Source organism: Epilithonimonas sp., assembly GCF_032055105.1.
Taxonomy (GTDB): domain Bacteria; phylum Bacteroidota; class Bacteroidia; order Flavobacteriales; family Weeksellaceae; genus Epilithonimonas.
The window spans coordinates 57,672-113,279 of the sequence record NZ_DAMBRK010000002.1 but is presented as its reverse complement, the minus strand read 5'-3'; the positions used below and the strand labels follow the sequence as shown (position 1 = coordinate 113,279).

The following is a 55,608-nucleotide window of genomic DNA, read 5'->3' as shown; positions in this document are numbered from 1 at the left end:
CCCCGACCCTCTGGGTGTAAACCAGATGCTCTGAACCAACTGAGCTAAGAGCCCTGAAATTTTTTGAAAGGCTTCAGTATCCTTTTTGTGGGCCCTGAGGGATTCGAACCCCCGACCCTCTGGGTGTAAACCAGATGCTCTGAACCAACTGAGCTAAGAGCCCTTAACGTGTTACCGTTTTGAGTGGTGCAAATATACAACTTATTCCTTTGTTTGCAAATTTTTTTCTAAAAAATCTCCAACTACAAAGTTACTTCCGCCTATAAAAATCATTTCTTGTTTTTTACAGTTCTGTTTTGCAGATAGATAGCCATCTTGGACGGTGTCGAAAATTTTATAATTTAATTCTGACTTTTTTAGCAAATATTCATAATCTTCGGGATGCCTTCCTCTGGAAATGCTTGGTTTTACAAAATAAAACTCGGCTTCCGAAGGCAACATTGGAATCACATCATCGATTTTTTTATCATTAACAAAGCCTAAAACAATATGTTTATGTTCAGAATAACCTTTCAATTGGTTGAAAACTTCTGCCAAACCAGCTTGATTATGACCTGTATCACAAATCGTCAAAGGTTCTTTTGAAAATTCAAACCAACGACCTATGAAGTTAGTGTTTTGATGAACATTCAGAAGTCCGGATTTTACATTTTCATCATTAATATTAATTCCTTGCTTTCTTAATTCTTCAATTAAAGCCAAAACGACTCTGATATTCTTTTTCTGATAATTACCTTTTAAATCTGATTCTAAAGCTGCTTCGATTTTTGTTGCATCTACAAAAGAAGAATTGGATTCTTTAGCTTTATTAATGATGATTTCTTTAACAGAAAGATTTTCATCACCAGAAATGATGGTTGTATTTTCTTTAACAATTCCAGCCTTTTCTCTTGCGATTTCTTCAATCGTATCACCAAGAATATTCTGATGGTCTAGCTGAACATTTGTAATGGCTGAAACCAAAGGCTTGATGATGTTAGTTGAGTCCAATCTTCCGCCTAAGCCAACTTCGATAATAGCAAAATCAACCTGTTGCTGATAAAAATATTCGAAAGACATTATTGTTGTGAATTCGAAGAAAGAAGGTCGAATATCTTCCGGTAATTGCTTCAGTTTTTGAATGAATTGGTAAACAAATTCCTTATCGCAATTTTTTCCATTGACTTTGATTCTTTCAGAAAAATCAATCAAATGCGGAGAGTTATAAAGTCCGATTTTAAACCCGGATTCCTGAAGAACCGAAGCTAGCATATTGCTTGTGGAACCTTTTCCATTAGTCCCTCCGATATGAATTGTTTTGATTTTATCTTGTGGATTTCCGAAAAAATCACAAAGTTTTTTGATGTTATCGAGTCCAGGTTTGTATGCCTTTTGACCGTCGATTTGGTAATTTGGAGCTTGAACAAAAAGCCAGTCAACGGCTTCCTGATATTCTTGTGAAGTCATATTTCAAAATGAAATACAAATTTAAAAATAAGATGAATCCAAAATGTATAAATGAAGAAAATTTAAAATCAATTAATTGAAATGAAAATTCTAAAAATTAGAAATTAATTGTATAAGTTCCCTGCGAAATATTCTGAGACTTTTTAGCTTTCACATATTGCTTTGTCCAAATCACCGCTGCGGTAATATTACAAGCGTCTTTTATTCCGCTGCTTCGTCCGGCATTGGTTACATTTCCAGCTTTGTCGACTGTAATGAACATCACGAGTTGCCCTTTGGTTTTACAATTGTGAGAAGGTAATTTTCCAGCTTTTCCCATCGTTCCGGGAATGAAAGCGGTAAGAATTCTATCTTTCCCAATTTTGGTGATTTTGTCTTCTTTGGAGTCCGTCGTTTTAGAATCCTTTGTTTCTTCTTTTTTAGCGAGTTTTTTATCGTCTTTCACCGATTTTTCTGTTGCTTTTTTCTCTTCTTTAACCGGTTCTTTCTTTTCCTCTTTTGGAGGAACTTTAGCAATAGAAACAGTGTCAGGAGGCAGAACTTCAACATCCGGGACATAGATTTCTGGTTTTACAACAGAATCTTGTTTTTGTTCTTCAATAATGGGTTTTTCAACTTCAGTTTTGACTGATTTTGGTTGTTCAGAAGCTATGTAGTAAAGAGAATTAAAGGAAAATAAAAGCACAAAAAATAACAACGCAACCACATAAAATGCAATCGGAAGTCCGGATAATTTTTTTGTTTTTCTACTGAATTCCATTCCTTATGCAGGTTTGTTGATGATATCCAAAAATTCGTTCGTATGATACTGGATTTTCATCAAGAGATAATCAACCTTTGAAACCAAGATATTATGAAAAACATATGATAGAAATCCTACCAAAAGCCCAATTGCAGAAGGAGCAAGCGCTTTGTAAAAATCAGCAGCTAAAAGATTTTGAGCAACTACAGTTTCGGATTTAGATATTGTTCCGAATGTGGATGCTAGAATAAGAATACCGCCAAGAAGTCCTAACATCGGCGCAGCACCAGAAAGTGTTGCTAGAAAATTGATGTTTTTTTCTGCTTTATTAAGTTCTATCTGAGCGTGAGTTTCCATCGCGTTGGCAATTTCGCTTATGGGGCGACCTAATCTGTTAAGTCCTTTTTCAACACTTCTTGATTCCGGAGAATTGTCTCTTCTACAGAAATCAATGGCAGACTGGATTCTTCCGTCGTTTAGAAGATCATTCACGTTTTTTAATAAATAAGGATCAACCTGATTTTCTTTGTTAAGTGAGTATAACTTCTGTCCAAAAAAAACTAAGGCTGCAATTCCTAAAAATATGAGGATAATGATAAGGGAAACACTTAGCAGACCTCCTCCAAAAAGAAATTCCCAAATTGATATTGACGATTGTTTTGCCATAGTTTATAATTGTTTGTTACAGTTTCAAATTTATGAATTACCACAGAATTAATCGAAGTAGATTAAAGAAAACTTTACGAAATATGATTATTAATAGGAATGCTAAAAAACAATTTTATAAGTTCCTTTAGATGCTGTGCTGGATGCTTCTGCTTTCACATATTGTTTCACCCAATTGATTGCTGTGCTTGATACACAAGGGTCAGAAACGCCACTTAATCGCCTTGCAGAAGTTACTTTTCCAGATTTATCAACGGTGTAAGAAATGGTGATGCTTCCGCTGGCTTGGCAATCGTGGTTTGGTTGTGCTCCACCTCTTCCCATCGTTCCAGGGATGAACCCAATTAATTTTCTATCAACACCAATAAGACTTGTTCCATCGCCATCTCCGCCAAGTGGATCTCCGTAATTTCCAGGTCCTGTTCCGTTTCCTTGTGAGCCGGATTTTGTTCCTCTTCCTTTCAGTAGATTTCCAATTGCTGCGTTTCCTTTTCCGTCTCCGGTTGCATTTTCTTTTTTGATATCACCTTTTCCATTGCTTTTCCCATTTGTGTTTTTTGTGGAATTTGCAACAGCCGGAGAGTTTGTTTTCTCATTCGATTTTTTGCTTGCAACGGGCGGATTTTTTGTTCTGGTAGGAGTGGGAACTACATTTTCCGGAATGTCTTTTTCTGACTTTTCTTTGGAGACTTTTGCAACTTCGGTTACGATTTCTTTTTCTTCCTTTTTCTCAACTATTGGAGCAGGACTTCCTTCTTCTTCCTTTGGTTCTTCTATATCCTTTCCATTTCTGTTATCACCGTAATTGATACGCATTTCTGTCAGTTCAACAGGAATGATATTTTCGCTATTAACAGCCGTTATTTTTTTTGAATTAATAAAAGTAGCTGGAAGACAGAATAAAATGGAAAAAATGAAAATTCCTATAACCAAAGCCTTGGTTAATGTAAAATCATAATGCTTTCTGTGCTCATAGGCACCGTAAGCTTTATGTTTGTCTTCGAAAATAATATCATCTAAATCCTGATACATAGGGAATAACTTATTTGCGTTATAACTTATTATCTATAACGAATCGTAAATATAAATATTATTTTCTGAAAAGATTAGTCGTCAACTTCTATCTCGTCCGGACGGAAGTTGCATTTTAATTTGAATTCAATAGGATTTTCAGAACCTGTGTAAAAATCTGTGATTTTCCCTGTCCATAAAAGCTGAAGATCATCATTCTCGTTTTTGCCAAATTCCAATTTGTTCTCCAATAAGAATGCTTCTTCATCATCAAAAAGGTCAACTTCTGTATAGGAATCATCATCCGTATCTTCTACAGAGAAAGTCTGTCCTTCCAATTCCGAAGTGGTGATTGGAAAATCAAAAATATTAAGGGAGATCTGAGGGAAATTGTATTGCAGAGAGTCGTCCTCAACGTGGTCCAAAGAGTCATTTGTAATAACTTCAACTTCCAAAAAATTCTGCTTGTTGCTGTAGACAGATTTGCAATAGGTGCTGTCAATAAAATACTTCAGAGTCTCCTCTGGGTGGTATATCTTCAATATTCCTTTCATTATAAGGATAATAGATTATGAAATAATTTTTTTAATTGTGTCTAACAAAGATAAAAAATTGGATGAATGTGAAAAATTTTTGTCGATTATTTTTGATAATAATCATAAAGATTGATATGATTCTTGATGTTGTGTTAACCTTAAGTTCTGAACCCCTTAAAAATCAGGGCTGTTTTGGTAATCTTGAAAATATTATCTTTACACTATAAAATTGATTAAGATGACTTCTTTGTACAAAATATTATTGGTTTTTGGATTGATTATTACTGTTACTGCCTGCAAAAAAGGAGATTCTCCGATGATGAAGACTTCCGTAGGTTCTACATCTTCGGATCTGGATTCTATTGCGTCAAATTATTACGAAGAATATCTTAAGTTTTATCCTCTAGAAGCTACTTCACAAGGAGACGAAAGGTACAATGATCTTTTACCAAATAATCTAAGTTCTGATTTTATTAAAAAAGAAATTGCATTCTATAATTCTGTTCAGAATCAATTGAAATCTGTAGATTACAATAGTCTTGATGATTCTCACAAAGTGATTTTTGATGTTCTGGAATATACATTGATTGACAAACAAGAGCGTTATGCTTATCATCCAGAATATATCCCTTTCACGCAGTTTGATGGTTTACCATTGACTTTCCCAATGTTGGGAAGCGGAAGTGGAATTCAGCCTTTTAAAACCGAAAAAGATTATGATAATTGGTTGAAAAGAATTGATGAATTTCCAATCTGGATGGATTCTGCAATTGAAAACTTCCGATTAGGAATTAAAAATAATGTGGTTCTTCCTAAATCATTAGTCATAAAAATGATTCCTCAAATGAAGGCCGAAGAAATTACAACTTTCGAAATCGAAAAAAATATTTTCTACGGGCCAATCAAGAATCTTCCAAAAGATTTCAAACCGGTAACAGCTAACAAATATGCTAAGCTTTATCAGGACGCCATCAAAAACAAATTGATTCCGGCTTATCTCAAAATGGCTGATTTTCTTGAGAAAGAATATCTTCCAAAATCCAGAGCGACTGATGGTTACGGCGCTTTGCCAAATGGAAATAATATCTATGCTTATTACGTGAAAAGCTGGACGACAACGGATAAAACCCCGGACGAAATTCATAAAACAGGACTTGTAGAAGTTGAAAGAATACGTTCAGAAATGGAGAAGGTGAAAGTTCAAATTGGCTTCAAAGGTTCTTTGGAAGAGTTTCTAAATTATGTAAAAACCGACCCAAAAGCAATGCCTTTCAAAACTTCGCAGGAAGTTCTGGGAGCATTTCAATCAATTTTGGATAAAATCACTCCGAAGTTGAAAACGATGTTCAATGTAACACCAAAAACCCCTTTCGAAATTCGTCAAACCGAAAAATATCGTGAAGCTAGCGCAAGTGCAGAATATATACAAGGAAGTCCGGATGGAAAACGTCCTGGGATTTTTTACACACCAATTCCAGACCCGAAAAAATTCAATGTGACTTCTGGTATGGAATCTCTTTTCCTTCACGAAGCGATTCCTGGTCATCATTATCAGATTTCTCTTCAGCAGGAGAATTTGAATTTGCCAAAGTTTATGAGATTTGGTTGGATTGGTGCTTATGGCGAAGGTTGGGCTTTATATTGTGAATCGCTCGGTCAAGAGTTTGGACTTTACACAGACCCATATCAAAAAATGGGTTCTTTGAGTGATGAGATGTTACGCGCAGTTCGTTTGGTTATCGATACAGGAATTCACACAGGACAAATGTCTCGCGAAGAAGCAATTAAATATTTCTTGAGCAATGTGGCTTATGACGAAGCTGGAGCAACTGCGGAAGTGGAACGTTATATGGCTTTGCCAGGACAAGCATTGAGTTACAAAACCGGAGCGATGAAAATCCGAGAATTAAGAAACAAATATCAAAATGAGCTAGGTAAGAAATTCAATCTGGCTTCTTTCCACGATGAGGTTTTGAGCCAAGGTTGTCTTCCATTGGAGGTTTTGGAAAGAAAAATGAATCTTTGGGCGAAAGGCATGAAATAATGAAAAAGCATATCAAAAGAAGACTAAGACACACCAAATATATTTTTTATCAGGAAACTCTTGTTGATTTCAAAGACCATTTTTGGTCGTTTCTTGGTGCTTTTTTCGGGATTGGATTGATTGCTTTTTTGCAGTCTCAACATTTCTCTGAGATTGAAAATGTTTTTCTAATTGGTTCATTTGGCGCATCAAGTGTTTTGATTTATGGCGCTGTAAACAGTCCTTTAGCTCAACCACGCAATCTGATTGGTGGACACGTTTTGTCAGCTTTGGTTGGTGTTACGGTTTTTAAATTTTTACCGGAAATTCTTTGGCTGAATGCTTCTGTTGCAGTCGCTTCTTCAATTGTTGTAATGCAAATCACAAAAACAATGCATCCGCCAGGTGGGGCGACAGCTTTGATTGCGATTCTTCCTTCAGATAAAATTCAGGAATTGGGATATTGGTATGCTTTGTCGCCGGTTTTGAGTGGTGCATTGATTTTATTAATTGTAGCCTTGATTTTCAATAATATTCCAAAAGGTCGAAAATATCCGCACCAAATTCGTCAATCCAAATATGTTCATATGAGGAGAATGATGAAAAATAAAGATTAAATTATGATAATAGAAAGTCTAAAATCACTTTATGATAGAGACTTGAACAAATTGAAATTTGAAATCGAATCTTATAAAAGTGAAGAGTCAATTTGGAAAATCGATAAAAATGTTTGATTCTGCATTGGATAGATTATCGCAAAGAGATTTAGAAAAAGATTATCCAACAGAAGCTTTAGGTTACAAAATGACAACCGGATATTTTCTAATCCATTTACTTTCTCATCTCAATTATCATTTGGGACAAATCAATTATCACAGAAGATTATTGGATATTTAATTATTTCTCGAACAACATTTTAGTCAGAAAATCCTTCTCTTGATTTCCTCTCGCCGGCGAATATTCTCGTCCGTAAAAGATGATTTGAAGATGTAATTTGTTCCAGACACTTTCATCCCAAATACTTTTTGCATCACGTTCGGTTTCGACAACATTTTTGCCTGATGTCAATTTCCACTGTGTCATCAATCTGTGAATGTGAGTGTCAACCGGAAAAGCCGGAAAACCAAATCCCTGACTCATCACAACAGAAGCGGTTTTATGACCAACGCCGGCCAAACCTTCCAATTCTTCATAAGTTTGAGGAACAACTGAATTGTATTTTTCGACCAGAACTTCAGCCATTTTTTTTAGATTTTTCGCTTTAGAATTGGTTAATCCTATTTCTTTAATCAATTCTCGGATTTCTTCAAAGCTCAACTTTGCCATTTTTTCCGGCGTGTCAGCTACAGCAAAAAGTTTTGGTGTAATCTGGTTCACTTTTTTGTCAGTCGTTTGTGCGGAAAGTGCCACTGCAACCATCAGAGTATAAGCGTCTTTGTGCTCCAACGGAATAGGAACTTCGGGATATAATTTTTCTAATTCTTCCTGAACAATCTGCGCTCTTTGCTTTTTCGTCATTTTGATGCTAACTTTGTCGTACAAAAATAGAAATTATGTTGAAGGTTGGCGATTCTTTACCGGAATTTATCGGGACAAATCAAAACGGAGAACAAATCGATTCTCAAAAACTGAAAGGCAAAAAACTCGTTGTTTTCTTTTATCCGAAAGCGAGCACGCCGGGTTGTACGGCGGAAGCTTGTAACTTGAGAGATAATTATTCGGTTTTGAAAAAGAAAGGTTATCAATTACTTGGTGTGAGCGCAGATTCTGTGAAGCGTCAAAAGAATTTCAGTGATAAAAATGAATTGCCATTCGATGTCATTGCGGACGAAAACCACGATGTGATTGATAAATTCGGAGTTTGGCAGTTGAAGAAATTTATGGGAAGAGAGTTTATGGGAATTGTGAGAACAACTTTTGTTTTTAACGAAAACGGAATTTGCATTCAAGTGATTGAAAAAGTCAAAACCAAAGACCACGCTTCGCAGATTTTGGAATAATTAATTTTCATAATACATCAATTCTGCATCATCATTCGGAATCCTTAACATTTTTTGGAATTTCAAGCCGAGTTTTTCTATTAATTTTTGAGAAGAAAAATTGTCTTTTGTTGTAATCGCAGAGATTTTATTAACACCAAAATCTTGAGCTGCAGCTTCTTTCAATCTATTAGCAGCTTCGTAAGCATAACCTCTGCCTTCGTATTTTCCGAGAAAGGAAAATCCAATATCAAGAACAGCCAAGCCTTCTCTTTCAAAAATCCCGACAGCACCGATTTTTGTGTTGTCTTCTTTTAGTATCACAACATAATTTCCGAATCCCAATTTCTGAAACTGCGGAAGGAATCTGTTCAAGATATAGTTTTCTGCATCTTCTTTGGTGCGAAGATTTCGGTCGCCGATGTATTGGATGAAGGATGGCATATTGTATAATTCTAGAAAAAAATCTGCATCTTGTATGTCTGCAGGTTTTAAAATCAGTCTTTCGGTTTCGAAGGTTTTCATTAAGTAACAGTTTGTTTTAAATCATTAACCACATAGACACACAAGTTTTTGATTTAAGATGAAATAGATTTGAATGAATTCTATTTTACCTTTTTAAAGCTTAATGTCTATATTTTTTCTATGTGTCTGTGCCGTTTTTATTAATTCCTATAGAGAATTAAAGATAAAATTTTAAGGAACAATCACAGTAAAAATATAAGCGAAAAGATTGACCAAAAGAACAACGCCGTAAAGAATATTGGTTTTCCCTCGATTCAAGGAAAGCATCACAGTATAAAGTGATAGCGCCAGCAAAACCATTGATTTGATATCAAGCCCTAGTAACAAAGGCATTTCGTAAATAATTGAAACTACAGCTACACAAGGAATCGTGAGTCCAATACTTGCAATCGCTGAGCCAAGCGCTAAATTCAAACTGGTTTGGAATTGGTTTCTTCTAGCGGCTTTCAAAGCGGCCATTCCTTCAGGTAACAATACAACTGCGGCAATTATGACACCAACTAAAGCTTGTGGTGCACCAAAGCTATGAACCATATTTTCTATCTGTGGAGACAGTGCTTTTGCAAGAAAAACTACGACACCCAAACAAATGATTAGAAATATCAAACTCATTGTACTTTCGAAGTTCGTTGGTGGTTCGGCGTGTTGTTCATCATCATTTTCGGGAAGGAAATAATTCCTGTGTCTCACCGTTTGAACCATCAAAAATGTGCTGTAGATGATTAAAGAAGCAATTGAGAAGAATATTAATTGAGCCTTGCTAAAGGTTGCGGAAAGTTCGGTTGTGGTATAATTAGGCAAAATTAATGTCATTACAACAATCGCAACGAGACTTATCAAAGCCATATTTCCAGATGTTCGGGCAAAAAACTGTTCTTTGAATTTGATTCCGCCGAGAAGAAGACAAGCGCCGAGAATTCCATTTAAAATCAACATTACTGCTGCGAAAACTGTGTCTCTGGCTAGTTTGTCGGTTTCTTTTCCGCCTGCAACCATTAATGAAACAATCAATCCAACTTCCAAAACCGTAATGGCAATCGCTAAAATAATAGTTCCGAAAGGTTCGCCTACTTTATGTGCTACAACTTCGGCGTGATGAACTGCACCTAAAACAGATGAAATTAATAAAACACCTCCCAATATTGCAAGTAAGGGACTGTGGTCAGTAACTCCAAGTGAATAGTAAACAACTGATAAAATCGGGAAAATATAGGACCAGTGAAATAGTGACTTTAAATTCATAGAAAATGATTTCTCTAATTTACAAAAAAAATATGGAAAACGGTTTACAGAGATTTGGATAGCAAAAAAGCCACCAAAACTTGGTGGCTTTCAATATATTAATGATAAATTATTTTACCAAAGTCAATTCGCTGATGATTCTTGTTGCTCCAGCATATTTGTCGATAATCCAAAGAACATAACGAACGTCAACGTTAATTGTTCTCTGTAAGTTAGGTTCGAAAACGATATCGCCACTCAAAGCTTCACTGTTTCCATCAAAAGCAAGACCGATAAGATTTCCGTGTCCATCGATGATTGGAGAGCCTGAGTTTCCACCAGTGATGTCATTATTAGACAAGAAATTGATTGGCATAAATCCATCTTTGTCGGCATATTGACCGTAATCTTTTTTCTTCGCAAGGTCTAGAACTTTTTTAGGAAGATCAAATTCTTCGTCGCCTTTTTTGTATTTGGCAACCATACCATTGATATCGGTATAATAGTTTTCTTTGATTCCTTTGTAGTTTCTGTCCTCTCTTACTGGAAGTGTTTCGATTGTTCCGTAAGTCAATCTCATTGTAGAGTTAGCATCTGGATAGAATTTTTTGTCTGGCTGAGCTTTTCTAAGTCCATCTAAGAATAATCTGGTGTTTTTAGCGAAGTTTTCGTCAACTTTAGAATATTTCTCGATACCTAATTTTTGGTCTTCAACAATTCCGTTGGCGAATTGTCTCAATTTATCAGCATCGATTTTCAATCTGTCAGGATTTTCTACGAAAGTCAAAGCAGCTTTTTTATTAGCGAAAACTGAAGCATAAGCCAAGTTAGATAGGTTTGCTACATCAGCTTCCAAAATAGTTGGGGAAGCAAATTCTTTAGCAACTTTTGCTTTGTAAAGAGAGGTAAGAGCAACAAGTATTTCTCCTTCTACATTATCGTGAAAACCATCATAAGCTTTTTCGATTGCCTCAAGAACTTTGGGTTTCATAGAAGCTTTTCCAGCTTCGTCTTGATCAGCATAAGTTTTGAAAAGACTTCCTAATTGATAAGCTGTAGAGATGTAGTGTGCATTTCTTTGCAAAATAGAAGCGTAATTTCTTTCTACATTTCTTCCGGAAACTTGATTGTAATAAGCTTTAATTTCTGGTAAAACAGAGTAGTAAGTTTGCTCGTTTGGAGATTGAGCAGCCCATTGATCATACTTTTCTTCAAGTTTTTGTTTCTCACCAACTGTTCCGTTTTTCTTAACAGCATCAATAGTTCCTTGTCTGTTTTTCCAGTAGTTAGCAACACTTGCATACTGAGAAGCATAATCCAACTGAGTAGCTTTGTCTTTATCCATATACTTCTTCATCACATCCATCGCCACTTTAGAAGCTTCTACCCAAGCTGGATAATCTTTGTCAACCATTTGCTCAATTCCGTAAGAAGTCAAGTAACGGTTGGTTCTTCCAGGATAACCAAGAATCATTGTGAAATCTCCAGGCTTGTAACCTTTAAGAGAAACTGGTAAATGATGTTTTGGTTTCAATGGAACGTTGGTTTCAGAATATTCTGCTGGGTTTCCATTAGCATCTGCATAAGCACGAAAAACTGTGAAATCTGCAGTGTGTCTTGGCCATTCCCAGTTGTCTGTGTCACCGCCAAATTTCCCTAATGATGAAGGCGGAGCTCCAACTAAACGGATGTCTTTGTAATCTTGATAAACAAAATAATAGAACTCATTTCCATTAAAGAAATCTCGTACTACAACAGTGTATTTTCCGTTTTCAGAATTTTCTGCTTGGATAGCTTTGTATTCCGCATCGATAACAGCTTTTCTGTCTGCTGCAGACATATTGTTATTCAATTTTGCGTTGATTCTTGCAGAAACGTCATCCATTCTTACAAGAAATCTTACATAAAGACCTTTAGCATTGAATTCTTCATTCGGTTTCATTGCCCAGAATCCGTTCTTAAGATAATCTTTTTCTGGAGTAGAAGCCGCAGCAACTGCATCGTAGCCACAGTGGTGATTAGTAAAAATCAAACCTTGGTCAGAAACCATTTCACCAGTACAGAAACCACCGAAACTTACGATAGCGTCTTTCAAACTGGAATTATTTACAGAATAGATTTCTTCCGGCGTCAAGTGCAGACCTTCTTTTTGCATATCGACCCCGTTCAGTCTTTTTACAAGCATCAGAAGCCACATTCCTTCGTCTGCTCTCATTTGGGCATAACCCAAAATAAGGGTTAATGCTAAAAATATTTTTTTCATTGAGAATATTATTTTGCCGGCTAAATTAATGATTATTTAATTCTTAATGGTATGAAATTAGTTTTTAAATCTCAAGAAACATTTTTAATTTAAAATCAAAAAAATTAGACTTATGAAAAGAAGTGCAAAAGCAGTCTGGAAAGGCACAGTAAAAGACGGAAACGGCGTTTTAACAACTCAAAGTACAACGCTTAATGAAACACAATATTCATTCAAAAGCAGATTCGAGGAAGGTGTTGGAACTAATCCGGAGGAATTATTGGCAGCAGCTCACGCAGGTTGTTTTACAATGAAAACCTCGGCATTGCTTACAGAAGCTGGTTATATTCCTGAAACTTTGGAAACGGATTGTAAAATCAGTTTGGTTGACGGAAAAATTACTTTGTCTGAATTGACTTTAACTGCAAAAATTCCAGGAATCTCGGAAGAAGAATTCCAAAAAATTGCCAAAGATGCTAAAGAAAACTGTCCAGTAAGTCAGGCTTTCAGTTTTGAGAAGACTTTGACGGCGACTTTAGTTAGCTAGACAATTTAATACTTAATCAAAAAATTATTGAGGCTTTCCGAATTGGAAAGTCTTAATTTTTTTCTAAGTCTTGACCTCGCCACTACAATACTATGTGGACTTTGATGTGTGATATCGGAAATTTCTTTGGAAGATAAATTAAGCTTTAAAAAAGCACAAAGACGAAGTTCATTCTTTGTCAAATCAGGAAACTCACTGAGTAATTTTTTGTAAAAACCTTCCTCGGTTTCCATAAAAATCTTTTCAAATTCTGCCTTCCCAAAACTTTTGGAACTTTTTCTAAGGTCTGCTAAGATATTCGAAATCTTGTTGTCGGAAGTTTCTGTTCCGGAATTCAGTTCGCTCAATTCTTTTTGAGTTGTTTGGAGAACTTCGGACGTTTGCAACATTTGGATGGCGCTATTCGTCAATTCTTTGTTTTTCTCTTCTAATTTTTTTGTCAATAATTCGTTTTCAGCAACTCTTTTGGCGGTTTTGTTTTTCTGTAATTTGAAGAGCAAAAAGATGATAACCGAGAATGATAAAAGCAAGATAATTCCGAAAATAAAAAAGCGTTCTCTTTTGGTTTGAGAAGCTAAAAGCTCGTTTTGAGTCATTTTTTCATTGAATTCAATTTCCAATCGATTAACTTTCTTTTCATTTTCCTGATTAATAGAAGTTTCAGATAGGGATTTTGCAGTGTGCAGATATTGTAGAGCATTTTTGTAATCCTTCTCTTTTTCGAATAGTTTAACCAAACTTTCTGATGAATACAATTTTAAATCAGAAAAGCTGCTTTTTTCCGAGATGTTGTATGAGCTTTTCAAATAGTATAAAGCTGAATCTCGGTTGATAATATTGGTGAGGTAAATTTTTCCCAGAATATTGTAAAGACTTGCAATGTCATAAGGCGATTTGATTTTTTTTGCTAGAGAAATTCCTTGTCTCAGATTATCTACAGCGGTTTCGGTTTCTTTTAATTTTAGATTAACGTTGGCGATATTCTCATAAGCCATAATGATATTGACTGTATCTTTTGAAGCCGTATTCCGATTCTTGAATTCCTTCAACATTTCCAAAGCTCGAGCATAATTTCCTTGTTCTTTTTCCAAAACAGCAAGGTTATTATAAATGATAGAGCCTTCAACAGATTTTTCATTAGGTTGACTGCTTTCAAATTTTTTAAGAGATTGTTCCCAAAACTGTCTAGCCTTCTTGAAATTTCCCATTAGGTAATAACAACCTCCAATATTATTTAAAATAGAATAGGAATCTCGCGAATCTGTTTTGTTATTGATTTCTAGTCCTTTGTAATAATAATTAAGTGCTTGATAATAGGATTCTTGGTCTTTGTAAGTGTTTCCTGCAGTAACATAAAGACTGATTTTTGTGCTGTCAGCCAATTTATTTTCCAACTTTAGAGCTTCTTGCAAATAGCTCATCGCCTTTGTTCTGTTGGATTGCATATAATCTACGGTCTGTTTCAGAAGAGTAGATGCGTATTTGTCTGGGTCTTTGGAAAGACTCGTTTGACCAGAAATAAATATCAAATTAAAAGCTAAAAAAACACAAAAAGCCCAACGCATTTTCAGAAATATTACCCGAAGATAGGAAGAATAAATTTCAAAAAAAATTACTTTTTTAATTAATTGATTTTGAAACATTTAAACAAATTGTATATATAATGTTACCTCTTGTTTTTCAATAGTAGTCATATTGTTATCTCAACAAATATTCAAAATCTTTGATGATGTTCTAATATTGTCTCAATAATTATAAAATATTTTTAAAATGGATGTGAAATTACTATTTAAGTGGCTGTTTCTATTTATGTTTGGCATAACTAACGCACAGCAGATTATATTGGACACTTCTTTGGTTTCCGATGAACCTAATACGATTGAAGAATTCTGGTATTGGTCAGGCGGATTTCCTGTCGTTGGAACTGGGTTTACTCCTAATTCTACAGTTGTAGTTTATGATACTGACCCAAATGGAAAAAGATGGAGGGATTTTGTAGGAACTGTGGATGCGCAAGGAAAATTTTCTGTACAAATAAGTGCTAAAATGTTGACCTCTGTAAAAGGAGCGCATATTGTAAAAGCTACAGATTCTCAAGGAAAAACAGCTACTGCAACTTTGAATGTTATTGCCAATCCTGATGATGTTTTGCAAGCTTCTTTGTCAAGCAATATTTTAACGAATAGTCAGTTTGAAACTCAAGGATTCAAATTGAAGATTAAAAACCTTGAACCTTTTGTACAAGTTAAAGTTCATATCTTCTCGCCTTTTGAATCTGGTTCAGAAATTACACCTGCTGAAGAAAAATTTGCTGATGCGAACGGAGAATTCGAAATGACAATTAATCAGTTTACACAATCTTACCCTTGGGGAGAAGCTATGCCGGATACGCCAGGAAGATGGAGAATCAATGTTCAGGATTTTGGAGCTAATGGTCACAAAGGTTATGCTTATTTCAGAATTTTACCGGATAATCCTTCTCCGACAAATTACTGTACAGTTCAACAACAAACAGAGTTTTTTGAACCAACACCAATTACATCTTTTGAGATTGTAGGCGTTAATTCTAATACATCATCCGTTGCATCGACAGATTATTACGAAGATTTTACGAATAAAATATTTGACCTTACTGCAGGACAAGCTTACACTGTGAAATTAAAAGGTAAAAACGGTTCAGGTTACGCTCCAGATACTTACACTTTGTTTATGGATTGGAATCAAAACGGAATTCTGGATGATGATAATGAAATTGTTCAAGAAGGTTATATGTACGGTTCAACTGGAGAAGATGGAAAATTCACGGAATTCCAATTTACAGTTCCTCAAAATGTATTGAATGGAAATACGCGTCTTAGAATTTTGAAGATAGAATCTGCAACAACTTACTCTATGTTCTGGCCAACTGGAGCTTGTGGCTATTATTACAGCACAGGACAGGTTGAAGATTACACGTTGAATATTTCTGGTGGAGTTACTGACCCAGGATGCAGTTTTACTTGTCCAACTGACATTAATGCTGATACAGTTCCTGGAGCGACAACTGCAAAAGTAGATTATAACTTGGCTTTCAACTGTACACCTTATGGTAATACGTCTTGTGGAATAGATTATCCAGGAAATAATTTCCAAAACTGGATGCCAACTTCAGGCTTTAATACAGTAGCTAATGACTTTGTGATTCCTGAAGGAAAGACTTTGAAAATTGATAAAATCATTCCTCATCTTGTGAGATTTTCTTATGGTGCATCTTTGACTTTCTACAAAGACAACAACGGAAAACCAGGCGAATTGATTGTTAATTATGCAACGCCAATAATTGAATCTCAAACCGTAATTGGTTCTACAAACGACGGTTCTGCTTACGAAACTGTTATCAAATTACCAGAATTGTTAGAGCTTACGGCTGGAAAATATTGGGTTGCAATCAATGCGCAAGGACCACTTGTTTCTTGGGAGACTAAGTCTGCTTTGTCAAACGGAACAACAGCTTTTACTCAAAATGGAAATGATTGGACTGCAAAAGATGGTTATGATGGCGTTTTCAAAGTAAGTTATGTTTGTGAAACTGCAACGCCGGAGGTTGTTTTGGTTCAAGGTTTGGAATCTGGTGCAGATTTCCCTGTTGGAAATACAATCGTTGTTCACAATTTGGTTTACAATGGTGTTGTGATTGATACTTGCGTTTTCAATGTTAATGTGACTGGAATTCTTGCTACTGCAGAAGTGACTAAAAACCAAATTTCTTTCTATCCAAATCCTGTAAAAGACTTCTTGAAAATTTCTTACACTAAAGAAATCAAGAGTTTGGATGTGTATGATATGTCAGGAAAACGAGTTTATTCTAAGGAATTGAATCGTAAAGAATCAGAAATTGATTTGTCGAGATTATCATCAGGAACTTACATCGTGAATGCTAAAGTTCAGGGAGAAATGAAAACTTTCAAAATCATCAAGAAGTAATTATTTATTCAATTTTAAATTATGTTAGGCCGTTCTTTTTGAGCGGTCTTTTTTTTTGTTTTTATTAATGAAAAATGATGTTGAGATTGCCTTTGGTTCAGTCTTTGAATTTTGTTCTTTTGATAAAAAATAGTAACTTGTCAGAATCAGAAATATTATAAATTTTAAATGTTAGAAAAAAAAGAACATCAGTACGAAGAAGCTGTTTTGGTAGGATTAATTACCCAAAATCAAAGCGAAGATAAACTGATAGAATATATGGATGAATTGGAGTTTCTAGCCTTCACTGCAGGAGCAACAGTTGCCAAACGTTTTACCCAAAGATTGACTCAACCGGATTCCAAAACTTTTGTTGGAAAAGGAAAAATGGAGGAAATCCGAGATTACGCAAAAGAACATAATATCGGAACAGTCATTTTCGATGATGAATTATCGCCTTCACAATTGAAGAATTTGGAACGTGAAATGGAAGTCAAAATCCTTGACAGAACCAATCTGATTCTCGATATTTTCGCACAAAGAGCACAGACTTCTTATGCAAGAACTCAGGTTGAATTAGCTCAATATCAATATCTTCTTCCTCGATTAACAAGAATGTGGACTCACCTTGAACGTCAAAAAGGGGGAATCGGGATGCGTGGTCCTGGAGAAACAGAAATCGAAACCGATAGAAGGATTATCCGTGACCGAATCACTTTATTAAAAGAAAAGCTGAAGATTATCGATAAGCAAATGGGAACTCAAAGACAAAACCGTGGTAAAACCGTACGAACGGCTTTGGTTGGTTATACCAATGTTGGAAAATCTACGTTGATGAACGCTTTGTCAAAATCTGAAGTTTTCGCTGAAAATAAATTGTTTGCAACACTTGATACAACTGTAAGAAAAGTTGTGATTGGTAATCTTCCTTTCCTTTTAACGGATACGGTTGGATTCATCAGAAAATTGCCCACTCAATTAGTAGAATCTTTCAAATCCACTTTGGATGAGGTTCGAGAAGCAGATTTGTTGATTCACGTTGTTGATATTTCTCACGAAAGTTTCGAAGACCATATCAATTCAGTTAATGAAATTCTCCAAGAAATCGATGCGCATCGTAAACCAATGATTATGGTTTTCAACAAGATTGATGATTTTAGTTATGAGAAAAAAGACGACGATGATTTGACGCCTTCATCTAACAAAAATATCTCTCTGGATGAATGGAAAAAAACGTGGATGGCGAAGTCTAAATTTCCAACCGTTTTCATCTCAGCTTTGACTAAAGAAAACTTTCCAGAAATGAAGAAACTGATTTATGATGAGGTTCTTAGGATTCATATTTCTCGTTTCCCTTACAACGATTTGTTGTTTGAATATTTCGATGATGAAGAGGAAAAATAAAATGTAAGTTTAATTAAATAAGTTGATTATGTTGTAGAATTTACAACTGTCAACAAACACAGTATCAAAAATAAAAATGGAGTTATATTACTCATTCTCAGTCTTAATCGTTCTCGCGTCTTTATTCGCATATATCAATTATAGAGTTCTCAAATTACCAAGTACAATCGGGATTATGGTAATCGCAATCATTGTTTCGGTCACTTTGGTTGCTTCAGGCGAAAATTTCTTGCCGAAAACGACAACTCATTTAACAGAGCTTGTTCACAGCTTAGACTTCACCGAAGTTCTGATGGGCGCAATGTTGAATTTCTTATTATTTGCTGGAGGAATTCACGTTAATATCAAAGATTTAAAAGAGCAATTTGGTCCGGTTGTGATATTTTCTACAGTTGGCGTCATTATTTCAACTTTTGCGGTGGCTTTTGGAGCTTATTATCTATTGCCATTAGTCGGTATTCAGATGCCATTCATCTATTGCTTAGTTTTTGGCGCACTGATTTCTCCCACCGACCCAGTGGCAGTTCTCAGTGTTTTGAAGCAAGCGAATGTTTCAAAATCTTTGGAAACCAAAGTTGCCGGAGAATCTTTGTTTAATGATGGGATGGCGGTTGTGGTTTTCACGGTTGTTTTACAATTAGCCATCGGAAAAGAAATCGATTTGAATGTCGAAAATATTGGACTTTTATTATTAAGAGAAGCTGGTGGAGGATTGCTTTTAGGAGTTCTTTTAGGATTGTCCGCATCAAGAGCAATGAGAGTTGTGGATGATTATATTATTTCCGTATTAATCACGTTGTCAGTGGTTATGGGCGGTTATTTGATTGCTCACGAGATGCATATTTCAGCACCTTTGGCGATGGTTGCGGCAGGATTATTTATGGGGAATTTCAGTGAGAGTTTCAAAATGAAATCCGAGACGCAAGATTATCTGATTAAATTTTGGGAGCTGATTGACGAAATTATGAACGCCGTTCTTTTCTTATTTATTGGTTTCGAATTGCTGTTAATCAAAGATTTAAATGAATATCTAGTTGCTGGCGGAATTTGTATTTTGATTGTTTTATTAGCGCGTTGGGTTGCGATTTTTGTTCCGACTAAGTTTATGGCTTTCAAATATCGATTCAGTCCGCAGACGGTGAAAGTTCTGGTTTGGGGAGGAATCAGAGGGGGCGTTTCTATTGCTTTGGCTTTGTCAATTCCGGTGAATGAATACAGTCAGATTATCATTAGTATTACTTATTGTGTTGTTGTATTTTCAATTATAGTTCAAGGATTGACGATTGCGAAAGTTGCCAATCCAAAGAAAATTGCTACCGAAGAAAAAATCATCGAACAAACACTTGAAGAGACTCATTAATTTGAAAAATCAAAAAATCTTTTATAAGCAAAAGCGCCTTTGTGAACTTAAAAACAGTTAGTACTTGAAAAAATCTTTGTGAGCTTTGTGTTAAATTTTCCAATTTATCCGTAGAAGTTAAAAATTAAAAAATGAAAGTTATCGATATAAAAAACTGGAAAAGAAAGGAACATTTCGATTTTTTTTCCCGAATGAAAAGTCCTTATTTTGGGATTGTAACCGAAGTTGATTGTACAGAAACTTACAGATTAGCTAAGGAAAACAACGAATCTTTTTTCGCACATTATCTTCATAAATCAATGAAAGCCATTAATTCGGTTGAGGAATTTGGTTATAGGATTGTAAATGATGAAGTTGTAGCGTTTGATATTGTTCACGTAGGTTCTACAATTGCTAGAAATGACGGAACATTTGGTTTTTCTTATTTTGAATATTCTGATGATTTTCAAATCTTTAACAAGAATTTGCAAAAAGAAATTGATGAAGTTCAAAATTCAATTGGTTTGAGAATCAGAAACGAAGAATTACCGCCCAATCATATCCGACATTCTACAATGCCTTGGACGCATTTTACAGGTTTGCTTCATCCCACAGATTTTGACCCGAAAGAATCGATTCCAAAAATTGTCTTTGGGAAATTTTCTGAGAAAAACGGTCGAAAAATGTTGCCTGTTTCTGTAGAAGGATATCACGGTTTGATGGATGGTTTTCATTTGGCGAAGTATCTTGAAGAATTTCAGAATCAGCTTAATTTGAAGTAAATTTATAAATGATGAGAAATCTGTTTTGTCTTTTTAATTTGTTGATTTTTAATCTTGTATTTTGTCAAATTAATATAGATGAGATAAAAAAGAACGTTTCTGAAAATCCACAAAAATATTATTACGATAATCTTGAGATTTATAAAACAACTCCAGAGAAGCTAACCCAAGAGCAACTTAATTATATTTATTATGGGAATAATTATGTTGATTACGGCTACAAAAGAATAGAATTTAATAATCAGCTAAATAAGGTCACAAATTTTTGTAGTAAGAAACTTTCTAAAAAATTAGCAAATAAGGTTTTAGAAGATGCATTGTCTCTTTATCAGCAAAATCCTATCAACAAGGAATTGATTTATGACCTTATCAATATTTATAAAACTTTAGGAGATAATACAAAAAGTGATTTTCACGCATTGCAATATAAATTGCTGAGAGAAACTATTCAAAAAAGCGGAACGGGAAAATTAGAAGAATTTCCCATTGTAGTTACAAATTTTAGTGACGAAAGAATAGCTTTGGAGGATTTTTCAACGGTATTCAAATACGGAACAGATTTTAAGAGTAAAGTTTTACCGGATGGTTCGTGGCTAAATATTTTCAGAAATGGGCTCGACCTCTTTTTTGTAAAAACGGTACATCATAAAGACAGATTCAAAAATGATTGATTTATTGAAAGATATTAAACAATCTTTATCAGATTTATCTATTCCTGAAAATGTAAAAATTCTCCAAAAATTTTTCAAAACAGGAAAAGGAGAATATGGCGAAGGCGATGTTTTTATTGGTGTAACTGTTCCAGACCAACGAAGCGTTGCGAAAGAATTTTACAATAAGATTTCTCTCGAAGAACTTAGCGAATTGTTGTCTTCAAAAATTCACGAACATCGTTTGACGGCTTTGCTGATTTTGGTTTATAAATTCGAAAAAACAAAAGATAAAATCGAACAAAAAGAAATCATTGATTTTTATCTGAAGCATACAAAACATATCAATAATTGGGATTTGGTTGATACATCGTGTTACAAGATTTTAGGTCGATATTGTTTTGGAAATCAAGATTCTAAAATCTTAGAAAAATTGTCTGATTCCAAAAATATGTGGGAAATGCGAATGGCGATTGTCGGAACAATGTATCACATCAAAAAAAGACAATTTGAATTAACAAAAACCTTCGCTCTCAAAAATCTGAAACATCCACACGATTTGATGCATAAAGCTAACGGTTGGCTTCTCCGCGAAATGGGAAAAATGAACGAAAAAGAATTATTGGATTTCCTTAATCTTCATTACAAAGAAATGCCAAGAACTTGCCTCCGATATGCGATAGAAAAACTGGACGAGGAACTTCGACAAGATTATTTAAAAGGAAGGATTTAAAATTATAAAATTATCTTTGTTAATAACCAACTTCAATTCCTGTGAAAAATCTGATTAAATATCTCACTCTGTTCATCACTTTTATTAGTCTGACAAGTTGTTTTGATATCATTGATAAAATGAGTCTGAAAGCTGATGGAAGCGGAGAATATTCCATCATTTTGAATGCAAGCAAAAGTAAAACCCGATTGCAATCTATCTCAAAAATGGAAACGATTAATGGCAAAAAAGTTCCTAAAAAATCAGAGATAGAAAGTAAGCTGAAAGAAGCTTCGGAAATATTTAAAACTGTTCCGGGAATCAGTCAAGTAAAAACGTCTTTTGATGCTGAGAACTATATTATTAAGCTCAGCTGTAATTTCAAAAAGATTGAAAATATCAATGCTGGTTTAGAAAAACTGAAAGCCAAAAATATCATTGGAAAAACCATTCCAACTCAATTATACAAGAATAATGTTGCTGAGAAAACATTTATAAGAAACAAGATTAATTCTTTCAAAAACGATTACAACAAACTCAGCAGTGCGGATAAAGAGGTTTTCAATAATGCGACTTACACGTCTATTTTGCAATTTGAAAATATGATTAAGTCTCAGACTAATAACACTTACGCCATTTCTCCGAATAAAAAAGCTTTAAAAATTAATAGTAATATTTTGGATTTTGTACTTGAAAAAAAGCAGGTTCAGAATACCATTTCATTACAATAAAAACTACATATGAAAACAGTTTTACATCAATTCCAGATTCTATATTTCCTTTTTATAGGTTTCTTTTTTGCCAGTTCTCAAAACACAACGGAAATTCCCAAGAATGCATTTTTCTATATGGAAACCAATTCCAAACAGCTCAATGAAAAAGTAAATTGGAATAAACTGAATCCAATTTTGCAAGACTTGAACAAGAACAATCAGGAAAAGCCAACTTGGAAAGATTTCTCCAACATAGGAATCCAAAATGATGCGAAACAATACCACTATTTTTCGAGTTTCAATGATTCTGTGAAAGCTTACACGGCGCATTTTATTCTCCAAGATTCTAAGAAATTTCTAGAATTCATCAATGTTTCGGCTAAAAAAGAACTGGAAGTGACGAAGAAAGATAAGTATTCTTACGTCAATCTCAATGACGAAACATTTGTCGCTTGGAATGACAAACGTGCGGTTATTACAGGCGTAAGTTATACCAAATCTTACCCAAAATTTGATTATGATAAAATTGCTGATAGTGCTGTTTCTGTCATCGACTCAATTGCTATGAACGTTGATTCGACTGCTGTTGAACTAGACTCGGCTTATGCGGAAGTTGAAAAACCTTTTGATTACAAAGAAGAAATCAAATACCTAAAAGAAGAAATCAAATATCAAAAAGAAGATATCAAGGAACATAACGCGGAAATTGTGCGTCTCCAAAAAGACATCAAATATCTCGAAAAACATCACCAATATCCTCCAAAACCAAAAACGGAAGAAGCTGTTGAAAGCGAAGAAGTTGCTTCTGCAAAACCAACGGAAGAATATGATGAAGAAGCGGAGGATTTGGCTTACAAAAAAGAAATGGATTCTATAAAAGCGGAAGATTTTAAGATTATAAAAGCTTTTGCTGAAAGGGAATTTGATAAATATTTCGATGCCAATTTTGAGATAGAAGTTCCAAAGGAAATGGTTGCGTTTCAAGACCCAAAATCAGACATTTTCATCTATACAAATTACGGAGAAGTCTTCAAAAATGGACCTTATAAAAAGTTATTGAGCCTTTACAGTTACGGAAGTCTTTTGGATAATCTTTACAATTCCAATTCGACTTATAATGTTTATTTTGAGAAGAATAAATTAAGATTTGTCAACAATTATCAACATAGAAATAAAGAAGCTCAGAAGAATATTTCGGCGGTTTATCAAGGCAAAAAGAATAAAAAATTAATGTCTTTGATTCCGGATAAAAGCATTGGATATTATGCGATTAATTTTGATGGATACAAATACTTTGATATGTTGTACAGTTTGTTCGAAAGTAGCAATGACAACGAGAAATATCAGAAAGAAATCGGATTGATTATCGAAACGGTAAAAATCGTTCTGGATGAAAAAGCCATTTCTAAAATCGCTCCAGGAAATGGGATTTTTGTGTTGAATGAACTTAATACTAAAAAAGTAGAGTACACGGATTATGAGTTTGATGAGAACTTCAACAGCAAGGAAATCAGAAAAACCAAAGATGTTGCGGTTCCGGATTTCACTTTTGCTTTTGCGACGGATAACGATGATTATTGGAAACGTATTTTCGATGTGTTGACTTCTAACAAAGAATTGGCGCAGAAATTTGGAAAAAATGGAGACATCTATTACCTGAAAAAAGACCCGAAAAACAGCAGTTATGTGGATCAAATGTTCTTCACGGTAAAAGACGGAATCGTTTATCTGACAACATCTCTCGCTAATCTCGCTCCAAAAAAACAGTCTGGGATTTCTGAAAAATGGGCAAAAGAAGCTTCTAAAAATTCTCAGTCAGGAAGTTTCAATATGCAGAGGTTGATGAATGGATTGGAGAAAGAATTCAAAACTTTGCCTGAACAAAAAGCGTTGAATCTTTTCAGAAAAAATGCAGGCGACTTTGATTTTAAAACCAATGTGAAAGGCGAAAGTATTAAAACAGAATTCAATTATACAACGCCGAATTCCTCGGAAAACAGCTTGATGTATTTCTTTGACCTTTGCAATGATTTGATTAAAATAATGGAGCCGGCGAAACCAACCTCATTTTAAATGAAGAAAAGACTTATCTTTTTTTTACTGATTTTAATTGTCGGAATTATCGTTTTTTTTCTGTGGTTTCATAAGGATAAAGAACTGAAATCTATTCCGAAAAATGCAGATGCTGTTGTTTTGATTGATGTTAAAGAAATTTCAAAACAATATTTTTTGACTTGGATAAAACATCCTTCTCAATGGGTTGGGAAATCAAGTTCTCAGCATAAAAATAATGGATTAATCATTCCGGATTATATCCAGATTTTCCATTTGAAAGATTCCAGTTTTGCTGAATGGTACAGTGTTTTTGAGATTAAGGATAAAAATAGTTTGATTGAATTTTTGATAAAAAAAGGCTTCAAAATTTCAAAAAATAATATTTATACAAAAGAAAGTTTTTCAATAAAAATTGAAGCTTCCAAATGTGTTATTGGATTTTCGAATTCGAATTTTGAGACTAAAGTTCAGCAGATTCTTAATTCTAAAAATAAAGTGTTAAACGCTGACCAATTCATCAATAACTCGATTGCAAGTGTGTCTTATCTTGCAAAATCTAAGATTCACAATTTTGCAGTTTATCTCAATGATGATAATCTGGAAATTAAAACTAAAACTTTACAGGATATTTTTTCATCAACCATTTCAGATTTAGAAAAACAAACTCAGTTTTTGAATTTAAAATTAGATTCAAAGAATACAAAAATTGCGACTCAATTATTTAATAAAGAAATATCGGATTCTATTAATATTGATTCAATCAATGCTTTTGCTGAGCTGGAAACTGTGAATGATACAATCGTGAGTTATGGTTATGATGATGATTTCAATGAAATAGAAAAAGTAAGTTATCAGAATTTGATTCAACCGAATTATCTGATTAATTTTCAAAGTTCCGATTCAGAAAAAATTGGGGCTTATTTTCAAAATAAAAAGTGGATTAATGCTCAAAATCAATTCACACTAATTCCATTTCAACCGAATCTAATAGAACAAAAAGTAAACGAAATTATCATAAAATCTCTAAGGAAACCAATTAAGTCCAATCAAAATCTTTCTGGGAATTATTTCTTTCTAAAAAATAGTCAACTGTTTGAAAATCTGTTAGGAACAATTTCAAAATCTAGAACGAAAGCAATTTCTGATTTGGATTATGTTTTTTACGGCAATAAAGCAGATTACTATTACATTAAGCTGAAATTCAAAAAAGAAAAATTACCAATCATATTACGCTAGAAAATGAACGTTCCCGATTTTATCACATTAAGAACAATAATCCATTATTTTTTACACTTTGGTTTTCCGGTTGTGTTGGCTTTTTTGTTCTTCAGAAAAGATTGGAAAAAAGCTTATTTCATAATGTTGGCGACAATGTTGGTTGATGCAGACCATTTACTCAGTACACCGATTTTTGCTCCGGACAGATGCAGTATTAATTTTCATCCGCTGCACACCTATTGGGCAATTGGCGTTTATTTTCTGCTCTTATTTTTTAAAGGAATTCCAAGGATTATCAGCGTTGGATTACTGTTTCATATGCTGACAGATTGGATAGATTGCCAATTGCATCATCTTGGATTTTAAAAAAATCTAATTATTCCTCGCATTCGCCATTTTGTGATTCATAATTCTGGCGATATTCAAAGCTCGGTTGATAGCGTTTTCGGCATTTTCTCCGTCAAAGTTCTCGTGAACTGTTTTCTCCCAAATCTGCAACCAACGATTAAAATGCTTCTCTTCCAAAGCCGAAACTTCATTAATTGGGAAATGTTTTGCCATTGGATGACCTTCATAAACAGGATTTCCTAAAAGAATGCTTTCCCAGAAATTATACATTTTCGGAAGATGTTTACTAAGGTCAATCTTCGCAACATCTGTAAAGAAAAATCCGATGAGGTCGTCTTTTATCACTTGGTCATAGAATTCTTTTACAAGAAATTCCACATCTTCTCTGCTTGTAATATCTTTCATAATTTGATATTTTGTTCTATCAAAGTTATCGCTTTTTGAATCAGCTTGAAATAAGATTAATGTCAGTTTTTATTTGGAAAACCACTAATTTTGTAAAATGGATCTTGATTTCTATAAAAAACAAGCACAGCAAAAACAGAAAGACCACAAAAAATTCTTGGACGGACTCAAAAAGAAACCGCCGAAGAATCTTGATTATTTGGTTGTAGAAAAACACGAAGAAACCTTTGAGGAAATTGATTGTCTCAGCTGTGCGAATTGCTGTAAAACCACTGGTCCGCTTTACACAGAGAAGGATATCGAAAGAATCTCGAAACATCTCCGAATGAAACAAGCAGATTTCGAGTCTAAGTTTTTGAGAATTGATGAGGACAATGATAAAGTTCTTCAAAACTTACCTTGCTTTTTCTTAAATGATGACAACACTTGTTCAATCTATGATATTCGTCCGAAAGCTTGTAGAGAATATCCTCACACAGACCGAAAGAAAATTTATCAAATCAATAATCTTACGATCAAAAATACTTTGATTTGTCCAGCAACTTATGTTTTTGTAGAAAAACTAAGAAAAGTTTTGGAAAAGTAATTTATCCTAAAGTTCTCTTAAAAATCTTATAACTTCTTAAATTTAACATAATATGGTTTGGTGTTTGAAACTAATTATATACACTAAATAAATTGTTATGAAAAAGTTAATGATAACGGGAGCATTTCTAATGTTTGGAACATTATTGATAAATGCACAAACGACTCCTAAAAAAGATAATATGAGGTCGAAAGCAGAAAAAAATCTGAAATCTACTGAAATGAAAATGGATACATCTTCTCAGACTATGGAAATGAATAAGAAAGATACATTCAATCTTGAACAAAGACAGAAAATAGAGGATGATAAAACCAGAAAAAGAATGCAGTCGCCAAAAGATGGATTGAATAACGAGTCTTTAAAACCTCAAGAACCCGCACCAGGACAATTAGAATAAAAAAAGGAGCAAATTAATTTGCTCCTTTTCATTTATGGTTTCCATTCAACCACCGCTTTTATAAAAGCTTCGGCATTTTCAACAGGAATATTTGGTAAAATCCCGTGTCCGAGGTTGACGATGTATTTATCTTTTCCAAAACGGTTAATCATTTCGTGAACCATTTTCCTAATAGTTTCCGGCTTCGAATGTAATCTTGACGGGTCAAAATTTCCTTGCAAAGTCACAGCATTATTCGTGAATTGTCTAGCTAATTCAGGCGTGATTGTCCAATCCACACCGACTGCAGACGCTTTAGATTTCGTCATTTCGTCCAAAGCAAACCAACAGCCTTTCCCAAAAACCACAATGTGAGTCAACGGAGCAAGCGCTTCGACAATCTGATTGATATATTGCCAAGAAAATTCTTGATAATCCGCTGGCGAAAGCATTCCGCCCCAAGAATCGAAAACCTGAACTGCAGAAACGCCTTTTTCCACTTTCCTTTTCAGGTAGGCAATTGTCGTATCAGTGATTTTTTGCAATAATTTGTGCGCTGCTTCCGGTTGTAGAAAACAAAACGATTTTGCGATATTGAAATCCTTAGAACCTCTACCTTCAATGCAATAACAGAAAATCGTCCAAGGCGAACCTGCAAAACCAATCAAAGGAATCTCATTGTCCAGTTTTTCCAAAGTCATTTCTATCGCATCGAAAACGTAACCCAAAGTATCATTTACATCAGGAACGATAACGTTATCAACTTGTTCAGCAGTTCTGATAGGTTCATCCAGCCAAGGCCCCACCGATTCTTTCATTTTGAAATCGATTCCCATTGCTTGCGGAACTACCAAAATATCGGAGAACAAAATCGCTGCGTCCAAAGGAAATCGTCTAATCGGCTGCACCGTGATTTCCGATGCCAATTCAGGCGTTTGACATCTTGTGAAAAAATCGTATTTGTCGCGCAAAGCGATGAATTCCGGCAGGTATCTTCCCGCTTGTCTCATCATCCAAACTGGCGGTCTTTCCACGGTTTCTCCGCGAAGTGCCTTTAAATATAGGTCGTTTTTAATCATTTTATATATTATTTTGGGCGCCTTTATCCGCCTTCCGCTCCCAATTGTCACTCTGAGGCTCTCGAAGAGTCCGCTCAAGTCGGGGCGCGCTTCGCAAAATACAACTTTAGCCTTTCAAATTATATCAACATTGTCATACTGAGCCTGTCGAAGTATCTTTTAAAATCAAATTTAAAATATCAGCTAAAGTATTTTTTGAGCTTGTAATTATTTTATTATCAGTTAGTTTTTCCAATTCGGAAGTTGTGGTTTTTCCAATCGAAAAAATCTTTATACCATCCAAATTATTGAACTTTGCAAAACTACGAACTCCACTCGGACTGAAGAAAACTATCGCCTGATATTTCTCATCGATTTTGGGGTAGAGTAGTGCGGTCTTATAAACAGGGATTTTTTTGTAAGAAATATTTTGCAAAGGCAATTTCTCATCTAGAATATCTAGCGCAATATTACCACAAAAATGCAAAAAACATTCGTTCACAGAATTTTCTGTTATGAAATTTGAAAGTTCATTAGCATTCTTGCAAAGTTTAAAAGTTCCGAAATTATGTTGTCTTAATTCTTTTTTGGTTTGTGAACCAACAACGTAGATTTTGTTGTAGTTTTTTGGTTTAGTAAAATTTTCATTCGGAGAAAATCCATTTTCGAAAAAAGCTTTTACGCCATTCACGCTTGTGAAAATCAATGAATTATTTTTTAAATCAAAAGCTTTAGTTTTTATAAATTCTGTATTAATAACTTCAACAAAATCAACCGAAAAATCTGTTCCTAATTTCTCAGAAACTTTTTCTTTGTCCAATGATTTTGTAAAAAGGATTTTCATTTGATTTTAACGCAAAGTCGCGAAGTTTTGTAAATTTAATTTTATAAAAAAGTCGCAAAGGTCAAACTTGGCGACTTTTAACATTGTAAAGGTAAAAATATTGCGCCTTTGCGATATTTAATTCTTATAAGCTTTTTCTGATTTCATCCATCAATTCCTTGCCTCCATTTTTTAGGACTTCCAAAGCAATTTTTTCTCCAAAATTTTCAGAATCGTTCCAGTCAAAAATCTCATCAGTATCAATGCAGTCTTTTCCATCAAGAGAACAAAGCCTCCCCAAGAATCTGATTTGTCCGTTAACCATTTCCGCTTTTGCGCCAATTGGAGCAGTACAACCGCCTTCAAGCGTTTTAAGAAATTCTCTTTCTATTGTTACGCAAATCTCGGTTTCTTTATGAGAAATCGATTTTAAAGAATCATTCAATTCTTCATTATCAGACAAACTTGCAATGGCAACAACACCTTGCGAAGGCGCTTGTAATAAGAACGGAATTTGTTCATAATTAATATCCAGATTCATTCTTTTGATTCCTGCCAAAGAAAAAACGGTAGCATCAGCGATTCCGTCGTCCAGCTTTTTCAAACGTGTTTGAACGTTTCCTCGGATGTCAGTGAATTCAGTTTCAGGAAATTCTTTCAACCAAAACGCACGTCTTCTCAAACTGCTGGTTGCGATTTTCAAAACGTTTAAATCCAAAGGTTGAGCATCATTATTTCTAACCAAAACATCTTCAGGAAAATCTCTTTCCAAAACTGCAGAAATCTGAATATTATTAGGTAACTGAGTCGGAACATCTTTCAAAGAATGAATAGCAATATCGATTTCTTTATTTAATAGAGCAATGTCCAAATCTTTCGTAAACACACCTGTGATTCCCAATGCGTAAAGTGGTTGGTCAAGATTTTTGTCTCCTGAACTTACAATAGGAACAATCTCGGTTTCGAAACCAAGGTTTTGCAATTTTGATTCAACTTCGTGAGCCTGCCAAAGTGCAAGCGGACTATTTCGTGTTCCTATTCTTATTTTGTTCATCGGATTCTTGTTTATGGATATCTAAGATGTCCTCCATCATTTTCGTGATTTCGTCTGCACGGGAAGGGTTTTCGAGAATGTACTTTGCAAATCGATTGGTTAGTTTTTGAACCAGTTTATTAGAAAGCTCCATATCTTCAATTTTGGCGTAATTGAATTTCTTATGAATGTTGTGCATCTCGTTTTTCTCAATCTGTTTCAAAGAATTTTTGAATTGGTTGATTTGAGGTGCCAATTTTCTTTTCTTTTCCCAATCTACAAATTCCTTCGCCATTTCTTTGATGATTCCTTCGGCTTTCGGAATTTCTTTTTTTCGCTGTTCCATTGTTTCCTGAATGGTTTGCGAAAGTTGGTCAACATCAATCAAAGTGACATTTTCCCAACTCCCGATTTCTTTCTGAACGTTATTAGGAATCGATAAATCGATGACAAGCATTTCTTTATCTTTAGGAAAATTGGATTCGTCAATAATATATTTCTGAGCTCCCGTCGCAACAATCAGAACATCAGTTTGTTTCAGTTCCTCTGGAAATTCATTAAAATCGATTTGAGGAATATTGTATTTATCAGCAATTTTCTCCGCTTTTTCAAAAGAACGGTTGGCGATTTTGATTTTCGGTTGATAGATATGTTTAACAAGATTCTCAATCGTGTTTTGACCAATTTCTCCCACACCAAGAAGCAAAATATTTTTCTCATGAAGGTGTCTCGTGTTGTTCAATATATAATGAACTGCGGCGTAAGAAACCGAAGCAGAACCAGTACTGATTCCTGTTTCGTTTTTAATTCTCTTCGAAATCTGAATTGATGAATTAATCGCTCTTTCCAAGTATGGATTAGAAAAGTCCTTGTATTTTTTGAATCGATGATAAGCATTCTTGATTTGAGAAACAATCTCAAAATCACCAATAATCTGGCTTTCCAAACCTGCTGCAACACGGAAAAGGTGAAAAAGCGCATCTTCTCTTTGTATAACATTCACATATTTCAAAAACTCAGAAAGCTGAACACCAACTGTATTACAGTAGAGTTCCGCGATATGAAGGTAGTTTTTGGTTGTGGAATAAATCTCTGTTCTGTTGCAAGTGGAAACCACAAAAGCATCACCAAAATCCTGTTCATGGATTTGGTTGACGAAAGATTTAACGTGTTCATCAAAAAATGCAAATTTGCCACGAGTTTCTGCATCAGCTTTTTCGTAACTGATGCTTAGAACGGCAAAATCAGAAGTTTGATGAAATTTATTTTTTGGACTCATTTTTCAGTTTGCAAATTTACAATTTTTAAAACTAAGACTGTTTCTGAATATCATTTTGAAAAATTGATAAAATCTATAAGTTTTCTAAAAATTATAAACAGATTTTCAACAATATATTCCTCTTTTTGAAGTTTTAATATGAGAGATTTAGTTGAAGCGAAATTTTGGAATTTTGAATGATTATTCGAAGTGAAATTTTAAGGAAATTTTAACCAAAATATTTTTAATTCAATAATTAAAATGAGACTAAATTCCTATCTTTGTCAACTTAACAATTATTGAACGGAAATGGGTATATTGGATATGTTTACGCAAGAGATTGCGATTGACTTGGGAACGGCGAATACGCTAATCATACATAACAACAAAATCGTTGTAGATCAGCCTTCTATCGTAGCGATAGAGCGCTCTTCTGGCAAGCCGATTGCTGTTGGGGAACAGGCAAAACATATGCAAGGGAAGACTCACGAGGATATCAAAACAGTTCGTCCATTAAAGGATGGCGTTATCGCAGATTTCCACGCTTCCGAACATATGATTAAGGAATTTATCAAACAAATTCCAGGTATCAAAGGAAAGCTTTTTCAACCCGCACTTAGAATTGTTATTTGTATCCCATCCGGAATTACCGAAGTTGAAAAAAGAGCGGTAAGAGATTCTGCCCAAAAAGTGAATGCTAAAGAAGTTCGTTTGATTTATGAACCAATGGCTGCAGCAATAGGAGTTGGAATTGATGTTCAAAAACCAGAAGGTAATATGATTATCGATATAGGTGGTGGTACAACGGAGATTGCTGTAGTTGCGCTTGGTGGAATTGTTTGTGACAAATCTGTGAAAATTGCAGGTGATGTTTTCACTAATGATATTGCCTATTACTTAAGAACGCATCATAATTTATATATCGGAGAAAGAACTGCTGAGAGAATCAAATTAGAAGTTGGTTCTGCTGTTGAAGAATTAGACGTTCCAATTGATGATATCCCTGTACAAGGTCGTGATTTGATTACCGGTAAACCAAAAGAGATTATGGTGAATTATAAAGAAATTGCGAAGGCTCTTGATAAATCAATCATCAGAATCGAAGATGCAGTAATGGAAACTCTTTCTTTGACTCCTCCGGAATTGGCTGCTGATATCTATAAAACAGGTATTTACCTTGCTGGCGGTGGTGCTCTTCTAAGAGGTTTGGCAGACAGGCTTCACCGAAAAACTGGACTTCCTGTTTTCGTAGCAGAAGACCCATTGAGAGCAGTTGTAAGAGGAACAGGGATTGCTCTTAAAAATATGGATAAATTCAATTTCTTAATTAAATAATCAATTTTCTATATAATTTGAATGTTCGGACTTTTGATGATACGTTTTGAGTCAAAGTCCAACATTTATAATTTATCAATTATCATTCTATAGTTTAGATGGGTGCTTTGCTGAGATTTTTTTCCAAGAATGCGTTATTTGTGTTCTTCATATTCTTACAATTGGTAGCAATTGTGCTAATCTTCAGCAAGAACTCAATGCAACAAAGTTATCTGGCAGCAAAAACGGCGGCTTTTAATTCTTGGGTTTCAGGTTATATAGATGAAGGGACTTCTTATTTGAAATTAAAACAAATCAATGAAGACCTTGTTGTTCAGAACAAAGCTTTGATGAAAGAACTTTACGGAAAGGAAAAGCTGGATAAACCGGTTTTCCGAAAAGTTTATGATACAATCGGAGGCGGACAGATTTATACTTTTGTTGACGGAGAAGTTGTTTACAATACAATCAACAGAAAAGATAATTATTTCACAATTAACAGAGGACGTTTACAAGGTGTTAGTTCCAAAATGGGTGTAATTGCACCAAGAGGAATTGCCGGAATCGTTATTAATACAACAGATAATTATTCCTTGGTTCAATCGGTTTTGAGTACCAATAAAATCAAAATTAGTGCTTCACTTAAAAAGTCAGGTTATTTTGGAACCTTGTCTTGGAAAGGTGATGATTCTAGAACGATGACGCTTTCTGATATTCCGAAATATGTTCCGCTTAAGGTTGGTGATACAGTTGTAACAGATGGAAAATCTTCAATTTTCCCTGCAGGAATCTTAGTTGGAACAGTTGCCGGTTATCAAGTTGACAGCAAAACTGGATTCTGGGATGTTTCTGTAGAACTTAGCGAAAAAGTAGGAAAACTAAGCACGGTTTATGTTGTAAGAAATCTCAAAAAAGCTGAGGTAATGAAGATTGAAGATACTTTAAAAGCTCAAATTAAAAAAGATGGTCAGTAGAAACATTGCATCAGACTTGCTTTTAATAGCAATACTTACCGCTTTTCAGGTTTTCATCTTGAATAGGATTGCTTTGTTTGGGCAATACATACCTGTGCTTTATCCAGTATTTGTAATGTTTTATCCATTTTTCAGAAATCAGTTTCAATTTCTTGGATTGAGTTTTATTTTGGGATTGTGTGTGGATGCATTTTTGGGAACTTGGGGAATCAATGCTTTTGCAACAACTGTAGTTGCTTATTTTAGAACAATCATATTTAGAACATCAACGGATACAACTACAGATTTCTTTTCTTTCCAAGGTATCCAGTGGACTCAGTTCATATTTTTTATCATAACAAGTATTTTTATCCATCAATTTTTGGTGCAGTTCATCGAGTTTTTTAAATTCGATAGATTTTTTGAAATTTTATTTAATGTCATAGTAACTAGTTTAATATCATTTGTCTTTATATTAGCCTATACATTAGCATTTAAAATCAAGCAAAAAGTCTGAAACCAAAAGAATGTGTATAAAAACAACAACAAAATTTTCTTTGACATTGAGGTTACATATGTCCTCTAAAAAATAGAAATGCACATATGAAATCACAATATTTCAAAATCATTATCGCCCTTTCTGTTATTGCATTAATTTTTGTTGCAAGACTTTCTTATTTGCAGTTGTTTACAGACAGATATGCATTGAATGCTGCGAATACTTCAATCAAAATCGAATATGTCATTCCGCCGAGAGGTGTGATTTTTGATAGAAACGGAAAAATTTTGGTTGGAAATCAGCCAGCATTTGAGATTTCTTATACAGCGGCACTTCTTAAACCTGATTTTGATACTATAGGTTTTTGTAAATTATTAAACATTTCAAAACCCGATTTCATCAAAACGATGAAAAATATTGAAAAGGAAAAATATTATTCTAAGTTGACGCCGATGACTTTTATGAAAAATCTAAGTCGTGAAGATATGGCGAGAGTTCAGGAATTGATTTTCAAATATCCAGCGTTTGCGATAGTTCCGCGTCCTCAAAGACAATATGAAATCAACACTTCTGGTAACCTTTTGGGTTATACCAATCAGGTAAATGATAACGATATTAAGAAAGACTCACTTTATTATTTACCGGGAGATATCGTTGGCAAAAGTGGAATAGAAAAAGCTTACGAAAAAGATCTTCGAGGCGAAAAAGGGATGAAATATATCCAAAAAGACATTCGCCAAAGAAGTATCGGCTCATATAAGAATGGAGAGCTTGACAAGGAGGTTGTTACAGGAAAGGATTTGACTTTGACCATCGATTATGATTTGCAAAGAATGGCAGAAGAAATGTTGGTCAATAAACATGGTGCAGTTGTTGCTCTTGATCCAAATAATGGAGAAATCCTTACAATGGCAACGGGACCGGATATCGACCCGAATCTTTTCACTGGTCCGAACAAGTCTAGAAATCTTTACAAATTAGCCAACGATACCATCTACGAGAACAAGCCAACATTCGATCGTTCTATTCAGGCAGCTTATCCTCCGGGTTCAACATTCAAATTGTTGACAGCCCTTGCTGCGATGGAAATGGGTGTGATGACAGACCAAACGATTTATCCTTGCGGAAGAGGTTTCTTCTATCGTGGGAAAAGTATCAAAGGTCACGGTGGGGCAGACCCGTTGATTCCTTCGATTCAGGTGTCTAGTAACTGCTACTTCACTTATGCTTATATATCAATCATAAAAAAATATCCCGGTAATCCGTCAAAAGGAGTTGATGAATGGAAAAAAATTATCAATAGTTTTGGCGTTGGAGAGTTCCTTAATAATGATTTAGCGGTTGGTGCAAAAGGTAGAATTCCTTCTGGTGAGTTCTATGAAAAAAGAATGAAATCCATTTATAAAGCAAGTGGTTCTAAACGGACAGATTATAAAAACTGGGACGAGATGCCGACTGGTGCTATTTATAATGGTATGGGGCAAGGCGATGTGCTTTTGACGCCTATGCAAATGGCAAATTTTGTAGCGGCGATTGCAAATAAAGGTTGGTATTATACGCCACACGTTGTTAAATCGATTGATGGAAAACCAAATCCAGACCCGAGATTCAAGAAGAAACATATGACATTGGTTCAAAATCCTCATTTTTATAATGTTATTCTTCAAGGGATGGAAGCTGTAATGTTGAAAGGAACAGGGAGAAGTTTGCTTTCAAAAGATTTTACACAATTAGCAAAAACTGGAACGGCACAGGTTCCTCAAGGAAAAGATAATTCGATTTTTGTATTGATTGCCCCTGCAGATAAACCAAAGATTGTAGTTGCTGCTGTAATGGAGCACGCAGGATTTGGGGCAACTTGGGCAGGACCAGCTTGTACTACCATTGCCGAAAAATATATCACTGGAGAACTTAAAAGAGAAAATCTTTACAAGAAAATGATTACCTCTAGCTTTATGCCAGAGTATAAACGACAATATATCTCCGAAATGAAACGAAAAGGCTGGTACAAAGAACCGCCAAAAGATTCAATCCAATTAAAGAAAATTAAAGATAGTCTTAAAGCCATTCAAGATAAAAAATTAAAAAAAGACAGTTCCAAAGTTAAATCTGTAAAATCCAAAGTAAAATGAAGTGGGCAGAAGGTATAGATAAGTTGGGAATTGGGCTTTACATCCTGCTTTGTGTTTTCGCTATTGTGAATATCAATAGTGTGGATGAGAAATTGGGAAGCAAACAATTGATGTTCTTTGGAATCTCATGTTTCGTCGGGGTGATTATATTTTGTATGAGAACCAAGTTTTTCGAAAATATGGCAGCTATTCTATATGTAGGAGGAGTGCTACTTTTGGTTGGATTATTCCCTTTTGGAACGGAAATTCTGGGTCAGAAAAACTGGTACAAATTCGGTGGATTTACGATGCAACCTGTAGAGTTTGCGAAGATAGGAACAGCACTTATGTTGGCGAATTATGTTTCCAATCCTGACTTTAATTTAAAAAATAGAAAAGTACTTTATACAGCTTTGGCAATTGTAGCAATACCAGGGATTGTTGTTCTAATGATTCCGGATGTTGGTTCGCTTTTAGTATTTTTTGCTTTTTTAATGGCGCTTTATAGGGAGGGACTTTCTGGTTGGTTGTTTGGTGTTATCTTTATATTTGCCGCAACATTTCTAGTCTCGCTTGCTGTTGCTCCAATTTATGTTGTGATTGCCATTTTGATTATCGTTGCTATTTTAGTTTTTTTCAATTTTTATAAAATTCAGGGTAATATAATTTTGATTATCGGAATTGTATTGTCGGTAGGTGTTTTAAGCGGATTGTCTTATTCCTCAGAATATGTACTTTCCAAATTACCAAAACACCAAAAAGAAAGAATCGAAGTTCTTTACAAAGGCGAAAAAGCTTTCCGGGATACTTCGGGTTATAACCTACTCTATTCGAAAACTGCAATCGGATCCGGAGGATTGATGGGTAAGGGCTATAAACAAGGTTCGGTAACACAGGGAAAATTTGTTCCAGAACAAGAAACAGATTACATCTTTTGTACTGTAGGAGAAGAATGGGGCTTCGTGGGAAGTACCGTATTGATTCTCTGTTATGCTATTTTTATTGGTAGAATTTACTATTTGGCAGAAAATCAAAAATCGACATTTAATCGAGTTTTTGGCTACTGTTTCGCATCTGTTTTATTAATTCACTTCGGAATCAATCTTGGGATGGTTATGGGACTTTTCCCAACCGTGGGGATTCCCTTGCCGTTTTTTAGTTATGGAGGGAGCTCGCTTTTAGCTTTTTCGATGATGACTTTCATTTTTTTTAAACTGAATTACGCGGATAAAAACAGCCTTGTTTAGAAATTTGTTTAGGGTAATTTGCTCAAAATTGATAGTGCTTTTTACAAAAAATAAAAGTGTAATCCTAAAAGCAACTATTATAAAAAAAACAATTATTTCTCTCTTCTTTTTGGGAACGGTCGGTTTTACGAATGCTCAATTTAATCTTGGAAGCGTAACAAAAGCTGCGGGGAAGGGTGTTTCTGCTTTAACATTTACCAATGCCGATGCAATCAAGTTATCCAAAGATTCTGTAGATTATATTTGATAAAAACAATCCGGTTGCTGGTGCAAAAGATCCATACACAGTTCTCCTCAACAAACTTTTCGCAAAACACAAATCTCAAGATGGTCTGAGCCTAAATTACAAAATTAAAGTGAAAGATATCAACACTTTTGCTTGTGCAGATGGAAGCGTGAGGGTATTTTCTTCTTTGATGGATATTATGAAAGATGATGAACTTCTTGCAGTCATTGGTCACGAGATTGGTCACGAGATTGGTCACGAGATTGGTCACGTTAAGAACGAAGATACAAAAGAAGCTATCAAATCTGCTTATTTGAAAGCGGCGGCATTAGATGCAGCTTCCACATCTTCAAAAACTGTAGCAACACTTAATGATAACCAATTAGGTCAAATAGCGAATGCCATTATGGATGCTTCTCACAGTAAAAAGCAAGAATCGGAAGAATCGGAAGCGGATACTTATTCTTACGATTTTATAAAAGCTAATGGTTACGATGTTGTAGGTGCTTACAGTGCTTTCAAGAAATTAGCTTTATTGTCTGAAGGCGGAACTGCACAATCTGGTTTTCAAAAGATGTTCAACTCATATCCTGATAGTAATAAAAGAGCTGAGAAAGTTGGTCTTTGGAAAGATCCTGAAACTGTAACTTTGCCAACTACAAAGTTGACGAAATAGGTTTTAAAAAATACAGAAATGCTCCTAAGAGTTGGGGTGTTTTCATTATAATTGTAAAACATAAGAAAGACTTATGTCAAATAAATAACAAGTCTATATTAGTAAAAGTAAAATACTTAATTCAACTAAAAAGAGCACTCCAAACTTGGAATGCTCTTTTCTTTATTTTTATGATTAAGAATACATTTGCTCTTGTAATTCTTTAATTTTTTTGTCTGATAGATACTCGTCGTAAGTCATATCTCTATCGATGATTCCTTTTGGTGTCAACTCGATGATTCTGTTACAAACAGTTCCCAGCAATTCGTGGTCATGAGAAGACAATAGAAGATTACCTTTGAAGTTGTTCAATGAGTTATTCAACGTTGTAATACTTTCCAAATCTAAGTGGTTGGTAGGTTCATCAAGCAAAAGAACGTTAGCTTTCTGAAGCATCATTCTACTGAACATGCAACGCATTTTCTCACCTCCGGAAAGAACTTTACAAGATTTAAGCGCTTCGTCTCCAGAGAACAACATTCTTCCCAAGAAACCTCTTATAAACTCCTCGTGACGCTCTTCATCATTCTTAGTGAATTGTCTCAACCAATCTACCAAGTTATAATCGCTTTGGAAGAAACTTGTATTGTCTAATGGCATATGAGATTGATTGGTTGTTACACCCCAAGCTACATTACCTTTGTCAGCTTCTATATTTCCAGCAAGAATTTCGAAAAATTCTGTGATAGCCAAAGAGTTTCTAGAAAGAACTGCTACTTTGTCGCCTTTTTTAAGATTAAGGTCAACGTTTGTGAATAGCAATTCGCCGTCTTTTGTTTTTTCAAGACCTTTAACATCAAGAATCTGGTCTCCAACCTCTCTTTCTATATCGAAAATAATTGCTGGATAACGACGAGAAGATGGTTTGATGTCATCGATATTCAATTTGTCAATCATCTTTTTACGAGCAGTTGCCTGTTTTGCTTTTGCAACGTTGGAACTAAATCTCGCGATGAAATCCTGTAATTCCTTTTTCTTATCTTCTGCTTTTTTATTAGCCTGAGCTCTCTGTCTCGTTGCCAATTGAGAAGCTTGATACCAGAAAGAGTAGTTACCTGTATATAAGTTAAGTTTAGAATAATCCAAATCTCCAATATGAGTACAAACTGTATCCAAGAAGTGACGGTCGTGAGATACGACGATTACTGTATTCTCATAATCTGCCAAGAAATCCTCCAACCATGCAATTGTAGCGATATCCAGGTCGTTAGTAGGCTCATCCAGAATCAAGACATCAGGATTACCAAACAAAGCCTGTGCAAGCAAAACTCTTACTTTGTCTTTGTTTTCCAATTCGCCCATCAATTGATAGTGCATATCTTCTGTAATACCAACATTGGATAACAAAGTTTGCGCATCGGCTTCGGAATTCCATCCGCCCATTTCATCATAGATGACACCTAATTCTCCGGCTTTGATTCCATCTTCATCAGAGAAATCTTCTTTAGCATAAAGTGCATCCATCTCTTCTTTGATATCGAAAAGTCTCTTGTTTCCTCTAAGAATGGTTTCTAAAACCGTAAAGTTATCATAAGCAAAGTGGTCCTGCTCAAGAACTGACATTCTTTTTCCATTCTCTAGAGATACATTTCCGGAAGTTGGTTCTTGTTTTCCACTTAATATTTTAAGAAATGTAGATTTTCCGGCACCATTCGCACCGATAATACCATAACAATTCCCTTTTGTAAATTTTATATTAACTTCGTCAAAGAGAACTCTCTTGCCGAACTGTAATGATATATTAGATACTGTTAACATATAGTTTTGTAAATTTGTGCAAAAATACGAAAATAAGTTGGGATACTGAAGTTTCCTAATTTTATATAAATTTAGACTTAATGAAAGTTAAAATAGAAAAATCTGTTAATATTCTTAACAAACGTGCCCGCTTCGAATACGAAATCTTGGATGAATATGAAGCTGGTATTGTATTAACAGGCACTGAAATAAAATCGCTTCGTTCTTCCAAAGCATCCATTACGGAAAGCTTTTGTCAGTTTATTAATGATGAATTATACATTATTAATATGATGATTGATGAGTATAAGCTAGGAACTTTTTACAATCATAAAACAAAAAGGGAACGGAAGTTGCTACTGCATAATTACGAATTGCAAAAACTTAAAAAAAAGTTAAAAGATGTTGGGAATACTATAATCCCTTTGAAGCTGTATATCAATAATAATGGAAAGGCCAAATTGCTTATTTCTTTAGCCAGAGGGAAAAAACTCTATGATAAAAGAGAGGCAATAAAAGATAGAGAGAATAAAGTAAACATCCAGCGATTGTTAAAGAAAAACTAAAAAAACTTTGTTTATAAAGAAAAATTATATTTATTTTGCATTATCAATTATTTAATCATTTAATTCTATGAAAAATCTAAAATTAGGAATTTCAGCATTGGCACTTACTGTTGCTTCTACTGTTTTCGCACAGACTACATCTAACCCATGGGTTATTGGTGTAGGTGCTCATGGAGTGAATCACGTTGCTCAAAGAAGTAATTTCAGCAATACGTTCTCATTCAAAAATTTCGGAGATAATTTATTCGGAGTTTCTAAGTATTCAATCACACCGCCACTTTCTAAGTTGACAGTTGCAAGAAGCCTTGGGAAAGGTTTGGTTCTGGACTGGCAAACAACTGTAGGGAATGTTGATAACAAGAGATTTGCTATGGAGAAGGAATTCTTCTTGATGACAGGTCTAGGAGTTCAATTCAAAGCTGCAGGTTTGTTGTGGGATGAAGAGTCTTGGTTCGATCCGTACTTGAGAGTTGGTGCTAACTACCTAAGACATGATTATACAGGTCTTACTTTCCCTGCAACAGATACAAAGTCAGGAGAAGTTTATTCTTCTTATAACAAAGATGGTGATTTAACAGGAAAAGCTAATCACTTTGCAGTAAGTACAGGTGCTGGTATTAACTTCTGGGTAACTAAAAACTTTGGTTTAGGTGTTCAAGGAGATTATGTGACTACACCAGTTGATAAATCAGGTGTTGCTAACTTCTGGCAAGCTTCTGCTTCATTGTTGTTCAGATTTGGTAATACAGATAGAGATAAAGATGGTATCCCTGATAAAGAGGATGCATGTCCAGATGTACCAGGTTTACCAGAATTCCAAGGATGTCCTGATACGGACGGTGATGGAGTTCCAGATAAAGACGATCAATGTCCAGATGTTGCAGGTCCAAAAGAGAACAACGGTTGTCCTTGGCCAGATACAGACGGTGATGGAGTGTTAGACAAAGATGATGCTTGTCCAGACGTTGCTGGTCCAGCTGAAAACAAAGGTTGTCCTTGGCCAGATACAGACGGTGACGGAGTATTAGACAAAGATGATGCTTGTCCTACAGTTCCAGGTCTTGCTCAATATCAAGGTTGTCCTAAACCAGCTTCAGCTTACTCTGAAGAAGCTACTGGTGCTTTGACTAACTTATTGTTTGATTTTAATAAAGCGACTCTAAGACCAGAATCTGCTAGTAAAATTGATCAAGCTGCAACAATTCTTAAAGGATCTTCTGATGGTCAGTTCTTAGTAACAGGTCACACAGATGCTAAAGGTGCTGAGGCTTATAACTTGAAATTGTCTAGACAAAGAGCTGCTTCTGTAGTTGCTGCTTTAGAGGCTAAAGGTGTATCTCCAAGCCAATTGAAATCTGTTGGAGTTGGAGAAAGAGATGCTAAAGTTTCTGAAAAAGCGTCTGATGCTGAAAGACAAGCTGATAGAAAAGTTGTTGTAGAAGCTGTAAATGGTGCTGCTTGGGAAGCGCTTCAAAAATCAGATCTTCCAGTAGTTGAGAAGAAAACTGTAAAAAAAGCTCCAGCTAAAAAAAGAAGAAAATAATTAAACATTATTTCTAAATATAAATACCTTCAATTTTATTGGAGGTATTTTTTTTGTTTCTATAATTCAGTATTTTTGCAGAAATAAATTAATCACAAAATGGGAAGAGCGTTCGAATATAGAAAAGCCTCAAAAATGGCCAGATGGGATAAGATGGCCAAGACATTTTCAAAAATAGGAAAAGACATTGCCTTAGCAGTAAAAGCTGGAGGTCCAGATCCAGATTCCAACCCAGCACTTAAAAGATGTATCCAAAATGCCAAAGGTGCTAATATGCCAAAGGATAATGTCGAAAGAGCAATCAAAAAAGCAAGCGGTGCTGATGCTGAAAACTATGAAGAAATCACTTACGAAGGATATGGACAAGGTGGTGTTGCTTTCTTTGTAGAATGTACAACAAACAATCCTACGAGAACTGTGGCTAACGTAAGAGCTATCTTTAATAAATTTGATGGTAATCTTGGTAAGAACGGTGAATTGGCTTTTATTTTTGATAGAAAAGGGATTTTCACAATCGATTTAGCTCAGATCAAAATGGATTGGGACGATTTCGAAATGGAGATGATTGATGGTGGTGCAGAAGATGTTGAAAAAGACGATGAAGAAGTAATGATTACTACGGCGTTCGAAGATTTTGGTTCATTGTCTCATAAGTTGGACGAACTTGGAATCGAGGCAAAAAGTGCCGAATTACAAAGAATTCCAAACAATACAAAAGGAATGACAGAAGACCAATTCAAGGCTAATATGAAAATGTTGGAGCGTTTTGAAGAAGACGATGATGTTCAGAATGTTTTCCATAATATGGAGTTTACAGAAGAACAATTAGAATCACTTTAAATTTCTAAAAATATAAACAATAAAAAATCCCAACTGAAAAGCTGGGATTTTTTATGTTATAAAAAAACGCTGTTGATTATGCGTTTGGTTCAACAGAAACAAAAGATCTGTTGTTTGCTTTCTTTCTGAAAACTACAGTACCGTCAACAAGAGCGTGCAAAGTGTGATCTTTACCCATTCCTACGTTTTCACCTGGGTGGTGTTGCGTACCTCTTTGTCTGATGATGATGTTTCCTGCGATTGCAGTTTGTCCTCCGAAAATCTTAACACCTAGTCTTTTAGAATGAGATTCTCTACCGTTCTTGGAACTACCGACTCCTTTCTTGTGTGCCATTTTATTTTAAGCTTTTTGGGTTAAAAATTACTCAGCAGTTTCGCTGGTTTCTGTTACTTCAGCTTTAGCAGCTTTCTTAGGAGCAGCTTTTTTAGCCTCTTTTTTCGCACCGTCAAAACCAGTGATAGAAACAATCTGGATTTGAGTTAATTGTTGTCTGTGACCATTTTTCTTAGCATAACCTTTTCTTCTTTTCTTTTTGAAAATGATTACTTTGTCAGCTTGAACGTGGTCAAGAATTTCTACTTCTACGGCGATACCGTTTACAGCCGGGGCACCAACAGTTACTGCACCGTTTACAGTAAGAAGAACTTTATCAAAAGAAACTTTCGCCCCTTTGTCTCCTTTCAAACGGTTCACAAACAACTTTTGGTTTTGCTCAACTTTGTATTGAAGCCCTGCTATTTCTACAATTGCAAACATTGTTTATAAATTTTTATAATTATTCGAGGTGCAAAAGTAAACATTTTATTTAAAAAACACAAGACTATTTGTAAATATTTAGTTCTGTGATTATTAATATTAATTTGACTTTATCGAATCTAAAGATTTGGGCAGCTTAATCCACCTTCCGCTCCCAATCTTTTCACTCCACTACGTTGCGTAAAAAGGATTTCCGCTCAAGTCGGGCTGCAGATTCAACGTAAAACAAACTTTCAATATAAAAACAATATTCGTCAACCAAACTTATCTAAGCGAAGCGCCTTTGTGACCCAAAAACATTTTGATGTAAAAAAATCTTTGTGAACTTTGTGTTCAAAAACTATAACCTAAAGTAACTTATATACAAGATAAACTCTAAATTTGACAATTGAAAATTTTATCAATGCTAAATTTCATCAAGAAAAACATCGCTCTCATCTGGGCAAAAAAACACATCGGAAAATCCAAAAGTTTTAAAATCAATGCGATTCAGAATCAGCAGGAATTGCTTTTAGATTTGGTAAAAACTGCGGAGAAAACATTATTCGGAAGAGAACATCAATTTGATTACATAAAATCTATTGAAGACTTTCAAAAAAATGTTTCCATTGCTGATTACGAAGATTTAAAACCTTACATCGAGAAAGTTAAAAAAGGACAATCCAAAATCCTTTGGCCAGGCTTGCCTGAATATTTCGCCAAAACTTCAGGAACAACTTCAGGCTCCAAATATATCCCGATTTCCAAAGAAGCGATGCCTTTCCAGATTTCGGCTGCTCAAAGCGCGATCTTCCATTATATCGAAAAGAAAAATAATGCCGATTTTGTAGGTGGAAAAATGATTTTCCTCCAAGGTTCTCCGGAACTGGAAGAAATCAATGGCATAAAAACCGGAAGATTATCAGGAATCGTTGCGCATCACATCCCGAATTATCTCCAGAAAAACAGATTGCCAAGCTGGGAAACCAACTGTATCGAAGACTGGGAAACCAAAGTCGATAAAATCGTGGAAGAAACTGAGAACGAAAACATGACTTTGATTTCCGGGATTCCACCGTGGCTCATTATGTATTTTGAAAAATTAATTGAAAGACACAGCAAAAAAATCACAGAAATTTTTCCGAACCTTCAATTGATTATCACAGGCGGCGTTAATTATGAACCTTACCGAGAAAAGATGAACGAATTGCTGGGAAAACCGATTGACATTGTTCAGACTTTTCCTGCTTCCGAAGGTTTCTTTGCATTTCAGGATGATTATCAGAAAGAAGGATTATTGCTTCTGACCAATCACGGGATATTCTACGAATTCATTCCGCTCGAACAATATGGAAAACCTAACGCAGAACGATTAACACTGAAAGATATCGAACTCAATAAAGACTATGCAATGATTTTGACGACTAATTCAGGACTTTGGGCTTATTCGATTGGGGATGTTGTGAGGTTTATTGATAAGAATCCGCACCGAATTTTAGTTAGTGGAAGGACGAAACATTTCACTTCTGCTTTTGGTGAACACGTGATTGCGTTTGAAGTGGAACAAGCTATGAAAGCAACCGTTGAAAAATTCCCAGCTCAGATTACAGAATTTCATCTCGCTCCAGAAGTGAATCCAACAGAAGGTTTGCCTTATCACGAATGGTTTATCGAGTTCGAAAAAGAACCGGAAAATTTTGAAGCTTTCAAATCTGAATTGGATTGTCAACTCAGACAACGTAATACTTACTATGATGATTTGATTTCCGGGAATATTCTGCAACCTTTAGTGATTACAAAATTGAAGAAAAATGCTTTTCAGGATTATGCTAAATCTGAAGGTAAATTAGGGGGGCAAAATAAAATTCCGAGACTTGCAAATGACAGAAAAATTGCGGTATATTTGGCGAAACTAAATTTATAATGAAAACTTTTTCTTGTCTGATTGCACTTCTTCTGCTTTTGCAATCTTGTACCACAACAATCTATAGCACAAATAAAAACAAAAATGATTTCTCTGCAATCCAAGCAGGCAAGAAGTACACGTTTTATGAAATAGGCAAACGTAAATATAAAGCCAGGGTTTCTGTTGTAGAAGAGGAAAAAATCGTGGGAATTTCCAACAGTCAAGAAGTAACTATTGCAAAAGATAATATCAGAGTGATTAAAAAGAATAATCCGGGCGGAACCACTGCGATTGTAGTCGGCTCAGTTGTCGGAGTAACTGCTTTTGCTGCATTGATTGCATCATTGTTTAGAGTTTCTTCGAATGATAATTATTACTATTACTAGAATTCTAATAATTTTATAATACAAAATAGAGAAGGTTTCAGTCTTGTAAAGATTGAAAGATTTTTTATAACAAATCTAAGTCTCTTAAAATTTATGGTTTTAATTGAGAAGTAATTGACGTACAACGATTACTTTTGCAAAATGATTTCTTTTACACCACTTCGAGTTTTAAAAAATATAGAATTTCGTCATCTTTTAACAGGCCGTTTTTTTCTTATCATCGCATTCCGAATGCTGGCAACTTTGCTAGGATGGTGGGTTTATCAATTGACAAAGGATCCTTTTTCCATCGGATTAATTGGGCTTTCAGAGGTAATTCCTGCAGTTTCTTGCGCTTTGTACGCTGGTCATATTATAGATATGAACGAGAAAAAAAAGCTGTTGCTGATTTGTAATTACGCTTATGTTGTCTTGATAAGTTTGCTTTTGATTCCGGCTTTTTTGGGTCACAGAATGCATTTTACAGGTCACGAGATTACTTATTTTATTTATGGTGTGATTTTCTTTACGGGGATTTGTCGTTCGTTTCTTGGGCCGCTTGTTCCGAGTATGATTCCAAGGATTGTGAAGCAGGAGAATCTTCCTTATGCGGTTACTCTTAATCAAGCTACGTTTCTAATTGCCTCGGTTTCAGGTCACGCTTTAGGTGGGTTTTTGATTGCTTTGATTTCTATTAAATGGACTTTGGTTGTGATTGTATCGAGTATGACAATTGCGTCTTTATTTTTCTGGACGGTGAACCAACAACAATCCGAGAATACGAAAAAAAATGTAAAAGTCTTCGAAAGTATGAAGGAAGGTTTGAGTTTTATCTATCGAACTAAAGAGATTCTCGGTGCGCAAATGCTGGATATGTTTGCGGTACTTTTCGGAGGTGCAGTTGCGATGATTCCGGTTTTTGCGAGTGATATCTTGAAAGTTGGTTCTGAAGGTTTTGGTCTTCTGAATGCGGCTTCTGATATTGGATCGATGTTGATTATTATTACACTTTCATTAGTTCCATTAAGAAAAAATCAAGGTAAGATTCTGTTGTTTGTAGCTTCTGGATTTGGACTTTGTATTATTGGATTTGGATTGTCAAAAATGTACTGGCTGTCATTTGCTTTCTTAGTTTTAAGTGGAATGTTGGATGGAATCAGCGTTGTGATTAGAGGAACAATTGTTCAGTTGAAAACACCTGAAGAAATCCGAGGAAGAGTTCTAAGTGTTAATTCGATCTTCATAATGTCAAGTAACGAATTGGGGCAATTTGAAAGTGGATTGACAGCAAAATTGATGGGCGTTGTTCGTTCTGTAGTTTTTGGTGGAACGATGACAGTTTTGACGGCGTTGTTTATCGGAGCAACTTCTAAGAAATTGAGAAAGATGGAGTATTAATTAAAATCTACGGAGGTTTGAAACAAGCTTGTTTGTAACCGAATACGGTTTACATTAGTTACAATCACTATTATTTTAATTGTCAATAAATAAAAAAGGAAGCAAATTATGCTTCCTTGAATTTTATAACGAATTTGGATTTCTTCGGTTGTCGAAGAATGAAATAATGTGAATCCTATCTTTTGAAAATTTATATGTAAGAGAAAAATTTTCTAAAACCAAAACTCGTCTTAGCTTACGCTTTTTACTTTCAACGCCAATTTTTGGATTTTCTAATATGATATTGATTTTCCGCAAAGTCTCATCCAATAATTTCTCAGAGTAAGTATTAGATTTATTTTTGTTTATCCAAAAATTACAAGTATCATCAAGCTCATTTTTTGCTCGTTGCGTCCAAATGATTTTCATCTTCCATAAGATTTCAAGAAATCTTCGTGAGAAATCACTCGTCCTGCTTCAATGTCTTTTTCGCCCTCTTCTATTAATTTTTTCTCAGCTTCTGATATTTCATCCCACCAATCCGATTTTTCTTTTTTAATATCAATTATTTTGTTGATAATTGTCAAATCATCGATAGTAGAAAGCCATCTAATCAATTCAAGTTTTTTATTTTGAATATTTAAATTAATGTCCATCTCGAAATTTTTATTAAAATTAATAAAAATATTTATATCAAACTTCTGATTTTCGCAATCATATCGTCTCCCAATTGATCAGCTTCTTCCTGAGAAAATGCTTCGGTGTAAATTCTGATAATAGGTTCTGTATTAGATTTTCTCAAATGAACCCAATTTTCAGCAAAATCGATTTTCACACCGTCAACAGTTGAGATTTCTTCATTTTTATATTCTTCCTGAACTTTTACAAGCAAAGCGTCAACATCAATTTCCGGCGTCAATTCGATTTTCTTTTTACCCATAAAATAAGCCGGATAACCTGCTCTCAGTTCAGAAACTGTTTTGTTTTCTTTAGCTAAATGAGTTAAGAATAAAGCAACGCCAACCAAAGAATCTCTTCCGTAATGTGAATCCGGATAGATGATTCCACCGTTTCCTTCACCACCAATTACAGCATTTTTTTCTTTCATTAAGTTCACAACATTCACTTCTCCAACTGCACTTGCAAAATATTCTGAATTGTGAGTTTTCGCAACGTCTCTCAAAGCTCGGCTTGATGAAAGATTGGAAATTGCCACACCATTTTTATTTTTCAAAAGATAATCTGCAACGGCAACCAAAGTGTATTCTTCGCCAAACATTTCTCCTTTTTCATCAATCAAAGCCAATCTGTCAACATCTGGGTCAACCACGATTCCAAGGTCAGCATTTTCTTTCTTAACCAATTCGCAAATGTCTCCAAGATGTTCTTTCAAAGGCTCAGGATTGTGAGGGAAATGTCCGGTTGGTTCGCAATATAATTTCACCACTTCAACGCCTAATTTTTCCAGAAGTTGAGGAATTGCAATTCCTCCAGTTGAATTAACAGCATCCAAAACTACTTTGAAATTCTTAGATTTAATAGCTTCTGCATCCACCATTTCCAAATCCAAAACTTGCTGAATATGAATATCAAAAGCATCATCTCTTGTTTCGTATTTCCCCAAATCATCTACTTCAGCATAATTGAAATCCTCACTTTCTGCCAAAGCCAAAACTTCTGCACCATTTTCTCCGGTGATAAATTCGCCTTTTTCATTCAGTAATTTCAGGGCGTTCCATTGTTTTGGATTGTGAGAAGCGGTTAGGATAATTCCACCGTCAGCTTTTAGTTCAGGAACCATTATTTCGACAGTTGGAGTAGTTGAAAGTCCTAAATCAATCACGTTGATTCCAAGACCTTGAAGGGTTGCGGTTACCAAAGAAGAAACCATTTGACCAGAGATTCTCGCATCTCTTCCGATGACTAAGGTTAAATCTTTTTTATTTTTATTATTCTGAAGCCAAGTTCCGAATGCCGAAGCAAATTTTACCACATCCAGCGGAGTCAGATTATCGTTGACTTTGCCACCGATTGTTCCTCGGATTCCGGAGATTGATTTTATTAATGACATTTTTTAATTTTAAGGTTCAGCAAAAATACAATAATCTCACTTCTTTAAAAAAATAAAAGTGTCCGATGTGAACACTTTTTAATTTTAAGAACAACATAAATTCTTTCCTTTTTTCTTTGAAAAATCTTTGCGATTAAATTGTATATTATTGAATTTAAGAACAACCGCAGTCAGGACCACAGTTTTTCCCATTATCTTTCTTAGAAAATGTTTTTGTAAGTTTTCTGACAATCGCATAAACCGATGTCAGAACCAAAAGTCCAGCGATAATGTATTGTATTGTTAAAGAATTATCCATAATGTTTCTCCCTTTAGGGTTGGGGTAAAATCTATTTCAGAATTTGATACACAATCAAAGCAGAAAAGTATGCCAAAAATGTCATCGAAACGGTTTGTAACATTGTCCATTTCAAACTTTTGGTTTCTCTGTAAACTACTGCAATTGTGGAAATACATTGCATTGCAAACGCATAGAAAAGTAAAATTGAAACACCAGTCGCAAAACTGAAAACTTTGTCGCCGTTTGGATGGACGTCTAGTCTCATTTTTTCGATGAGTTTTCCTTCCGGAGCTTCGTCATCCAAACTGTAAAGAGTTGATAATGTTCCTACGAAAACTTCTCGCGCTGCGAAACTTGTCAAAATTCCGATTCCCATTTTCCAGTCGTAACCAAGCGGTGCAATAGCAGGTTCCATCGTTCTTCCGATTCTTCCAAGATAAGAATGATCAAGGGAAGATTCGGTTGTTACAAATTCATCCTTATGTTGTGGCGGACCAAAATAGCTCAAAGCCCAAAGAATAATACTAACCGTGAAAATAACTTTTCCTGCACCAGAAATAAACTCCCAAACTTTACCCAAGACTAATTTGAAATCATAGCCAAACAAAGGCATTTTGTAAGTTGGCAAATCCATTACCAAGAAACTTTTGATTTTGGTTTTGATGAAGCTTTTCAAAATAAATGATGAAAATAAAGCCATCAAAAATCCAATCAGATACATTATCATTAATGCAATTGCTCTGTATTTGATACCATAAAAACTTTCATCAGGAATAATGAGTCCAATAATAATACTGTAAATTGGTAGTCTTGCGGAACACGTCATAAAAGGCGTTACAAGAATGGTAATTAATCTTTCTTTTACGTTTTCGATGTTTCTGGTGGACATAATCGCAGGAATTGCGCAAGCAGTTCCGGAAACCAACGGAACAATACTTTTTCCATTCAAACCGAAAGGTCTCAGCATTCTGTCCATCAGGAAAACAACTCTCGCCATATATCCGGAATCTTCCAAAAGATAAAGAAAATAAAGAAGAATCCCAATCTGCGGTGCAAAAACCAAAATCCCTCCAATTCCCGGAATAATTCCGCTGGAAACCAAAGAATTGATTGGCCCTTCCGGAAGGTGCTCTCCTGAAAACTCTGATAACCAAGTGAAAAAATCTTCAATCCAAGTCATTGGATATTCTGCAAGGAAGAAAACGCCTTGGAAAATAATTAATAAAATAAATAAGAAAACAACATAACCCCAGAATTTATGAACCAAAACTTTGTCTAGTTTTTCAGTCAATAATTCTTTTAATTGAGGTTTTTTCTCTGTGATTTCGGACGTGATTTTATCAATATTCTGATAACGTCTTACGGTTTCTGTGATTTGTAATCTTTTTGGAACACTGCATTTTGAATCTTCTTGAGTAATAATTTCGTGGATATTTTCAATTTTTCCGAGATAAGTATCTGCGGCCAAAAGAGTCCAGATTTTGTAAAGATTTTTTTCCGAAGTATTGGATGAAACTTTATAAACCAAAGATTTTTGTTCTAATGGAATTTCGAAAGAGTTGGTCTCGGAGATTTTGAATTCATTATTAAAAACCGCTTCACGAACTGTTTCTATTCCAATATTTTGTTTTGCGTTGGTTTCAAAAACAGGAATATTTAGAATCTGTGAAAGTTTGGAAATATCAATTTTGATTCCTCGCTTTTCGGCTTCATCCACTTGATTGACAACTAAAATCACAGGAATTCCCAAATCCATAATCTGCTGAAGAAGAAGCAAGCTTCTTCTCATATTAATCGCATCGGCAATATAAATAACACCAGAATAATCTTCCTGAATTAGATAACGAGAAAAAATAGCTTCGTCCTCAGAAGTTGGATAAATGCTGTAAGAACCAGGTAAATCGATAACTTCGACTTCCTCATTTTTGTAAATATAATTTCCGGAATGGCTGGCAACAGTTACACCAGCATAATTTCCCGTTTTTTGTTTTCTGTTACAAAGGATATTGAAAAGTGTAGATTTCCCGACATTGGGATTTCCTACCAATAGAATTTGTTTTTGCTTTTTGTCCTGCATCATTCCGAAACTTCTACTTTGATAAATCTTGCTTCTGCTTCTCTCAAGGCGATTCTGGTTTTATCCGAACCGTATTCGATATAAAGAGGACCGTTAAAAGGAGCCTGATAAAGAACTCTGAAAGTGGTTTGAGGAAGCAATCCCATCTCGATGATTTTGGTTGGCATTTGGAGATTGTCATTGTCGTAGCCAAGAATTTTCCCTATTTTATTTTTCGGAAAACAGCAGAGTTTATCGATGTGTTTTGTTTGCAAGACTGAAATTTTTGGACTACAAAGATAGCTTATTTCAAATAAATCTAAATAAGAGAAAAGTCATAAAAAAAACCGGAAACTAATTTCCGGTTTTATATTTATTTTTTCTTTTTCTCTGCGACTGGTACGATTTCTATAGGATTGTCATTAGCATCATAAAAATCTTTTAGCATTTTTTCTTGTTTTTTTACCATTTCTCCAATTGTAGAGTCGCTTCCAGGTAATTTTTGCGACATCATTTCTGGTTTCAACATTGGGCGGATGGTTGCAAAAGGATCTTTTTTGAAATCCGCAATAGTTGTTTCAAATTTTTCTCTGGAAACTTCTACACGTTTTGTATTTCCACCTGGAGATACTTTTTCTATATAAGAAAGTTCTTCAAAATTGTCTACTTTTTTATTTCCCTTCAGTTCCCAAGAATAGTTTTTCCCTTCATCTTCAATTTTAACAATCAAACCAGGCAATCCATAGAATTTATATGGCCCATCTTGAAAAGGAAGGTCTGTTGAAAACCAAGCATTCCATTTTCTCCCTCCAAATTCGGTAGTCGCTTTCTGGGTATTATAAGTTCCAATTTTTTCTTTATCAGAAGTGATATTCCAATTGAATTTGATATTGTCAACATAACCCAATTTCATAGGTGTCATCCCGTTTTGAAGTCCTTCTTCAAAAATAACTTTCATATCTGGATAGACTTTTTCAACTTTATACGCAAACTTCGGCATTTTCATAGACTTGGACATATCTTTGAAAACACCCGCTTTCTGCATTTCTTCTACTTGAACTTTGATGATAGAATCCTGAGCGACCCAAGTAAAATCTCTGTAAAGTGATTTATCTTTAGTAATGTCCAGAGTTGTCATTACTGTTTCAATTTTTGCCGAATCTTTTTTCGGTTTGAAAGTTAATTCGTAGAAAAATCGATTGGATGATGTTTGTGCGGAAATCATTAAGCCTAATAATAACAAAGGAAGAATGACTAATTTTTTGAGAGATTTCATATTTTTATTTTCTTGTTTCTAAATAATTAGTGCAAGATATTCGAAAATGTTACACTAAATATTATACATTTTTTTAATTGACTCATTCATCAGTTGATAAATTTTTAAATGTTCATCATCTTTGATAAGTTCTTCGTGAAGTTTTAAAATTCTTTCATCACCTCTAACTGCAGGTCCGGTTTGAGCAGATTTTGGTTCTAAGTGATGAATTTTCTCAACAGTTTCATCAATCAAAGGAATAAAATATTTGAAAGGTAAATCCTGAGAATCTGATATTTCCTTTGCTCTTGCAAATAAATGATTCACGAAGTTGCAAGCGAAAACGGCCGTTAAATGAATGTATTTTCTTCTTTCGTAATCGGAAGTTTCAACGTTTTCTGAAACGATAGAAGCTAATTCGAATAAAGATTTTTCATCAATCTGATTTTCTGCTTCTATGAAAAAAGGAATTTTTGAATAATTGAGATTTTTAGTTTTCGAGAAAGTCTGCAAAGGATAAAAACTTGCTTTTCTATAATTACCTTTCAAAATTTCCATCGGAAGTGAACCGGAAGTATGCGCCACCAAAGCATCTTCTTTTGTAATTAATTCCGAAACTTGTTCAACAGAAGAATCGGAAACGGAAATCAGATAGAAGTCTGCATCTTCCAATTTTTTTGCAGAAAAAGGAATGTTGAATTCTTCTGAAATTTTTTTTAATTCAATTTCATTCCGCCCAAAAATCTGATGAACTTCGATATTATTTTGAGTAAAAGCTTTCGCGAGGTGATAAGCGACGTTTCCAGAGCCGATGATAACTGTTTTCATAAAACAAAGATAAAGTTTTGATTAATCTTGAAATAGTTACGTTTAATATAAATTCAAAGAAAATTCAAAAAAAAATTTAACTTTGATCTTATTTTTTAATCAAAACAACGAAACATCTTAATGAAGCTCAAGGATGAGGAAATTGTAAAGCTTTTATCTGCACCTCAAACTGTAGAGAAAGGTTTGCGTGCGATGATGGATGCTTATCAGAGCCGTCTCTATTGGCATATCAGGCGACTGATTGTTGACCACGACCTCGCTCAGGATGTTTTACAGGATACATTTATCAAGGCGTATCAGAATATTCACCAGTTCAAGAGTGATAGCAAATTGTACACTTGGCTCTACAGAATTGCAACCAACGAATCTTTGCAACAACTCAACAAAATGAACCGGATGAAAAAAACAGACGAAGATGCTGAATATTATATGCAGAATCTAGTCGCTGATAATGCTGGAAAGGATGCGGAAGAAATCCAGATTCTACTACAGAAAGCAATCCAAACATTGCCGGAAAAGCAGAAATTGGTTTTCAATATGCGGTATTATGATGATTTGCCTTATGAGGAAATTTCGAAGATTCTGGATATGTCAGTCGGAACTTTGAAGACTAATTATCATTATGCCAAAGATAAAGTTGAGCAATATATAAAGGACAATTACTCGGAAGAGTTTTAAAAATAATAAGAGAAGAAATAGTTATGAAACGTTTTTGACGTTGCATTTGACAAATGAAAAATTAAATAAGAGTAAATGAAAATTGATATAGAAAAACTGAACAGAAAAAATCCTTATCCGGAACCTTCGGATGAGTTTTTCAAGATGCTTCAGGATAATGTGATTTCGAAAACAATTGGAGAGAAAAATCCTGTTGTTCAGAAAGAAGCAAAAGTTTTCTCTCTGAATTTTAAATGGGTTGCTGCCGCAGCAGTTGTTATGATTGCTGGGATTACTGCATTTTTAGGACTTAATGATAATCCTGAAATGCAAATGGCTCAACAAAAGCCAATTGTTGACAGTGTTTACGAAATCCATTCTACAGAACAAAAATCTACAAGTGCAATGGCTGATAATAATACGGTTTCAAATCCATCTCAATCTGTTGAACATAAAGTTGAACATTTGAAATTGCATCCGGCTATTGCTAATTTGTCAAAGTCTGATAATCGTAAAAATAATAGATTTGATAATACAGACAGACAAGATTATGCAGTAGATGCGAAAAAGAAAACTGAATCGGAAGTTGAAAAGGTTCTTGCAGCTTTCACACCTGATCAGATAAAAGATATTGATAGAAATAGCGAACAAGATGTTTATCTTGACCTTTATAATTAATAACAAAA

General features: G+C 34.7%; 56 protein-coding genes, 2 tRNA genes and 1 pseudogene (1 of these 59 cut by a window edge). 31 read left to right on the top strand and 28 right to left on the bottom strand.

Annotated elements, in window-relative coordinates; translation table 11 throughout:
- The 7 genes from RTY06_RS01990 to RTY06_RS01960 form a co-directional block, all read right to left on the bottom strand.
- Positions 1-54, bottom strand: a tRNA-Val gene (locus tag RTY06_RS01990) (it extends 121 nt beyond the left edge of the window).
- A gap of 34 nt (positions 55-88) precedes the next feature.
- A tRNA-Val gene (locus tag RTY06_RS01985) sits at positions 89-163 on the bottom strand.
- A gap of 38 nt (positions 164-201) precedes the next feature.
- A complete protein-coding gene (locus tag RTY06_RS01980) occupies positions 202-1,446 on the bottom strand; it encodes a folylpolyglutamate synthase/dihydrofolate synthase family protein (RefSeq protein WP_312822428.1) in 1,245 nt (414 codons plus the stop codon).
- Between the two features lie 97 nt (positions 1,447-1,543).
- Positions 1,544-2,206, bottom strand: coding sequence for a hypothetical protein (locus tag RTY06_RS01975; protein ID WP_312822427.1), 663 nt, complete (start codon positions 2,204-2,206; stop codon positions 1,544-1,546).
- 3 nt (positions 2,207-2,209) lie between these two features.
- The gene (locus RTY06_RS01970) at positions 2,210-2,854 is read right to left on the bottom strand and encodes a MotA/TolQ/ExbB proton channel family protein (RefSeq protein WP_312822426.1); all 645 of its coding nucleotides are present in this window, start codon (positions 2,852-2,854) and stop codon (positions 2,210-2,212) included.
- A 102-nt stretch (positions 2,855-2,956) separates the two neighbouring features.
- Positions 2,957-3,886, bottom strand: coding sequence for a ferric siderophore ABC transporter substrate-binding protein (locus RTY06_RS01965; RefSeq protein ID WP_312822425.1), 930 nt, complete (start codon positions 3,884-3,886; stop codon positions 2,957-2,959).
- Between the two features lie 74 nt (positions 3,887-3,960).
- Positions 3,961-4,419, bottom strand: a complete 459-nt coding sequence (locus tag RTY06_RS01960; protein WP_312822424.1) for a hypothetical protein — start codon at positions 4,417-4,419, stop codon at positions 3,961-3,963.
- Between the two features lie 220 nt (positions 4,420-4,639).
- Between RTY06_RS01960 and RTY06_RS01955 the strand changes: the two genes are divergently transcribed.
- From RTY06_RS01955 to RTY06_RS01945, 3 genes are all read left to right on the top strand, one after another.
- Entirely contained in the window at positions 4,640-6,445 is a 1,806-nt protein-coding gene (locus RTY06_RS01955; protein ID WP_312822423.1) for a DUF885 domain-containing protein, read from the top strand.
- A complete protein-coding gene (locus RTY06_RS01950) occupies positions 6,445-7,041 on the top strand; it encodes an HPP family protein (RefSeq protein ID WP_312822421.1) in 597 nt (198 codons plus the stop codon). The genes RTY06_RS01955 and RTY06_RS01950 overlap by 1 nt, the downstream gene beginning before the upstream one ends.
- A gap of 79 nt (positions 7,042-7,120) precedes the next feature.
- The gene (locus RTY06_RS01945; RefSeq protein WP_312822420.1) at positions 7,121-7,321 is read left to right on the top strand and encodes a DinB family protein; all 201 of its coding nucleotides are present in this window, start codon (positions 7,121-7,123) and stop codon (positions 7,319-7,321) included.
- On the opposite strand, the gene nth is transcribed toward RTY06_RS01945, so the two are convergent.
- The gene (gene nth, locus RTY06_RS01940) at positions 7,322-7,942 is read right to left on the bottom strand and encodes an endonuclease III (protein ID WP_312822418.1); all 621 of its coding nucleotides are present in this window, start codon (positions 7,940-7,942) and stop codon (positions 7,322-7,324) included.
- 35 nt (positions 7,943-7,977) lie between these two features.
- Here nth and bcp point away from each other — a divergent pair, with 35 nt between their 5' ends.
- Positions 7,978-8,424, top strand: coding sequence for a thioredoxin-dependent thiol peroxidase (bcp, locus tag RTY06_RS01935; protein WP_312822416.1), 447 nt, complete (start codon positions 7,978-7,980; stop codon positions 8,422-8,424).
- On the opposite strand, the gene RTY06_RS01930 is transcribed toward bcp, so the two are convergent.
- The 3 genes from RTY06_RS01930 to RTY06_RS01920 form a co-directional block, all read right to left on the bottom strand.
- Positions 8,425-8,928: a GNAT family N-acetyltransferase gene (locus RTY06_RS01930; RefSeq protein WP_312822414.1), complete on the bottom strand. Its 504-nt coding sequence runs from the start codon at positions 8,926-8,928 to the stop codon at positions 8,425-8,427.
- Between the two features lie 171 nt (positions 8,929-9,099).
- On the bottom strand, positions 9,100-10,170 hold the full coding sequence (locus RTY06_RS01925) for an ionic transporter y4hA (protein WP_312822413.1): 1,071 nt from the start codon (positions 10,168-10,170) through the stop codon (positions 9,100-9,102).
- A gap of 109 nt (positions 10,171-10,279) precedes the next feature.
- Positions 10,280-12,412: a S46 family peptidase gene (locus RTY06_RS01920; protein ID WP_312822411.1), complete on the bottom strand. Its 2,133-nt coding sequence runs from the start codon at positions 12,410-12,412 to the stop codon at positions 10,280-10,282.
- Between the two features lie 112 nt (positions 12,413-12,524).
- Between RTY06_RS01920 and RTY06_RS01915 the strand changes: the two genes are divergently transcribed.
- Entirely contained in the window at positions 12,525-12,938 is a 414-nt protein-coding gene (locus tag RTY06_RS01915) for an OsmC family protein (RefSeq protein ID WP_312822410.1), read from the top strand.
- A 5-nt stretch (positions 12,939-12,943) separates the two neighbouring features.
- Here RTY06_RS01915 and RTY06_RS01910 read toward each other — a convergent pair whose 3' ends face one another.
- Entirely contained in the window at positions 12,944-14,503 is a 1,560-nt protein-coding gene (locus RTY06_RS01910; RefSeq protein WP_312822409.1) for a tetratricopeptide repeat protein, read from the bottom strand.
- A gap of 244 nt (positions 14,504-14,747) precedes the next feature.
- Between RTY06_RS01910 and RTY06_RS01905 the strand changes: the two genes are divergently transcribed.
- The 10 genes from RTY06_RS01905 (at position 14,748) to RTY06_RS01860 (ending at position 26,119) form a co-directional block, all read left to right on the top strand.
- Complete coding sequence (locus tag RTY06_RS01905) at positions 14,748-16,901, top strand: T9SS type A sorting domain-containing protein (RefSeq protein ID WP_312822408.1); 2,154 nt, start codon at positions 14,748-14,750, stop codon at positions 16,899-16,901.
- Positions 16,902-17,069: 168 nt separating this feature from the next.
- Positions 17,070-18,284: a GTPase HflX gene (gene hflX / locus RTY06_RS01900; protein WP_312822407.1), complete on the top strand. Its 1,215-nt coding sequence runs from the start codon at positions 17,070-17,072 to the stop codon at positions 18,282-18,284.
- A 76-nt stretch (positions 18,285-18,360) separates the two neighbouring features.
- Positions 18,361-19,644 carry a sodium:proton antiporter gene (locus tag RTY06_RS01895; protein WP_312822406.1) on the top strand — a complete coding sequence of 428 codons (1,284 nt, stop codon included), beginning with the start codon at positions 18,361-18,363 and terminating at the stop codon, positions 19,642-19,644.
- A 131-nt stretch (positions 19,645-19,775) separates the two neighbouring features.
- Entirely contained in the window at positions 19,776-20,405 is a 630-nt protein-coding gene (locus tag RTY06_RS01890) for a chloramphenicol acetyltransferase (protein ID WP_312822404.1), read from the top strand.
- An 8-nt stretch (positions 20,406-20,413) separates the two neighbouring features.
- A complete protein-coding gene (locus RTY06_RS01885; RefSeq protein WP_312822403.1) occupies positions 20,414-21,076 on the top strand; it encodes a DUF4919 domain-containing protein in 663 nt (220 codons plus the stop codon).
- The gene (locus RTY06_RS01880; RefSeq protein WP_312822402.1) at positions 21,069-21,788 is read left to right on the top strand and encodes a DNA alkylation repair protein; all 720 of its coding nucleotides are present in this window, start codon (positions 21,069-21,071) and stop codon (positions 21,786-21,788) included. The genes RTY06_RS01885 and RTY06_RS01880 overlap by 8 nt, the downstream gene beginning before the upstream one ends.
- A gap of 41 nt (positions 21,789-21,829) precedes the next feature.
- A complete protein-coding gene (locus RTY06_RS01875; RefSeq protein ID WP_312822401.1) occupies positions 21,830-22,498 on the top strand; it encodes a hypothetical protein in 669 nt (222 codons plus the stop codon).
- Positions 22,499-22,507: 9 nt separating this feature from the next.
- Positions 22,508-24,553 (top strand): hypothetical protein, encoded by a 2,046-nt coding sequence (locus RTY06_RS01870; RefSeq protein ID WP_312822400.1) that lies wholly within the window; start codon positions 22,508-22,510, stop codon positions 24,551-24,553.
- Positions 24,554-25,771, top strand: coding sequence for a hypothetical protein (locus RTY06_RS01865; protein WP_312822399.1), 1,218 nt, complete (start codon positions 24,554-24,556; stop codon positions 25,769-25,771). It begins immediately after the preceding gene.
- 3 nt (positions 25,772-25,774) lie between these two features.
- On the top strand, positions 25,775-26,119 hold the full coding sequence (locus RTY06_RS01860; RefSeq protein ID WP_312822397.1) for a DUF6122 family protein: 345 nt from the start codon (positions 25,775-25,777) through the stop codon (positions 26,117-26,119).
- A gap of 6 nt (positions 26,120-26,125) precedes the next feature.
- Here RTY06_RS01860 and RTY06_RS01855 read toward each other — a convergent pair whose 3' ends face one another.
- On the bottom strand, positions 26,126-26,506 hold the full coding sequence (locus RTY06_RS01855; protein WP_312822396.1) for a group III truncated hemoglobin: 381 nt from the start codon (positions 26,504-26,506) through the stop codon (positions 26,126-26,128).
- A 97-nt stretch (positions 26,507-26,603) separates the two neighbouring features.
- Between RTY06_RS01855 and RTY06_RS01850 the strand changes: the two genes are divergently transcribed.
- Complete coding sequence (locus tag RTY06_RS01850) at positions 26,604-27,092, top strand: YkgJ family cysteine cluster protein (RefSeq protein WP_312822395.1); 489 nt, start codon at positions 26,604-26,606, stop codon at positions 27,090-27,092.
- Between the two features lie 97 nt (positions 27,093-27,189).
- Entirely contained in the window at positions 27,190-27,489 is a 300-nt protein-coding gene (locus RTY06_RS01845) for a hypothetical protein (RefSeq protein ID WP_312822393.1), read from the top strand.
- 32 nt (positions 27,490-27,521) lie between these two features.
- Here RTY06_RS01845 and hemE read toward each other — a convergent pair whose 3' ends face one another.
- From hemE to hemA, 4 genes are all read right to left on the bottom strand, one after another.
- Positions 27,522-28,547: a uroporphyrinogen decarboxylase gene (hemE, locus tag RTY06_RS01840; protein ID WP_312822392.1), complete on the bottom strand. Its 1,026-nt coding sequence runs from the start codon at positions 28,545-28,547 to the stop codon at positions 27,522-27,524.
- A 133-nt stretch (positions 28,548-28,680) separates the two neighbouring features.
- The gene (locus tag RTY06_RS01835) at positions 28,681-29,370 is read right to left on the bottom strand and encodes a uroporphyrinogen-III synthase (protein WP_312822391.1); all 690 of its coding nucleotides are present in this window, start codon (positions 29,368-29,370) and stop codon (positions 28,681-28,683) included.
- A 124-nt stretch (positions 29,371-29,494) separates the two neighbouring features.
- A complete protein-coding gene (gene hemC / locus RTY06_RS01830) occupies positions 29,495-30,403 on the bottom strand; it encodes a hydroxymethylbilane synthase (protein WP_312822390.1) in 909 nt (302 codons plus the stop codon).
- Entirely contained in the window at positions 30,372-31,661 is a 1,290-nt protein-coding gene (hemA, locus tag RTY06_RS01825) for a glutamyl-tRNA reductase (RefSeq protein ID WP_312822389.1), read from the bottom strand. The genes hemC and hemA overlap by 32 nt, the downstream gene beginning before the upstream one ends.
- A gap of 288 nt (positions 31,662-31,949) precedes the next feature.
- Between hemA and RTY06_RS01820 the strand changes: the two genes are divergently transcribed.
- From RTY06_RS01820 to RTY06_RS01795, 6 genes and pseudogenes are all read left to right on the top strand, one after another.
- Positions 31,950-32,975 carry a rod shape-determining protein gene (locus RTY06_RS01820; RefSeq protein ID WP_027383133.1) on the top strand — a complete coding sequence of 342 codons (1,026 nt, stop codon included), beginning with the start codon at positions 31,950-31,952 and terminating at the stop codon, positions 32,973-32,975.
- A gap of 98 nt (positions 32,976-33,073) precedes the next feature.
- Complete coding sequence (mreC, locus tag RTY06_RS01815) at positions 33,074-33,928, top strand: rod shape-determining protein MreC (protein ID WP_312822388.1); 855 nt, start codon at positions 33,074-33,076, stop codon at positions 33,926-33,928.
- A complete protein-coding gene (locus RTY06_RS01810; protein ID WP_312822386.1) occupies positions 33,918-34,424 on the top strand; it encodes a rod shape-determining protein MreD in 507 nt (168 codons plus the stop codon). The genes mreC and RTY06_RS01810 overlap by 11 nt, the downstream gene beginning before the upstream one ends.
- 86 nt (positions 34,425-34,510) lie before the next feature.
- Positions 34,511-36,538: a penicillin-binding transpeptidase domain-containing protein gene (locus tag RTY06_RS01805; RefSeq protein WP_312822384.1), complete on the top strand. Its 2,028-nt coding sequence runs from the start codon at positions 34,511-34,513 to the stop codon at positions 36,536-36,538.
- Positions 36,535-37,764 (top strand): rod shape-determining protein RodA, encoded by a 1,230-nt coding sequence (gene rodA / locus RTY06_RS01800; protein ID WP_312822383.1) that lies wholly within the window; start codon positions 36,535-36,537, stop codon positions 37,762-37,764. Before RTY06_RS01805 ends, rodA begins: the two co-directional genes overlap by 4 nt.
- A 79-nt stretch (positions 37,765-37,843) precedes the next feature.
- Positions 37,844-38,666, top strand: a pseudogene (locus RTY06_RS01795) (M48 family metalloprotease).
- A gap of 174 nt (positions 38,667-38,840) precedes the next feature.
- Here RTY06_RS01795 and RTY06_RS01790 read toward each other — a convergent pair.
- Complete coding sequence (locus tag RTY06_RS01790) at positions 38,841-40,463, bottom strand: ATP-binding cassette domain-containing protein (protein WP_312822382.1); 1,623 nt, start codon at positions 40,461-40,463, stop codon at positions 38,841-38,843.
- Between the two features lie 80 nt (positions 40,464-40,543).
- Here RTY06_RS01790 and smpB point away from each other — a divergent pair, with 80 nt between their 5' ends.
- The 3 genes from smpB (at position 40,544) to RTY06_RS01775 (ending at position 43,391) form a co-directional block, all read left to right on the top strand.
- Entirely contained in the window at positions 40,544-41,008 is a 465-nt protein-coding gene (gene smpB, locus RTY06_RS01785; protein ID WP_116035328.1) for an SsrA-binding protein SmpB, read from the top strand.
- A gap of 67 nt (positions 41,009-41,075) precedes the next feature.
- On the top strand, positions 41,076-42,551 hold the full coding sequence (locus RTY06_RS01780) for an OmpA family protein (RefSeq protein ID WP_312822380.1): 1,476 nt from the start codon (positions 41,076-41,078) through the stop codon (positions 42,549-42,551).
- A 99-nt stretch (positions 42,552-42,650) separates the two neighbouring features.
- Positions 42,651-43,391: a YebC/PmpR family DNA-binding transcriptional regulator gene (locus RTY06_RS01775; protein ID WP_089873469.1), complete on the top strand. Its 741-nt coding sequence runs from the start codon at positions 42,651-42,653 to the stop codon at positions 43,389-43,391.
- Positions 43,392-43,467: 76 nt separating this feature from the next.
- Here the strand turns inward: RTY06_RS01775 and rpmA are convergent, their stop codons facing one another.
- Both rpmA and rplU read right to left on the bottom strand, forming a co-directional pair.
- Complete coding sequence (gene rpmA, locus RTY06_RS01770; protein WP_116035323.1) at positions 43,468-43,725, bottom strand: 50S ribosomal protein L27; 258 nt, start codon at positions 43,723-43,725, stop codon at positions 43,468-43,470.
- Positions 43,726-43,752: 27 nt separating this feature from the next.
- Positions 43,753-44,148, bottom strand: a complete 396-nt coding sequence (gene rplU / locus RTY06_RS01765; RefSeq protein WP_312822377.1) for a 50S ribosomal protein L21 — start codon at positions 44,146-44,148, stop codon at positions 43,753-43,755.
- 403 nt (positions 44,149-44,551) lie between these two features.
- Between rplU and RTY06_RS01760 the strand changes: the two genes are divergently transcribed.
- From RTY06_RS01760 to RTY06_RS01750, 3 genes are all read left to right on the top strand, one after another.
- Positions 44,552-46,051 (top strand): GH3 auxin-responsive promoter family protein, encoded by a 1,500-nt coding sequence (locus RTY06_RS01760; RefSeq protein ID WP_312822375.1) that lies wholly within the window; start codon positions 44,552-44,554, stop codon positions 46,049-46,051.
- A complete protein-coding gene (locus RTY06_RS01755; RefSeq protein ID WP_312822373.1) occupies positions 46,051-46,419 on the top strand; it encodes a hypothetical protein in 369 nt (122 codons plus the stop codon). Before RTY06_RS01760 ends, RTY06_RS01755 begins: the two co-directional genes overlap by 1 nt.
- Before the next feature lie 141 nt (positions 46,420-46,560).
- Positions 46,561-47,796, top strand: coding sequence for an MFS transporter (locus tag RTY06_RS01750; protein WP_312822372.1), 1,236 nt, complete (start codon positions 46,561-46,563; stop codon positions 47,794-47,796).
- Between the two features lie 123 nt (positions 47,797-47,919).
- Here RTY06_RS01750 and RTY06_RS01745 read toward each other — a convergent pair whose 3' ends face one another.
- The 8 genes from RTY06_RS01745 to RTY06_RS01710 form a co-directional block, all read right to left on the bottom strand.
- Positions 47,920-48,204, bottom strand: a complete 285-nt coding sequence (locus RTY06_RS01745; RefSeq protein WP_312822371.1) for a type II toxin-antitoxin system RelE/ParE family toxin — start codon at positions 48,202-48,204, stop codon at positions 47,920-47,922.
- On the bottom strand, positions 48,201-48,431 hold the full coding sequence (locus tag RTY06_RS01740) for a hypothetical protein (protein ID WP_312822370.1): 231 nt from the start codon (positions 48,429-48,431) through the stop codon (positions 48,201-48,203). The genes RTY06_RS01745 and RTY06_RS01740 overlap by 4 nt, the downstream gene beginning before the upstream one ends.
- A gap of 32 nt (positions 48,432-48,463) precedes the next feature.
- Positions 48,464-49,846, bottom strand: coding sequence for a phosphoglucosamine mutase (gene glmM, locus RTY06_RS01735; RefSeq protein ID WP_312822369.1), 1,383 nt, complete (start codon positions 49,844-49,846; stop codon positions 48,464-48,466).
- Positions 49,847-50,000: 154 nt separating this feature from the next.
- A complete protein-coding gene (locus RTY06_RS01730) occupies positions 50,001-50,144 on the bottom strand; it encodes a hypothetical protein (protein ID WP_312822367.1) in 144 nt (47 codons plus the stop codon).
- Between the two features lie 31 nt (positions 50,145-50,175).
- Positions 50,176-52,206: a ferrous iron transport protein B gene (feoB, locus tag RTY06_RS01725; protein WP_312822365.1), complete on the bottom strand. Its 2,031-nt coding sequence runs from the start codon at positions 52,204-52,206 to the stop codon at positions 50,176-50,178.
- Complete coding sequence (locus RTY06_RS01720; protein WP_312822363.1) at positions 52,203-52,457, bottom strand: FeoA family protein; 255 nt, start codon at positions 52,455-52,457, stop codon at positions 52,203-52,205. The genes feoB and RTY06_RS01720 overlap by 4 nt, the downstream gene beginning before the upstream one ends.
- Before the next feature lie 98 nt (positions 52,458-52,555).
- On the bottom strand, positions 52,556-53,458 hold the full coding sequence (locus RTY06_RS01715; RefSeq protein WP_312822362.1) for a GLPGLI family protein: 903 nt from the start codon (positions 53,456-53,458) through the stop codon (positions 52,556-52,558).
- 54 nt (positions 53,459-53,512) lie between these two features.
- Positions 53,513-54,265, bottom strand: coding sequence for a DUF2520 domain-containing protein (locus RTY06_RS01710; protein WP_312822361.1), 753 nt, complete (start codon positions 54,263-54,265; stop codon positions 53,513-53,515).
- 120 nt (positions 54,266-54,385) lie between these two features.
- Here RTY06_RS01710 and RTY06_RS01705 point away from each other — a divergent pair, with 120 nt between their 5' ends.
- Together RTY06_RS01705 and RTY06_RS01700 are read left to right on the top strand one after the other, a co-directional pair.
- On the top strand, positions 54,386-54,943 hold the full coding sequence (locus RTY06_RS01705; protein ID WP_312822360.1) for a sigma-70 family RNA polymerase sigma factor: 558 nt from the start codon (positions 54,386-54,388) through the stop codon (positions 54,941-54,943).
- Between the two features lie 75 nt (positions 54,944-55,018).
- Entirely contained in the window at positions 55,019-55,600 is a 582-nt protein-coding gene (locus RTY06_RS01700) for a hypothetical protein (RefSeq protein WP_312822359.1), read from the top strand.
- Positions 55,601-55,608: the final 8 nt, after the last annotated feature.

Coding starts and splice junctions, on each gene's coding strand:
- RTY06_RS01980 (WP_312822428.1), bottom strand. CDS start 1,446: ATGACTTCACAAGAATATCAGGAAGCCGTTGACTGGCTTTTTGTTCAA.
- RTY06_RS01975 (WP_312822427.1), bottom strand. CDS start 2,206: ATGGAATTCAGTAGAAAAACAAAAAAATTATCCGGACTTCCGATTGCA.
- RTY06_RS01970 (WP_312822426.1), bottom strand. CDS start 2,854: ATGGCAAAACAATCGTCAATATCAATTTGGGAATTTCTTTTTGGAGGA.
- RTY06_RS01965 (WP_312822425.1), bottom strand. CDS start 3,886: ATGTATCAGGATTTAGATGATATTATTTTCGAAGACAAACATAAAGCT.
- RTY06_RS01960 (WP_312822424.1), bottom strand. CDS start 4,419: ATGAAAGGAATATTGAAGATATACCACCCAGAGGAGACTCTGAAGTAT.
- RTY06_RS01955 (WP_312822423.1), top strand. CDS start 4,640: ATGACTTCTTTGTACAAAATATTATTGGTTTTTGGATTGATTATTACT.
- RTY06_RS01950 (WP_312822421.1), top strand. CDS start 6,445: ATGAAAAAGCATATCAAAAGAAGACTAAGACACACCAAATATATTTTT.
- nth (WP_312822418.1), bottom strand. CDS start 7,942: ATGACGAAAAAGCAAAGAGCGCAGATTGTTCAGGAAGAATTAGAAAAA.
- bcp (WP_312822416.1), top strand. CDS start 7,978: ATGTTGAAGGTTGGCGATTCTTTACCGGAATTTATCGGGACAAATCAA.
- RTY06_RS01930 (WP_312822414.1), bottom strand. CDS start 8,928: ATGAAAACCTTCGAAACCGAAAGACTGATTTTAAAACCTGCAGACATA.
- RTY06_RS01925 (WP_312822413.1), bottom strand. CDS start 10,170: ATGAATTTAAAGTCACTATTTCACTGGTCCTATATTTTCCCGATTTTA.
- RTY06_RS01920 (WP_312822411.1), bottom strand. CDS start 12,412: ATGAAAAAAATATTTTTAGCATTAACCCTTATTTTGGGTTATGCCCAA.
- RTY06_RS01915 (WP_312822410.1), top strand. CDS start 12,525: ATGAAAAGAAGTGCAAAAGCAGTCTGGAAAGGCACAGTAAAAGACGGA.
- RTY06_RS01910 (WP_312822409.1), bottom strand. CDS start 14,503: ATGCGTTGGGCTTTTTGTGTTTTTTTAGCTTTTAATTTGATATTTATT.
- RTY06_RS01905 (WP_312822408.1), top strand. CDS start 14,748: ATGTTTGGCATAACTAACGCACAGCAGATTATATTGGACACTTCTTTG.
- hflX (WP_312822407.1), top strand. CDS start 17,070: ATGTTAGAAAAAAAAGAACATCAGTACGAAGAAGCTGTTTTGGTAGGA.
- RTY06_RS01895 (WP_312822406.1), top strand. CDS start 18,361: ATGGAGTTATATTACTCATTCTCAGTCTTAATCGTTCTCGCGTCTTTA.
- RTY06_RS01890 (WP_312822404.1), top strand. CDS start 19,776: ATGAAAGTTATCGATATAAAAAACTGGAAAAGAAAGGAACATTTCGAT.
- RTY06_RS01885 (WP_312822403.1), top strand. CDS start 20,414: ATGATGAGAAATCTGTTTTGTCTTTTTAATTTGTTGATTTTTAATCTT.
- RTY06_RS01880 (WP_312822402.1), top strand. CDS start 21,069: ATGATTGATTTATTGAAAGATATTAAACAATCTTTATCAGATTTATCT.
- RTY06_RS01870 (WP_312822400.1), top strand. CDS start 22,508: ATGAAAACAGTTTTACATCAATTCCAGATTCTATATTTCCTTTTTATA.
- RTY06_RS01865 (WP_312822399.1), top strand. CDS start 24,554: ATGAAGAAAAGACTTATCTTTTTTTTACTGATTTTAATTGTCGGAATT.
- RTY06_RS01860 (WP_312822397.1), top strand. CDS start 25,775: ATGAACGTTCCCGATTTTATCACATTAAGAACAATAATCCATTATTTT.
- RTY06_RS01855 (WP_312822396.1), bottom strand. CDS start 26,506: ATGAAAGATATTACAAGCAGAGAAGATGTGGAATTTCTTGTAAAAGAA.
- RTY06_RS01850 (WP_312822395.1), top strand. CDS start 26,604: ATGGATCTTGATTTCTATAAAAAACAAGCACAGCAAAAACAGAAAGAC.
- RTY06_RS01845 (WP_312822393.1), top strand. CDS start 27,190: ATGAAAAAGTTAATGATAACGGGAGCATTTCTAATGTTTGGAACATTA.
- hemE (WP_312822392.1), bottom strand. CDS start 28,547: ATGATTAAAAACGACCTATATTTAAAGGCACTTCGCGGAGAAACCGTG.
- RTY06_RS01835 (WP_312822391.1), bottom strand. CDS start 29,370: ATGAAAATCCTTTTTACAAAATCATTGGACAAAGAAAAAGTTTCTGAG.
- hemC (WP_312822390.1), bottom strand. CDS start 30,403: ATGAACAAAATAAGAATAGGAACACGAAATAGTCCGCTTGCACTTTGG.
- hemA (WP_312822389.1), bottom strand. CDS start 31,661: ATGAGTCCAAAAAATAAATTTCATCAAACTTCTGATTTTGCCGTTCTA.
- RTY06_RS01820 (WP_027383133.1), top strand. CDS start 31,950: ATGGGTATATTGGATATGTTTACGCAAGAGATTGCGATTGACTTGGGA.
- mreC (WP_312822388.1), top strand. CDS start 33,074: ATGGGTGCTTTGCTGAGATTTTTTTCCAAGAATGCGTTATTTGTGTTC.
- RTY06_RS01810 (WP_312822386.1), top strand. CDS start 33,918: ATGGTCAGTAGAAACATTGCATCAGACTTGCTTTTAATAGCAATACTT.
- RTY06_RS01805 (WP_312822384.1), top strand. CDS start 34,511: ATGAAATCACAATATTTCAAAATCATTATCGCCCTTTCTGTTATTGCA.
- rodA (WP_312822383.1), top strand. CDS start 36,535: ATGAAGTGGGCAGAAGGTATAGATAAGTTGGGAATTGGGCTTTACATC.
- RTY06_RS01790 (WP_312822382.1), bottom strand. CDS start 40,463: ATGTTAACAGTATCTAATATATCATTACAGTTCGGCAAGAGAGTTCTC.
- smpB (WP_116035328.1), top strand. CDS start 40,544: ATGAAAGTTAAAATAGAAAAATCTGTTAATATTCTTAACAAACGTGCC.
- RTY06_RS01780 (WP_312822380.1), top strand. CDS start 41,076: ATGAAAAATCTAAAATTAGGAATTTCAGCATTGGCACTTACTGTTGCT.
- RTY06_RS01775 (WP_089873469.1), top strand. CDS start 42,651: ATGGGAAGAGCGTTCGAATATAGAAAAGCCTCAAAAATGGCCAGATGG.
- rpmA (WP_116035323.1), bottom strand. CDS start 43,725: ATGGCACACAAGAAAGGAGTCGGTAGTTCCAAGAACGGTAGAGAATCT.
- rplU (WP_312822377.1), bottom strand. CDS start 44,148: ATGTTTGCAATTGTAGAAATAGCAGGGCTTCAATACAAAGTTGAGCAA.
- RTY06_RS01760 (WP_312822375.1), top strand. CDS start 44,552: ATGCTAAATTTCATCAAGAAAAACATCGCTCTCATCTGGGCAAAAAAA.
- RTY06_RS01755 (WP_312822373.1), top strand. CDS start 46,051: ATGAAAACTTTTTCTTGTCTGATTGCACTTCTTCTGCTTTTGCAATCT.
- RTY06_RS01750 (WP_312822372.1), top strand. CDS start 46,561: ATGATTTCTTTTACACCACTTCGAGTTTTAAAAAATATAGAATTTCGT.
- RTY06_RS01745 (WP_312822371.1), bottom strand. CDS start 48,204: ATGAAAATCATTTGGACGCAACGAGCAAAAAATGAGCTTGATGATACT.
- RTY06_RS01740 (WP_312822370.1), bottom strand. CDS start 48,431: ATGGACATTAATTTAAATATTCAAAATAAAAAACTTGAATTGATTAGA.
- glmM (WP_312822369.1), bottom strand. CDS start 49,846: ATGTCATTAATAAAATCAATCTCCGGAATCCGAGGAACAATCGGTGGC.
- RTY06_RS01730 (WP_312822367.1), bottom strand. CDS start 50,144: ATGGATAATTCTTTAACAATACAATACATTATCGCTGGACTTTTGGTT.
- feoB (WP_312822365.1), bottom strand. CDS start 52,206: ATGATGCAGGACAAAAAGCAAAAACAAATTCTATTGGTAGGAAATCCC.
- RTY06_RS01715 (WP_312822362.1), bottom strand. CDS start 53,458: ATGAAATCTCTCAAAAAATTAGTCATTCTTCCTTTGTTATTATTAGGC.
- RTY06_RS01710 (WP_312822361.1), bottom strand. CDS start 54,265: ATGAAAACAGTTATCATCGGCTCTGGAAACGTCGCTTATCACCTCGCG.
- RTY06_RS01705 (WP_312822360.1), top strand. CDS start 54,386: ATGAAGCTCAAGGATGAGGAAATTGTAAAGCTTTTATCTGCACCTCAA.
- RTY06_RS01700 (WP_312822359.1), top strand. CDS start 55,019: ATGAAAATTGATATAGAAAAACTGAACAGAAAAAATCCTTATCCGGAA.